Genomic DNA, 54,980 nt, shown 5'->3' with positions numbered 1-54,980 from the left:
GATATCAGCCTTATCTTTATCAGCATCTTCTTGGATCTCGTAGCCTTCAAGATCAAGGGAAAACCTCCTATTCTCCTCAAGATACAAAGAAGGTATAATTACTTAATTACTTAATTACTTAATTACTTAATTACTTAATTACTTAATTACTTAATTACTTAATTACTTAATTACTTAATTACATTCATTTTCAGGATCACTCATCATCTTTTTTAAGTTGTTAAATTCCTGTATGTACCTATTTTCATCATAGACCAACTCTAAATTATTCTGCTTGTGATAAGTCACGAATTCGTCATAACGGCTAGTAACGAGTTGATAAAATGCAAACTCTGCTTTCATCCCATCACATTGGATTTTTTTTGCTTCTTTCCATTCAGCCTCACTTAACTCCTGACCTTTATAGGACTCATTGAACTGATACTCTTTTAAAAGCTTTTCTTGGCTTTCATCCAAAATTCTCAAATACTCCTTTTCAAAGTTTTGGTTATAAGTTGCAAAGCAATGACCTGATAGTAATATTCCTACTAGAAAAAAAACTTTTCTCATTTTGATCTCTTATATATTTTCAATAAGATATATCACATTTGAAAAAGTTAATCAGGCTTCTGAGTACAAACTGTAACACTGGTAAAAACATATTTATCTGGTCTGTCTATCTCAGATACATCGGTAAAGTTTAGGTAAATATCACGAATATTTACCCCTGTTTCAATTTCAAACTTATTGATCAGCTCTGCAATCTTATGAGTTAAAGCCTTTTCTAGCTCTTCCTTTCGCGTACAACATTCGGCAATTGATACTTTTGACATTGTAAGCACCTCTATGTTGGTTAAACTCCAATCTCCTTAAATTTTAGCCCATCCAGCTTTCTGAGATGTTCCAGAGTGTAAAGCCGCCCCCTCTGGATCAAAGAACTTACCCAAATCAAATCTTCCTTCTTTATAATAAGATCTCGAATCTCTTTAAGGTTGATTGCGCTGTATTGTGTATTTAAGTTCTAATTTTACTGACAAGAGAACTGAGTAAGGAGTGATAAAACAATGTCAGCATTTTTAATAATTACGGGACTCATCTTGGCTTTCTTTGGATTAATTTTTGGTCCACATATATTTCATAAACACATAAGAAATACCCAAGAAGGTAAAGCAATGAGCTTTTTATGTATGCTCCCAGGAATGTTTACGGTGATGCTTGGTTTATATTTGAGATGATAAATTATAGTTGAACTAAGCCCTACTAAGAGGGCTTTTATATATATCCCGATAAGAAATTTTCTAACCACTCATCAGTAATACAGAACTTTCTATATTAAATTTTGCTAATATATTGCCGCAAAATCATCTACTGAGTCACACTATTATGCCCAAACATTACATAGTTGTCGGAAGCCCAACGACGGGTGGCGGTGAAGTAATTAGCGGAAATAGAAACTTTCTTATCAATGGCAAACCAATCGCTTGTGTTGGTGATGAGGCTACTTGCCCGACCCATAATACAGCAGCATTCATCATGACAGGTGATTCAGAAACTCGGTTCGGTGGTTTGCCTGTTGCGCGTGAAGGTGACTTACTTTCATGTGGGTGCAAGCTATTGAAGTCAAAGACATCCTTTAATCAGGAAAAGGATGAAAAACACATAAATGAAAATTTTTAAATCTTTAAGTTATCTTTTATTCATTGGAATATTGGGTCTAAGCATATTTTCGAATGCATTTTCAAATGTTTGGCGATTAGCAACAGATCAGACTAACGACATTCCTGAAGAAAGCAACATCTTCTCTTTCCATCCAACAAAAATTAATGAGGGGTCGAGCAGCTATTGGTTATATGGAGAAGATTCAAAATATTATTACTACTTCTCAGAGACAGAGGAGAATACTTATTACATTTTTGATAAATCAATTTTATGCCCGAATATTGAAAAAATTGATTTTCGAACATGGTGTGAAACAATAAGGATCGTGAATGAAAAATAAAGCTTCATTACGAAATTAGAAATTTCTGAATGAAGTAATCTATACACAGTGTTGATAAAAATTCAATCAACCTGAAGACATTAAACAACCTATTTTCAAATATATGGGTGAATGCCTCTTTGATTTAATCCTACTCTTTTACGAACGCGAGTTTGATTTTCATTCAATAAGGCTTCAAGTAATCCATCTAAATTTTGATCATTCAGAGCTGAAGGAGTAAATTCTTCATAACCTAAACGACTGAAGAAAATATCTACTTTAGAGCTTTTCTGAACATATTTCATAGACCAATTTTTAAAACTATATTTTTGAATTTCTTTTATTTTAAATTCAAAAATATTTTTATGCCTTGAATCTTTTTTAATACTTTTTAATAAAGGTAAAACAATGAAGTCTTCTCCCTCCAAGCATTGAAAAAATGCATTATTTGCATAATACAACACACCAAATACAACATTTTTAGAGTTAAAGCCTCTTGCTACTGTTAAAATGTTGCTTAGATCATCGATCAAATCATCTGCAAGACCTTGTCGTGAACTGGCATAACACAATTGAATTTTCATATTCTTCCCTTATTCACAATGCTCAACTACTGTATCAAGACTTTTTGATAAATCTTGCCGAAGATCAAAATTGATATTCGACCTTACTTGCGTATAGAACTCTAACAAATCCCATGTTGGATACACCCGCATATAAAAATTACTTAGAGAGAAAAACCAATCATTTTTTAAGAAAAAGCTTATTTAGATGAGTCTTTGTGTAAAGCTTGAATTACACCATACAGGCTTTTGTTTTTTAATGCTATTTTTATTTCTTCACCTCCTTTCGTATACCATACAGCATACTTCTGTAAAAAAATATTAATAACTTTCAACTACTTTTCACCAAATTAAAAATAACATATTGTTTTAGATGTATATTTTTAATTTCAATGGTTTAGGATTTGGTTGTTTTTTAACCAATTGTAAGAAATTTCTCATAAGCATGTAAGCCAAAGATTATACCCTCATTTTATTGGATAATTATAATTCCTTCATACACCAGCATTTCAATAATCCATTATTTTTTTTATTGAGTTTAAAATATTTAGCCATGATAATTTTAGACAATAAAAATAATATAAATGCTTACTTTAAATAATGGTGTAGCACCCAAACCCACCTTTGAGATGAGGCCCTTAAAGGTGGGTATTCTCTTGTGAAATGAAACTAAGGAAAAGCAATGAATATCATTAAGAATTGTTTTATTTTTGCTCTTTCAGTAATAACTATTTCTTTAGTAATCATCTTATTTAATAAAATGGGAATGAATAAAAATTTTAATTTATTCTTTTCTGCATTCTTATACTCTGTTTTTATCACACTATACTTTAAAAACTTTCTAGTCAGCCTGCTATGCTTTTCTATATTTTATACCCTACTGTTTACATTAAGTCATTCGCTGGAAGTTTTTATGATGCTTTTAACTTCTCTATCAACCTTTACATTAATTGAGATTCTGATGCCAAAATTAAGAAAAAACTTAATCGTTCCACATTATAAAACTGATACTTTCTAGTTTTATCCAAATTATGCAACTATTGTCAGCTTTTTAATACTTAGCTCCTTACTCCTTTATAATCCTTACTGGTTTCATCAAAGATTTGCTTACAAGCGCTTTGGCTGAAATATCTTTAAATGCTGTAGCAAATCGAGATCGCAAATAAATTCTCTGGCTGAGTCGTGGGATCATTCTTTTGGATTCACTCGGCGCCAATGGTATTCAATTCATTAAGCTTTGACCTGGAAACTGGTGGTAGATATGTTTCTAAGGTAACTAAATACTAAAATTTCTGGTATCAGTAAAGGACTCACAACAGACTGTAATAGTCTTTGACACATCTAAAGATCATCCAAGAAATCAAAGAACTCCAAAAATTAAGTTATTAATATCTAATAAATTTATTGATTTTTTTCACCCAGTATCGAAAACATCAATGGTAAATTCTTGCCAAAATGCTCAATCCGGTATTTTTCATTCTCTTTCGTCATATTGCCAAAACAGTTATATGATGAGTAATCATATTCTTTGAATTCGAGAACATTTATTCCATGATTGATTAAACTTGTAAATATTTCACTCAGACTATGATTCCAAGTGATGGCTTGATAGTTTATTTCTGCTGATTTATCCGCATAAGAGCCCGTAGATGATTCATTTATAGGGTCATTTTTGAAATAGCTATATGTTATATTTTTAATTTCATCATCAAACATCCATATGACTGGATGAAATTCAACAATCAAAAATTTACCCCCAATTTTTAAGAAATTGGATATCACGTTAGCCCATAAATCTAAATCTTCTAACCATCCTATAACTCCGTAACTCGTAAATACGTAATCGTATTTTTTGTCTAAAACACTGGGGAGTTCATAAATATTGGAGCAAATAAAGTCTACATTTAAACCTAGTTCATCGTTAAACTCTTTTGCTTTTTTAATGGCTTCCTCTGAAAAATCTATAGCTGTAACATTGGCTCCAAGTTGTGCCAATGACATAGAATCCTGTCCGAAATGACATTGTAAGTGTAGTATGGATTTGTCTGAAATATCCCCTAAAATACCCAATTCTATTGGGTTCAACGTGTTTCTTCCTCTTAGAAAGGAAATATTGTCATAAAACTCGCTCTTGATATGTGCATTTGTTTTTAAATTCCAAGCATGCTTATTGATACAGATATAGTCATTCATCTTTTATCCTTAATTTCAATTTTTTTGCTATATTTACTTCGCTCATTTAACCTCTTTTACTATATTCTTTCTTTTTAAAAAACATTGCTTTTTTGCACCATAGAGGAGATAACAACATCGCACTCGTGATCATCGGATAATTGTAAATTTATGGCATTATTCAGGCTTAATCCACCCTACGAGAATGTTTAAGCGGATGCAATAATCACTGAATTGCTTTTGCTAATCCTGCTTGTACTTAAATCTCTATAAACTATGTGAAATGTAATTTAGCTTAGCAAAATACATATCAATTAGAAAAGCCATTTTATACTAGAATATCAAGCCAAATTCAAAATAATCGTCAGATAATGTGATTGACAAATATCCAGAAATTCATCTATAAATTATTATAAATTTCATATATCTATAAAATCTAGGAATAAGCACAATGGAACATCAGAATGACCTTCATCCTTTGGTTGCTCCATTAGCATCGCTTAACTACCTACATGAAGTACATCAATACATCGACAAGAATCTAACAGTGATGCAAGTTTATAACTTAATGACAGGTCATCCACCCTTTTGGCTACGTATCGCATTTAAAATCAGGGATTTTTTAAGTTCGAAGTTTGGAGGTGTTCAACCGATCAAAGGCTTTGATTCGGTTAAACCAGAAAATATTCAGATCAATGAAAAGTTAGATTTTTTTGATGTAGTAAAAATTACAGACAAGGAATTATATTTACAATCTACAGATAAACATCTCAGTGTATTAGTGGCATTACAACTTCAAGAACATGATGAATTAAAAAATGAGTTAACCGTCACAACCAGTGTGATTACTTACAATCTTTTTGGAAAAATTTATATGCTGCCTGTTTCTTTGGTTCATGGACTGATTGTCAAAAACTCATTAAAAAATTTGCATTAACCAATTGAAAGAACTGTCACTAAAAGCGGATATTCAATATCGCTTTTAGTGACTAGTCTAGAAATTGGAGGTCACAAAGATCTATATTTTCATATTAATCCCCAGTTGAAAACCTCGCCCTGGCAAAGGTGCAATGTATTTGAGTGGAGAGTTATGTGGTCTCGCTTCATCATCGAGTAAATTTGAACCATTGAGGAACACCTCAATATCAGAATTCTTGAATTTTAGATGCTTGCTAATCTGCATATCGACCATATTGAAGGCTGGTAAAGGCTCTTCCTCCGAAACATTCTTGCCTAGATATTTAGGTTTATCATAATAAATACTTGAGAGGCGTGCAGCCCAATCCCCTTTACTCCACTCTAGGCTCGCACCATAACGATTGGTGGGCATGTTTGGTAGATAATTACCATCATTAAATAAACTGGTCCGACTCGGATTTAAATTCTTATTTTTTACAAAATCCGCAAATGCGCCAAGCGTAAAAATACCAAATTGCTGAGTATTGATTTTCTGCTTAAGGTCAACTTCAAAGCCTGTGATTTCTGTATCTGTTTGAGTCCAGTATTTGAGTGGTAAGCGGTTCGCCGTTTGCATACCAGAATGAGTGAGATAGAGATAGTTTTCAAATTTCATCTTATATACAGTAGCCTCAAGATTAAAATCTTGATAATTGAATAAAGCTGTCAGCTCAGTATTCTTGGATTTTTCTGGTTCTAATTTTTGGTTGCCTTGCTCATTGATCATAATAGAATAATGATTACCGCTGGCATAAAGCTCATTGAGTTCAGGTGCACGCTCAGACACTGAATATCTAAGTTTTGCTCCAAAGTAGTCATTGATTTTAAGATAAGAACCAAAACTATAATTTTCCAAATCAAAACTGGTGTCTTGTAGTGTCGTATTCGGTGAATTACGAGCAACCTTAAAATCACTGTCTTTGATCGAATGATCTACTCGTTCTTGACGATAACCTGCATCAAAAGAGAGTCGATCCAAATCAATCTTCTCTTGAATAAAAAAGGCTTGGGTCTTGGTATTGACATTGGGAAGATAGCGTAGCTTGCCCTGCCCTTCGACACTACGGTTACTTTGACTCAGCCCAAGTAAACCATTCACGTGGCGAATAGGCTGATGTCTCAATACAATTTCGGCTTGTTTAGTATCAAAGCGGTAATCATTAGCCAGTTGTGGACCTAAATATTCACCTGAACGATTGATCACCTGATTCGCTTTAATATCAACGCCCTTTAAAAAGGGAATATCAAAATTAAACTGGCTATCTAGGCTGTATTTTCTTTGATCAGTCTTTACCCCAACGGGTAAGCCATCCTCATAGGAGGATTGAAATGACTTATTTTCTAAAGAAAAACCTGGTACGCCGTATGCATTTTTCTTCGAATCCGCACTTAGGCCAATATAGCCATTTTCCAAGAAATAAGTACTGCCAATCGCATAATGCTGATTTTCTAAATAACTGTTACCTAATTTACGATGGTAATTTAGGGTCACGTCTTGATTAATCTTGTTTTCTTTAAACTTAGGGGTATCAGGTATATATTCAGGATTGACTGGGTTGGTATAAGTTTTACCACTCCAAACAGATGTTGGTTTATCGGTATAAAATGAAAACTGGCCATCCGCCCAATCTGGATTTTCAGTCATAAATTGGTCGATATATTTTTGCGATGCGGTGTTATAGATCTGTTGTATACGTGCATCCTTTTGGCAGGCGTCTGCCAAGGCTGAACTCACCCCACCCGTTGCAGGAAAAATTCCACTATTACATTGTTCAGCTTTGCTATTCCCCGGAATTTTATAAGACGAAATATCCTGTTTAGAAAATAAAAAATTGGTTGAAAAGTTGCTTTGATTATTTAAATTCAGCTTAAAACCATGTGCATCGGTGCTGTTCCAGCCTTTTCGCACAGCCAGCTCTAAATTATGATCTTTCTTAGGAATTTCTTTGCTAATCAGACCATTCTCTACATTTACACTACCACCGATGGCATTTCCACCGTATCTCACACTATCCGATGACTTATTTACCTGAATAGATTGATTAAATAAAGGATCAAATGGAATGGCAATATTGCCACTGACAGCATTCATGCCATAAATCGCTAGTCCATCCTCAAGAATTTGTACACGATTTCCACTTAAGCTGCGGATAACTGGTGCGCCTGCATTGGGACCAAAAGAGCTACTCTGTACGCCTGACACCTGCTTGAGTGCATCACCCAAAGTTTGATTTTGTGTATTTCGATTCTCTACAACAATATTGTTCCCGATTGAAAGATCTGTTTCTGCTTTTAAACTAATATTTGGCAAAATTACAGGACTGTCCTGCTCATTTGCAGATGCTTGATGATGAATAAATAGAATGGCGATTGCCAAGGCTTTATAACGCACGTTGAACTCCTTAATTGTAATTGATATGTTATAACATAACAATTGAGTGTTCAAACAGAACCTAAACTCCATTTTTTCTGCTAAATATGGACTGCATGCAAAAATTTGATATAAGAAAGCCCAGATAACTCAAAAAGATCTGAGTAATCTGGGCTTTGCACTCTTAGCGATTAAAATAGTTAAAAGGTAGTTTTAGATAGCGAATGCCATTCGATTCCGGTTCTGGGAACCGCCCTGCATCCATATTAATTTGAATTGCAGGTAGAATAAGCTTTGGCATCGACAATGTTGCATCACGGCTTTGACGCATCCGTACAAAGTCCTGTTTAAGCGTTTTCATATTGATATGAATATTATGCTGCTTCTGTGCACAAATGCTGGTTTCATACACATATTCAGCTCGGCCTTCTGGCTTGTAGTCATGGCATAAGAAAACACGCGTTTGGTCAGGAAGTTGATAAAGGCTTTGTACAGAATCAAATAATAGATCAGCACTTCCTTTAGGAAAGTCGCAGCGCGCCGTACCATAATCTGGCATGAATAAGGTGTCGCCAACGAAAATAGCATCACCGATGATATAACTTAAGCACGCAGGGGTATGTCCTGGCGTTGGTATGTTATATGCGTCTAGGTTTCCAATACTGAAGTGTTCATGGTCTTTAAACAGATAATCAAACACCTGATGCGTATTAAAATATTTAAGATCAATATGATAAATCGCACTAAAGGTATCTTGAACAATCGCAATTTTCTCACTCATGGCAATCTTGCCACCCAGCTCTGATTTTAAATATTGTGACGCCGTTAAATGATCTGCATGAACATGTGTTTCCAATATCCATTCAACTGTGAGTGCTTGAGATTGAATGTAGGTAATCATCTCATCTGCATGTTGTGTGGAAGTTGAAGCTGAGGCAGCATCATAATCCAAAACACTATCAATAATCGCGCAATGCTTTGTTTCAGGATCATGCACAACATAACTAAAGGTATTGCTCTGTTCATCAAAAAAAGCTTTGACTGTTGGATGTTGCATTGCATTTCTCCTACTGTTTGGCCCAAAGACGATGGATCAACATGCCGAGTAGCATTGCGCCTATAAAATACCAAACCTCAAAATAACCCAGTCCGATCAAAGTAATTGCAGGTGCTGGGCAAATGCCTGCAATGCCCCAACCCATACCAAATAATATCGCACCTGAGATCAACTTCTTATCAATTTGATTATTCTTTGGTAAAGCAATCGCCTCACCTGATAATGTTTTGGGACGACGCAATGCTTTCTGAAATGGAATGAATGCAACCGCAATTGCTCCAATCATTACAAACATCAAACTAATATCCCAAGCACCAAAAATATCTAGAAAGCTCAAAACTTTCTCAGGATTTGACATGCCTGAAATCAATAGGCCCAGTGCAAATATACTGCCAAAGATAAACGCAAATAGATTTTTCATTACGCGGCTCCCAGAATATGACGTACAACATATACCGTAACGAAACCAGCAAACATAAATGTCATTGTGGCAACGATTGAACGTGGTGATAAACGGCTAATCCCACAGATCCCATGCCCACTGGTACAACCTGAACCTAAACGAGTCCCAAAGCCCACCAACAGTCCAGCAATGATTAAAGCGAGCGGAGACGACTGCATGATAATTTCAGGCTTAACAAAAATTTGATAAATAAATGGTGTAATAATGAGGCCTAATAAAAACCAAAAAGCCGAACTACTCAAAAATGTTTTGGGCTGTAATAATTGTGCAATCAAGCCACTCACACCCGCTATACGCCCATTGACGTATAAATAACCAACAGCCGCTAATCCAATTAACGCACCACCCAACAAAGCTAGAATAATACTTGTCATCATCCTTCCACCAATCAATATATGTTTTTATAATATATCATTCAGAATATTATTTAAATAAATCTATTTAATATTAGCGCTTAATCACTAATTTTTATGAAATTAGGCACATATTGGTAAGTTTTTTTGAAAAATAAGTATTTTTACTTGAATCATAAGCATCCAAATCGGTGACAAAACAGTATTGAAATACTTTAATGAGCCAACTAATTGCACTGAGAAAGTAGCTTTCCAAACCAAAGTGGAAACAACTATCACGTACGCTAGAGAGATTTCTCATCGATCAACCTAATCTATTTCTACTCAAAAAATCCATTTTCTCACCACTTGAAGAATGATCAGATATCAACGCTTAATGGCTTGCATCTGCAAGTTGCGACTGTGTTCGTAACAATCATGAAATTTATGGTGCTTGATATTCATTAATTAAAAAAGCAGCCATATTTCAAAAAACATAGCTGCTTAATCAGTCTATTAAACAATATCGACCACAACTTTAATTGAAGCAGAGCCACTTTCTAGGTAATCATGAGCTTCAAGCGCATTTTCCAGAGTAAACGTACGTGGATCAACAATCGGTTTGATTTTTCCCGCTTCAACATACTGGGTTAATTGCCGCAAAATATCTCCATGATGAGCCCGTCCTTGACCCGATAACATCGGTAATAACACAAACACACCTGAAATGGCTGCAGCACGTAAAGAAGATGGTGCTAAATTGATTTCACCAAAGGCATAACAACTTGCAATATGTCCATAGGGTTTTATCGCTGATAATGATGCGGCAAGCGTATCACCTCCTACAGTGTCATAAATAATATCAAACCCCTGACCTCCAGTATATTTCTGCACATAATCTTCAACGCTTTGTATTGCATAATCAATTGCTGTAGCACCTAGCCCCTCAATCATTTTCTGACGCTTTGCTGAACCAGTCGCATACACATGTGCACCTTTCGCTTTCGCTAGTTGGACAACCATATGACCAACACCACCAGTACCCTGTACTAAAACCGTATCGCCTTCTTTTATTCGAGCCTGATCAATCAAGCCTTCCCAAGCAGTTAAGAAAACTAGCGTTAAAGCCGCGGCTTCACGCATAGATAAATTTTTAGGCTTAATAGCAAGTAAATCCGCATCTACAGCAATATATTCGGCTAAAGTGCCTTGTAGCCCTCGGACACCACCGGCAAGACCATAGACCTCATCTCCGACCTTAAAAGCTGTCACGTTGTTCCCAACCTCAACAATTTCACCTGCCAGATCTGTTCCTAATACTGCAGGTAGGACTGAATCTGCATAAGGTGCAGCACCTTCACGGATTTTATAATCAATTGGATTCACACCGCTGCTATGAATTTTTACTAAGACTTCATTTGCATTAATCTCAGGAATTGGAATTTCAATAAGATTAAATTCCTTAACATCATAACTTTTCAGGATTTGTGCTTTCATTTTATTTACCTTTATTCATGAAAAAATTCGCCGAACAATCGGGACTGATAAAGAAATGTACTGAAAAATTTAATCAAAAAAAATGATATAATATGGATTTCTTAATTCCATAATATGGAATAACCTATGAATAACTATTTCGAATTGATTAAAATCTTCTGTACAGTTGCAAACACAGAAAATTTCAAAAAAGCCGCGATACAGTTAGGAAAATCCCCACAATCAATTACACGTGCGATTCAGGAGTTGGAAGATCAGAAGGGTGAGATTCTTTTTTATCGAAGTACACGAGGTCATAAAATCACCCGTGAAGGAGAAGAACTACTAAAACAGGCCCAACCATTAATTAACAAAATTAATGAGTTAGTCAAGAACAGTGCAAATGAAGCAATTGAAGATGTTTCAGGTCATATCCGTCTGACCATGCCAACCACATTTGGTCGGCATATCATTATCCCCTTAATTGCAAAGTTCCAAATTGATTATCCAGAGATAAAAATCAGCTGTATGCTGACTGATGAACACAGCAATGTCATTACGAATCAAGTAGATATTGGTATTCGGATTGGCTTTCTGAATGACAATCGCTTTGTCTCTCGTAAAGTCATGAACATAGGATTTCACGTCGTCGGTGCTCCATCACTGGTAAACAGAGTTGGACAGCCACAACAGATTGAGGATCTGAATCATTTTCCAATTATTGCATTCGAGAACTTATCTTCGAATCAATATTGGTTCTGGGGATTTGAATATGATCAGACTTTTATGCCCAATTTACCTCTCTTTTCAACCAATGATCTTGATGCTTATTGCCAAGCATTAACTGATGGGATTGGTTTTGGTCATATTCCAGAGTTTTTAGCATTACCGATGATTAAACAAGGTACCGTTGTTGAGGTGATGCAAAATATTAAATCATCTCCTTGGGGCTTATATTTATATCGTCCACAATTAGGACCAACACCTAAACGAATAAAATTACTTTATAACTATCTCATTGAAAATTTGTTAAAAAAACAATAATTGCTGTTTGCAACCTATACATTCATCATCACCTTAGCAACTAAGTTCATAAAAAGTTTAACTTTTTAAACTTAGATACTCTAAGTGATAACTTTAATAATTGGAGCAGCAAGATGTGAATTTATATGTTGTGTTGCAAAAACGGATTTGATGTTCATCCAGCAATTCTGACTCTTGGTTGAATAAATTATAGATTTTTGATTAAGTCTCTTCTTTTTTAAAATCATCAGTTTGAATATATCTAAGGACTCGTGATCGCGCATTAAGCCCAACATTTGGACTTATAATACTGCTTTTTCAAGTTCATCTACATCGAAATATGTCGAGACGATAAAAATTCTTTCATGATACTTTTCCATAAGTATTCAGCCCATGCAAACTCTAGGTGTAGGCTGTTGTATTGACTTACACAACAGCCTATTTTTAGGTTTTAATAGCGTCCGCAGTGCTGTAATAAAGGTATAAATAACTGATTTTGCTGATACCTTTATGCGCAAGAAGGTTAACTTTATCTATTTTTTAACGACAAGCTTAACGAACGAGATCTTCAATACCAATCAGTTTTGGTAATTTATCGATTATTTTATTTAACTCGGCATTTGCTGGAGAAATACATCCAGTGTAATGGCTCAGTTTGGTTACAGTACCATCAGGCTTTTTCCAAGAGAAATAAGCACTTGGCTGGTCAGTTGCTGTTTCTTCACAACCTGTTGTTTTGACATTTGCGCCCGTAGCAGGACGATAGGTTTTTAGCTCTTGTTGTAATTTCTTATAAACAGAAGGATCAACCGTTAAATCCTGAGTTCCTGTCACCTTGGTATATTGTTTACCATCAAAATGAACAGCTCCTTCAGGTGTAATCTCAACAGAATAGATTGGGCATGCACCAAAACATGGACTAGACGAATAGCGAATTGTTTCTTGCGCCGTATCCTGAGGTTGTTGAGGAGTGGTTGCGCAACCAACTAAAGAAAAAGTAAAAAGGCCCGCAATGAATAATTTTTTCATTTGTTGATCCGTTATAAAGTATGTTATTCAAATTTAACAAATCGTAGAAATTTTGTCATTTAGATTGATGTAAAAAAATGGAAAAATCACTTAAATTTGCTTAGGCTATTTGGAATCAGAGAAAAAAATAAGAGCTGTACATCCGTTAATTAAGCTTAGTCTTGAGCTTGAAGAATTAAGCGAGCAAGTTCTAGATCATCAGTATAAGTAATCTTGATATTATCTGAACGTCCCTGCACCACTTGTACAGGTTCATCCACATATTCCAAAGCACTTGCTTCATCAGTGATCACGATGTGATTGGCCAAAGCCTTTTCAATTGCACCTTTAAGAACGCCGAGTTTCGCCATTTGTGGCGTTTGTGCTTGCCACAACAACTCACGGCTTACAGTTTTCTCAATCTGATGTTGCTGAGGGACTCGCTTAAGGGTGTCACGTACAGGAATAGCCAAAATCGCACTTTGATTTGAATACTGGGCTGATTCGACTAAATTTGTTAGGCAGTTTACAGTTACGCATGGCCGTGCAGCATCATGGACCAATACCCAATCATCTGCATGGGCAATTTCAGATAAATAGATCAAGGCATTCAAAACAGAATGTACACGCTCCTCGCCACCCAAACAAAAATGAAGTTTATCACTATGCTGAAAAGCGAGGGTTTTCGCAAAATTATCTTGTGCACCAATGGCAAGTACGCAACCTGCTAAATCTAACGAATTCAGTCGATTGACGGTGTGCTCAAGTACAGTATGCTCTTGAATATACTGGTATTGTTTTAATTCAGTTTTTGAAAAACGACTGCCCGAACCCGCTGCTGGTACAACCGCCCACAGCTTAGTCTGGGTTTTCATTGGTTGCAGTGTCTTCTTTTGCATTTGGATCGATATAAATCGGTTTGTAATGGGTACTAATAGTACTCATTTGCACAAACGTCTCATTTGGTTTAATCAAACCTAAATCTAAACGTGCATGTTCTTCAATGGCTTCGCTGCCATTTTTTAAATCAAAAACTTCCGCCGCTAAAATACGATTACGTTCTTTTAGCTCAGTATTAATTTCTGCTTGCTGCGTAATTTGTTGAGTTAAAGCTTGGTGAGGAAAATACCCTCCCTCACCTAGCCAAAACTGATACTGCAAGCTTGCCACCAAAGCGATGACAAGCACCAGAATCAATTTACTAGAGGTCGATCGAAACATCTCTATCATGAAAAATTCCCTACATCCTTCTTACAAGGAAGATCATCTGCAAATTCTATATGATTATGAATTTGCAGAGTTTCTCTCTTTTGTAAAGAAAGATGATCAGAAGCATTCAACATAGATAAATTGACCTTATTTTAGACCTTTGAATTCAGCTTTACCGCGGTAAGCTGCATTCGTTAATTCTTCAATGCGAAGTAATTGGTTATATTTTGCTACACGGTCAGAACGGCAAAGTGAACCGGTCTTGATTTGACCCGCTGCGGTACCAACTGCCAAGTCAGCAATTGTTGAATCTTCAGTTTCACCAGAACGGTGTGAGATCACAGTACTATAACCATTTGCTTTCGCAAGGTAGATGGCATCTAGAGTTTCAGTCAATGTACCAATCTGGTTGTATTTGATCAGAATAGAGTTACCGACTTTCTCATTGATACCACGTTGTAAAATCTTAGGATTAGTTACGAATAAATCGTCACCAACCAATTGGATTTTGTCACCAAGGATTGAGGTTAAGTAGCTCCAACCTTCCCAGTCAGATTCATCTAAACCATCTTCAATCGAAATGATTGGGTATTGGTTTACAAGACCCGCTAAATAGTCAGAGAACTGGTTGCTTGTGAATGCTTTATTACCTTCACCAGCAAGAACATATTGACCATTTTTGTAGAATTCTGAAGAAGCACAGTCAAGTGCCAACATAATATCAGAACCTGCTTTGTAACCCGTTTGGCCAATCGCTTCAAGAATAACTGTGATTGCTTCTTCGTTTGAACGCAAGTTTGGTGCAAAACCACCTTCATCACCCACAGCAGTGTTTAAACCTTTTTTGTTTAAAACTGATTTTAGAGAATGGAAGATTTCAGCACCTGCACGTAATGCTTCTGCAAAAGATGTAAAGCCTACAGGCTCAATCATGAACTCTTGAATATCAACATTATTGTCTGCATGCGAACCACCATTGATGATGTTCATCATTGGTACTGGCATGGTCAAAGTCGTTTGACCACGAAGATCAGCGATATATTGGAAAAGCGGGATTTTCTTTTCATCGGCAGCAGCACGTGCAGCAGCCAATGAAACTGCTAAAGTTGCGTTAGCACCTAATTTTTCTTTGTTTTCAGTACCATCAAGCGCGATCATCGTATTATCGATGTCTTTTTGTTCGAATACTGATTTGCCCACTAAAGCGTCACGGATAATGGTATTGACGTTATTAACCGCAGTTTTAACACCTTTACCCAAATAACGTGCTTTGTCGCCATCACGAAGTTCTAAAGCTTCACGAGAACCAGTTGAAGCACCAGATGGTGCACATGCACGACCAACAACCCCAGATTCTAAAATAACGTCTGCTTCGATGGTTGGGTTACCACGAGAGTCCAAAATTTCACGTGCGCGGATGTCAACGATTTGGCTCATGAACAATTCCTCTGTTGAATGAAAAACAAGATGCAAATGATTGCATCAATGGGTGTCTAACTTTTTGAATCCTTTAACCAAAGTATCCAATTCTTTTAATTGCGCCAAGAATGGCTCAAGCTGAGATAAACGCAATGCACATGGTCCATCACATTTTGCAATTTCAGGTTCAGGATGTGCTTCCAAGAACAGGCCTGCCAACCCTGTTGCCATACCCGCACGCGCTAGAGTCGTAATTTGGGCACGGCGACCACCTGCAGAATCAGCACGCCCACCTGGGGTTTGCAATGCATGGGTCACATCAAAGAATACAGGCACATTCATGTCTTTCATGGTGTCAAAGCCAAGCATATCGACAACCAAGTTGTTATAACCAAATGCTGAACCACGTTCACAAAGAATGAGTTTGTCATTCCCAGCTTCCAAACACTTATGCAAAATATGACGCATTTCGTGTGGTGCTAAGAACTGTGCTTTTTTGATATTGATAATGGCTTGGGTTTTCGCCATTGCTTCAACAAGATCAGTCTGACGACTTAAGAAGGCAGGAAGTTGGATAATGTCGGCAACTTCGGCAACTGGTGCTGCTTGGTACGGCTCGTGAACGTCAGTGATAATCGGCACATTAAAATGCTTTTTAATGTCAGCTAGCCATTCAATGCCTTTTTCCAAACCTGGTCCACGGTATGAGTTCAGGCTTGAACGGTTTGCTTTATCAAAGCTCGCCTTAAATACATAAGGAATGTCTAAGCGCTTGCAAATATCAACATAAGTTTCAGCAATTTCAAATGCTAAATCTTTTGACTCTAGTACGTTCATTCCGCCAAATAATACAAATGGCAAATGATTTGCCATTTGTATATCGCCTAAACGTACAACTTCTTGTGGTTTTAATTGTGACATTTAAACTTTCCCAGTTTATTTAAAACTCAGTACTTACTTTTGGTGCTGATTTTTAGCAGCCCCGATAAAACTAGCAAATAATGGGTGTCCATCACGTGGTGAACTTGTAAATTCCGGGTGGAATTGTACAGCAATAAACCAAGGATGTTCAGGAATTTCTACAGTTTCAACTAAATGTTGTACTGATGAATAACCTGAAATTTTCATTCCTGCTTGTTCAAGTGCTGGAATAAAACGATCATTCATTTCATAACGATGGCGGTGACGCTCAGTAATTTCAGCTTTGCCATACACTTCACGGGTCTTCGTTCCTTCAACCAATTCAGATTTTTGTGCACCCAAACGCATGGTACCGCCTAAGTCAGACTCAAGGCTACGTTGCTGTAATTCACCACGCTCATCTAACCATTCAGTGATTAAACCAATGAGTGGGTATTTGGTTGAGCGGTTAAATTCTGTTGAGCTTGCTTCAGGCATTGCTGCTACATTACGTGCATACTCAATTACAGCCAATTGCATACCTAAACAAATGCCAAGGAATGGAATTTTGTTTTCACGTGCATATTGAATGGCTTTCATTTTGCCTTCAGTACCGCGCTCACCAAAACCACCTGGAACTAAAATCGCGTCAGCAGTACTTAAAATGCTAATATCTTGCTGTTCAAGCTCTTCAGCATTGACATAATCAATCTGAACTTTGACACGGTTTTGAATGCCAGCATGTAAAAGCGCTTCATTGACAGATTTATAAGCATCTGGCAATTCTACATATTTACCTACCATCGCCACACGTACTGTGTATTCTGGGTTGAGTAATGCTTCTACCACATTGTCCCAATCTTCAAGATTTGCTTCTGGAAGATCGTTGTAACCAAAACGTTCACAAATTAAGTCATCAACATTTTGTTCGTAGAACGTACGTGGAATTTGATAAATCGTTTTTGCATCTTTACAGACCACAACGGCACGCGCTTCCACATTGGTGAACAATGCAATTTTACGTTTGGTATCAACATCGACATCATATTCAGTACGACAGATTAAAATATCTGGCTGAATACCGATAGAAAGAAGCTCTTTCACTGAGTGTTGCGTTGGCTTGGTTTTGAGTTCAGCCGCTGATTTGATGTATGGCAATAAGGTCAAATGCATAAGCATGGTACGTTTATGACCAAGCTCAACCATCAATTGACGTACTGATTCCATGAACGGAAGTGATTCGATATCACCAACCGTACCACCAATCTCAACGATTGCAACATCGTAGCCTTCACCAGCACGAAGTACACGTTCTTTAATGTTGTCTGTAATATGTGGAATAACTTGAACCGTACCACCTAAGTAGTCACCACGACGTTCTTTATTCAAAACGTCTTGATATACACGACCACTGGTAAAGTTATTCAGTTTGGTCATTTTCGCACGACGTAAGAAACGTTCGTAATATCCCAAATCTAAGTCAGTTTCAGCACCATCCTCTGTGACGAAAACTTCACCGTGCTGAAATGGGCTCATGGTACCTGGATCGACATTAATGTATGGATCCATTTTTACCATAGTGACTTTTAAGCCACGAGCTTCCAAAAGTGCAGCAACAGAAGCAGCAGAAATACCTTTACCTAGTGATGAAACCACACCACCAGTGACAAAAATAAAATGGGTCATTGAGTTTCTCGTACAATCGAGCCGAAATCGGCCTACAATGTTGGGCAATTTTACTGTACTCTGCCCCTATAAAGCAAAGTCAAACCGCATCAATTCAAAGAACTATAAACAACTGGTTATTCTATCAGCATTTTCGATAAAAATTTAAGGGTTTTGTGGATTTTTCATCCATAAATGAGCGTTCATCAATCAAATTCATCAACAAATGAATTAAAAATCAGGTTTGCATCACAGATGAATCAGCTTCAAACCCTAAACCTCTTTGCAAGCATTTATAAAATATCAACAAACTCAACAATGCGTAGTGATTTCTTCACATAGATTTACTGTTATAATTGCTGCTGTCTTTTTTAATATGTTGTTTTAGCAATGGCGAATAAAAAACTTTTAATTTGTGCAGCACTTGCGACTGGTCTTTTATTAACTGCTTGTGTGAAAAAAGAAGAACCTAAAAGCGAAGAGCAGACTGCAACTGAGACCCAAACTCAGCCTGAACCTGAAAAAATCCAAGAGTTCGAGTCTTTAGAAAGTGTCGATAAGCATGAAGCTCCAGCGCCAGTTGTAGAAACAACGCGTGAAGAAACACCAAATACAACGACTGAGATTCGTCGTGAGACTCGTCCAGCTCAAACAGAAACACCAACTGAAGCTCCACGAGCAGAAGAGCAAAAACCTGTAAATGCTGAACAGAAACCAGCAAAGACAGAACAGCCTAAAGCAGAACAACCTGTGAAAGCTGCAAAACCATCTGCACCAGCTCAAAGTGAAGATGACGCTGTTGCTGCTGCAATTGCTGCTGCAACCCCTGCTTTAAATAACTAAGCTTTCAGTTGCAGGAAAAAAGCCAGTTGCAAGCAACTGGCTTTTTTATCTCAATAAATTTAGTAATTCTTAAAAAAATCCGCCATCAAACGGGAGGCCCAAGACTTCACTCTTAAACTCTCATAAAAACCACAATGACTGCCTTTCTTCGTCGTTACTACAGCAATATTGTCCATTTGCTGAATGGCATCCTTATAAGGTTCTAAGTTTTTAATTGAACAAACCGGATCATCTTCTGCATTGAGAATCATCAATGGAATTTTCACATTTTCAAAAACATAGATTGGATTAATGGCCTGGCAATAACTTTGATAATCCTGAAATCCAGCCATTTCAAAATATTCTTTTTCAAACGCTTCCAAACTTGTTGTCGTCAGCACTTTTTCGACAGAGGCAATTTGATTCCATGTATTCTGATACGGATAAATGAAGTATTTAAATAACTTCTTGGTCATCATTTTACTATAAAAAGGATGTACATTTTTAAAACCGATTTCAGTGTTATAGCCAGGACACATTGCAAAAGCCGCTTTGAATGGTGTATCTAAACCTTGCTCGCCTAAATAGCGCACCAAAAGCCCCGTGCCCGCTGAGGAACCAACAGCATATAGATCTGATTGTGGAAACAGATTTTGGATATGCACAAGCTGTTCTTTTAGGTCGCTGGTTGAACCAAAGAGTGAAATACGAGGCACGGGCATTGGTAATCCAGCATGACCACGGCGCAAACATAGTGCAATTCGCCAACCATTATATTCATGCAAATCTTTGACCAGTTCACGCATACTTTCAGGAGTCCCTGTAATGGTATGCATAATCACAATGGTTGGTGTTTCTACTGGTAGGTCATATCCATACCACGCAACCGCAGTAATCCCTCCATCCTGCATAATCAAACGATCAACGCGATCATATTCAAGTTTGATAGTCTTCTTACGAATGACATCGAAATACAACAAGTGCATATGGGTATTACTGAGCCAAGGCGTAGGACGATATTTTTGCTTTAACTGGGGTAGTTTTTCCAAAACATCTTTAATTTTCCCTTTCGGGTCATAGTACATTTTGGGTTGCTCAGCACCAAGCACTGAATCAAGGAGTTCTGAGCCTAACACTTTGATTTTATCTAAAGCAGATATACCCATATTCAATAACCGCCTCTATCTAAGCATGAGTAAATGTTTGTCGCACCAAAGCCGCGACCTGTTGTCCCCACATGGCATAGATTTCTTTGCTTGGATGAAAACCATCGCTTGCCATCGGCAAATCCATTGCTTGAAAAGCTTCAATATCATATTGAATAAATCGAAATTGTGATTGTGGTGCCAACCATAATTGTAATGCCTGATTCATTTGCTCTGCGTATTTTCCAAACAACCAAGCCAAAGGATTAGGCAAAGCTGGAAAATGCTGCATTGGTGGCACACCCGATACAATAATGAGTTTAGGTTGAAACTGACGCTGTATATAAGTGAATAGCCTTTTTTGTTGTTTAAGCCAAGATTTGGCAGAAGTCAGTTTAGTCACATCATTGACACCAATTGAAGTGATAACAACATCATAACACTGCTGTTCTAATAGTTGTACAGCTTGAAAAACCTGTTGCGTGGTATCGCCTGTTTTAGCATGTAGTTTCCATTGCAACAGATATTCATCCTGCAACTCTGCGATAATCGCTCCTGACAAAGCTTGTTGCTGGGTTTCAACCCCAACACCTGCTGCAGCTGAATCGCCAAGAATGAGTAAAGAAAGTGGCTGACCTTGACCAACACGTCCATTACGCTCACCACGTGCCTCCGAAAGACGTGGTGTATTGTGACGAACTTTCATACCCTGTACGACTAATACAGGCAATAATGCAAAAGTTGAAAGCTTTAACCACATTTTCATTCTCTTAATATTACTTAGGCTATTTTTCAGACATCAATTCGGTTGATACTTGGCAAATCGTGCACCCATTTTTTCTGCCAATGCCGCCAAACCGCTCATTGGTCGGATCATCACTTCAAAATCAATGATTTTGCCTTGCTCATTAAAGCGGATCATATCAATCCCTTTGAGTGATTTTCCGCTGACATTGGCACTGAATTCCAACACCACATTTGCACCATCTTCGGTATAAAATTCACGATGATAAGTAAAGTTTTCAAATACCTGAATCACATTGGTCAAAATAAAGAAAACCACATGTTTGCCTTCATAAGGGTTATAAGCAACTGGTGAACGGAACACCACATCATCAGCCAATAAATCATTTAAGTTGGATAGGTCACCTGTTTTAATCATCTGATGCCAGTTTTCTAAAGCTTGTTTTGTCGTTTCCAATGTCATTGTTATTCTCCCTTGAGATTTAGTCGATACGTCAGGAGCATTTCCTCAATAGCAAATGCTCCCTGTAGTGTTTACAACGTTGCCGCTAACTCAGCACCTTGGCGAATTGCACGTTTTGCATCTAACTCACCCGCTTCTTTGGCACCACCAATCAAGTGAACACTTTTACCATCCGCTTTAAGTTGATCAAACATTGCGGTATACGATTCCTGACCTGCACAAATCACCACATTATCCACCTCAAGTACACGACTTTGACCATCAACGGTAATATGTAAACCTTGATCATCCACTTTGTCGTAGCTGGCGCCAGCAATCATTTTTACATCACGATGTTTTAAGCCTGTACGATGAATCCAGCCTGTGGTTTTACCCAGACCTGCACCAACAGATGCACTCTTACGTTGCAATAAGTAAATCTCACGTTCAGACTTTTCTAACTCAGCTGCTTTTAAACCACCCACATGTGCATAAGAGGTATCAATACCCCATTCTGCATAGAACTTTTCAGGATTTAAGCTGCCGCTATCACCTTCATGGGTTAAATATTCTGCCGTATCGAAGCCGATACCACCCGCACCAATAATGGCAACACGGTTGCCGACAGGTACACGCTCTTTCAACACTTGGATGTAGCTCAATACTTTTGGATGATTAATCCCTTCAAATTGCAATTGACGCGGTGTTACCCCTGTTGCAACCACGATATCATCAAAGTCTGCTTGGCTCAGTTCTTCATAAGTCGCTGTATGGTTCAGCACCAACTCAATATTCGGCTGTAATTCAATTTGACGTTTGAAGTAGCGTAAAGTTTCGTAGAATTCTTCTTTACCTGGAATGGTCTTGGCAATATTGAATTGACCACCAATTTGATTGCTTGCATCAAAGACTTTAACTTTATGCCCACGACTTGCTGCATATACTGCAAAGCTCAAACCAGCTGGGCCTGCACCAATCACTGCAATATTTTTAACCGCATTGGCTTCTTTAAAGATCAGCTCAGTTTCGTAACAAGCACGTGGATTGACTAAGCATGTTGCAATTTTCATTGAGAAAATATGGTCTAAACAAGCTTGGTTACAACCAATACAAGTATTAATTTCATCGCTCCGACCTTCACTGGCTTTTAATACAAACTCAGGATCGGCCAACATTGGGCGTGCCATAGACACCATATCGGCATGACCAGAGGCCAATACATGCTCTGCCATTTCAGGGGTATTAATACGGTTCGAGGTAATCAATGGGACTGAAACTTGACCTTTTAGTTTTTCAGTTACCCATGTAAATGCAGCGCGTGGTACTTTGGTTGCAATGGTTGGAATACGTGCTTCATGCCAGCCAATCCCTGTATTGATAATGGTCGCACCAGCTTTTTCAATTGCTTTCGCCAGTTGAATGACTTCTTCTAAGCTTGAACCCCCTTCAACCAAATCCAGCATCGACAAGCGATAAATAATAATAAAGTTTTCACCGACTAGATCACGGGTACGCTTAACGATTTCAATCGGGAAACGGATACGATTTTCATAGCTACCACCCCATTCATCATCACGGTGGTTGGTGCGTGCTGCAATAAACTCATTAATCAGATAACCTTCCGACCCCATGATTTCGACACCGTCATAACCCGCGTATTGTGCCAGCTTGGCGCAGTTGGCAAAGTCATCAATGGTTTGCTGTACTTCAGCTGAACTTAATGCTTTAGGTTTAATTGGATTAATTGGTGCTTGAATCGCAGAAGGTGCAACAATCTCAGGCTGATAAGAATAACGCCCTGTATGTAAAATCTGCATCGCAATCTTACCACCCGCATCATGCACTGCTTGGGTGATCACTTTATGTTTTTCTGCTTCTGCGATGCTATCCAGCTTAGATGCATGAGCGAAAGTCAGACCCGCATCGTTTGGAGAAATGCCGCCTGTTACGATTAATCCCACATCACCTTTAGCACGCTCTGCATAGAATGCGGCCATACGCTCATAGCCTTGAGGTGCTTCTTCTAAGCCAACATGCATAGACCCCATCAAGACACGGTTTTTTAAGGTGGTAAAGCCTAAATCAAGTGGCTTTAATAAATGTGGATAAGCTGACATGGTTTCTCCTTTGGCTCGCACTGTGCTAGCTAATGCAACTTGTTGCATAAAGTTATAAACAAGATTTGATTTTTATGCAACATATTGCATAATTCTGATGAGTCATTTTTTATTATGGAACATCATGTCACTCGCCCATGTTTTACTGACCAGCTTATTGGAAAAACCAAGTACAGGTTTTGACTTGGCTCGTCGCTTTGACCGTTCAATGGGCTTCTTTTGGAATGCGACTCATCAGCAAATTTATCGTGAACTCAACGGGATGCTGAAAAAAGGATGGATTTCGACATTAGAAGAACAAGCTGCCAACAGCCGTAAAAAAACTTATCAAGTTGAACAACTTGGAAGAATACAACTGGCGTCATGGATTGAACAACAAAGTGAACCCGCGCAATTGCGCGATGACCTCATGGTCAGGCTAAGAGCAGAAGCTCAACTCGGTGGCAATAATATTTTGCCTGAATTAGAACGCCATTTGTCGTTACATAAGGAAAAATTAAGCCTTTATCAAGCCATTCATGATAAAGATTTTAAAGATAACCAACCAACCAATCGCGTTTTGTTTATCCATAAGATGATTCTGGAACTTGGTATCATTAAGGAAAATGAATGGATAAAATGGTTGGAACAAATGATTCCTCAACTGAAAAAGTTTGAAGAAGCCAACAATCGTGGAGAAAAATAATGCCGTTTTATAGTATGCCCGATCAAGAAAAATTATTTGTGCGACGCGTTGGTGAAGGCGAACCTGTACTCGTCTTATCCGGACTGGGCATGCAAAGCTGGCAATGGCTCCCTTTCTTATTTGCCAACCGCAAACAATATGAATTTATCATTCCCGACTGGCGTGGTTTTGGTGGTTCAAAAAATTGCGCGATTCCAAAGCTCGATGCAATCTCAAGTCATTGGAATGATGTAGACTCACTGATCCAACAATTAAAACTCGATCAATTCATCTTGATGGGTTATTCCATGGGTGCAACCACAGCCATGCATGGCATGAAGCATGGTGGTTTAGCTGAAAAACTTAAGGCCTATCTGCATATTGATCAAACTCCTAAAATTGCGGTTGATGATTCTTGGCAATACGGGTTATTTGGTCCAAAGCACCCTCAATTTAAAAAACTGTTAATTGATATCCAAACCTTATTGCTCGATTATAAAAACGCACAAACATTAGAGGATCTACCCAATGATGTTCGCTATAACCTTGTGAGCTTATGGGGTGATTTTATTGAACTGCAAGGCAGCAATAACTACACGCCTAAAATCGTTAAACTCGCGTTGCATCGCCCATTCTTACAAAAATACTTACTGCCAATTCAGCGTTTAGACTATCTACTTTGGTATGTCGAAAATTACCTCAATCATGATGAAGACTATCGTGAAGCCATCAGTCAGCTGAATTGCCCAACCACTTTCTTTATTGGTCGTGAATCTTCACTTTACCCAGAAACAGGACAAACCCTGATTGCAAATAGCTTGAGCAATGCAAAAGCAATTTATTTTGAACGTTCTGGACATACACCACTGATTACTGAACCAAGAAAATTCAGCCAAGAGATTGGGTATTTTCTGAGCGCGCTCTCAACGCAAGCCGCTTAGTTCTAGCATCATAAAAAAGCCAATCGGTTAAGATTGGCTTTTTATGTCTAGTTTATTTTTTGTGTCGCATGTTTTCAGCAACATCCAACAACACTTGTGCAGTTTTATCCCAACCTAGGCAACCATCTGTGACTGATTGACCATAGGTCATATCACAAGAAATTTTTTGATTGCCATCAACTAAATGACTTTCAATCATTACACCACGTACTTTTGATTCAGTACGCTCTGCGATAATTTGCTGTAAAACCTGAGGCTGTAATAATGGATCTTTACCACTATTACCATGACTACAATCAATTACCAGTGCAGGTAATTGTTTATGTTTGAAATGCATCGCTTGAATCGAAGCCAAATCATAGTTAGTCCCATGATTTGAACCACGTAAAATTAAATGTGGTAATGGATTACCTTCACTATGCAAAATTGCAGGTAGACCTTGTTGAGTCATCCCCAAGAATTGATGGCCATGCTGTGCTGATTGAATCGCATCCAACGCAATTTGAATCGAACCATCGGTACCGTTTTTGAAGCCAATACTGTATGGCATGTGGCTGGCAATTTCACGATGAATTTGTGACTCACTGGTTCGCGCACCAATTGCGCCCCAAGCTAATAAGTCATCGAAATAACCAGTTGCCATTGGACTTAAAATTTCGCTTGCGATTGGCAAACCTTTTTCAATCAATTGTATATAAAGCTGACGAGATTTTTCTAAACCGAGTTGTAAGTCTGATGATCCATCTAAATTTGGATCATATAAGAAACCTTTCCAGCCTACCGTGGTACGCGGTTTTTCAATATATGCACGCATAACAAGGAAAATCTGATCTTTGACCTGTTCTTGTAATTGTTGTAGGCGATCAGCATATTCGAGTACTGCGATAGGATCATGAATCGAGCAAGGACCTGTAATCACCATTAAGCGATGATCATGTCCAGATAAAATATTCTGAATCGTTTGACGATGTTTTGAAATTTGCTGCGCTAAAGTTGCAGACAAGGGATACTGCGCTTTGAGTTGTGATGGCAAGCTAAGCATTGATTCTTTTGTATGTGATTGTGGTTGTGTCAAAGCAGTATTTAAAGCATTCATTTTCAATTCCTTTGGACTGGCCTTCTTCGCAGTCCTATCATTTATTTGAGCAAGTGTGATCTAAGCGATGTTGATTTTTTTGCAAAGTAAAACCAAGAAATCTTGCTAAAATATGAATAATTAAATGTATGCATGGTATTTCTCCTAAAATCATGATTGTTAAAGCATAAAAAAACCTGATCGGTGTTGCCGATCAGGTATTAACTGGTTGGGCAACCCTTTTGCTGCCCGAAACGCATCAGGCAACGATCAATATTGCCAAAAGTAAAAGTATGCGTTGATGTTTACAGTATGCTTTAACATATTTATTTCAAATATCTAAAAAACGGTGTCTAACTATTAAATTACGCACTATTTCAGCATTTGACAAGCACTTTTTATATTTTTTTAATCCTATCTTCAAAACCTTAAAGTTTGACCTTTCGCCAGTTCCCCCATAGAATAGTGTAAAAATAAACCAATTTGAGATTACGCCAATGAAGTAAGTTCTATTTCCATCATCAAAGTTCATTTTTCTTTTTGATGTGCAAAATAGACTTAGCTATCGTTTAGCGCTTCTTTATTCTAAAACTTATCTCGATCTCTCTATTTTGCATATCCTGTTTATGAGGTTTCATATGACTCAACAGGCATGTATTATTTCCAACCTATCCCTTGAATTCGCACAGCTCATATGCTTTGACTCACTTTGCTTTCAACTTCCATTACATCAATTCACAGGATTGATTGGATGCAATGGTCAAGGGAAATCGCTATTGATGTCTCTTCTGCATGAGCAGACAAAATTCAAGCTACCCTATTCAGGCCAAATCTCATGGCAGTGTCCGCATCAATATCTAGCTCAACTTCAGCGTGTACAAGCAGATACAATCGCTCAAGCTTTGCATATTGATAATTTAAACGGATGCTTTGAACGTATCCGACAAGGCACTGCATCTTTTGCCGATTATGATCAAGTTGAACATCTATGGCATTTACCTATGGAATGGCAGCAGCTTTTGCAAAGTGCGGGTTTACCCATAGATCTTAATACGCCTACTCAGCATTTGAGTGAAGGTCAAAAAACCAAACTCGCACTATGCCGCTTATTTCTGCTCAAAGATCATTATCTATTACTGGATGAACCCAGTAATCACTTAGATACACAGGGTCGTGAATGGTTGATCCAGCAAATGTCTCAACACCCTACAGGCGGGTTGATAATCAGCCATGATCGACAACTGCTGTCACATGTACAGGGTATTTTTTCTTCAAATCAGCTAGGGCTACATTATTACGGTGGCAATTATGCGCTATATCAGCAGCAACATCAGTTACACGTCGACGCATTATCACACGCAGTACAGCAAGAAAAGCGTGAGTTAAAACAACTGAAAGAACAGCAACATCACAGCCAGATGAAAGCGCAGAAACGTCAAAAAGCAGGTGAAAAGCTAAGAGCTTCTGGTTCGCAGGCCCCTATCTTATTGGACGCTAAAAAGGAACAGTCAGAGCAGTCTCAGGCCCATCTGCGTAAACAACAAATCAAACAGCTTGCAGATGCAAAAGATGAACTGCAACAGAAGCAAACTCAACTGGAACATCTTAAAACCCAGTCTTTCGAATTTGCACTTACGGCCAGAAAGTCAGGAGAAATCTTACGTTGTCACCAATTACAACTCGCTTATGCGAAGACACAACCGATTGATCTTGCAATTACGGCTGGAGAAAAATTGCATTTACGTGGCGCAAATGGAACTGGCAAATCAACCTTATTGAAAACTCTTCAAGGTTTAATTCCACCACTTACAGGTGAAGTTTATTGCAAAGTAACTTCTACTTATCTTGACCAGAGATTTTCGCTACTTGATGACACTATTTCAGCCCTAGAATATTTACAACATATTGATCCTGGACTAACTGAACAACAAGGGCGAACCTTATTAGGAAACCTTCAAATTAGAAGAGATAAAGCACTTATGCCCATCTCCATCCTAAGTGGAGGTGAACGCTTAAAAGTGGCTTTGCTTGCCTTAAAGCAACAAGTAGTTGAACTGTTATTTTTAGATGAACCCGAAAATCATCTCGATATCGAATCTCGTGAATTACTGGCTCAAGCAATTAATTCTTTTAACGGTGCGGTGATACTGGTGTCGCATGACGAAACTTTTGCTGAAGCATGCGGGATCAAAACAAGTTATTTACTAAGTTAATCTTTAAATGATGTATTCAGCATGATCACAATGCGTATCATGCTGAATCCTTAACGCACTAAACCTTGCGGCTGCAAAATGATTAAGCCCGCTCCGCATAAAACCACAAGACCACCTAGAATATCCCAACGTGTCAGCATCACTTGATCAACATAACGCAGCCACAATAAGGCAGTAAAAATATAGATCCCACCATAAGCCGCATAAATACGACCTGATGCTGCAGGGTGCAAAGTCAGCAACCAAACAAAAACCGCTAAGCTTAAAGCAGTCGGAATCCACAACCAATGTGATTTTCCTTGATTCAAAATGAGATAAGGAAAATAACAACCAAGAATTTCAGCAATTGCTGTGACGAAAAATAACCCAAATACTTTAAGTACTTGGGTTATTGAAAAAGACAATTCAAACATTAAGCAGGTTCAGCACTCGGGTTAATATGATCTTCAAAGACTTCCAACTTCAAGCCAACGTCTTTGCCATTCTCTGTTTTCACAGAAACTGCAACATTACCACCATGCTCAGCAAGCTCACCAAACAGAATCATCTCAGCTAATGGCTTTTTCAAATGCTCTTGGATCAGGCGTTGCATAGGACGAGCACCCATGAGACGGTCATAACCATTGGCTGACAACCAGTCACGAGCACTTTGATCAACATCAAGTACCACTTGTTTCTCATCGAGTTGTGCTTGCAACTCGGTTAAGAATTTGTCTACCACTGAATCGATGATTGTCGTCGGAAGTGCTTTAAATTGAATCACACCATCCAAACGGTTACGGAATTCAGGAGAGAATGCACGTTTCATTGCATCTTGGTTATCTGCGCTGTGATCTTGTTCAGTGAAACCAATACTTGCACGGACAATACTTTCTGCACCAATATTGGTGGTGAGCACAATAATCACATTTCTGAAATCAGATTTACGACCATTATTGTCAGTCAAAGCACCATGATCCATGACTTGTAATAACAAGTTGAATACATCTGGATGCGCTTTTTCAATCTCATCCAGCAACAATACACAATGCGGATTTTTATGAATCGCATCGGTTAGCAAACCGCCTTGATCATAACCAACATAACCTGGAGGCGCACCAATCAGGCGAGAAACCGCATGACGCTCCATATATTCAGACATATCGAAACGAACCAGCTCTACGCCTAGCAATTTAGCCAGTTGCTTAGTGACTTCGGTTTTACCCACACCTGTTGGACCAGCGAAAACAAAACTACCCACTGGTTTATCTGGTGCTTTTAAGCCTGCACGAGATAATTTGATCGCGGATGCAAGTGCTGTAATCGCTTCATCTTGACCAAATACCACACGTTTCAAATCACGTTCCAGATTCTCAAGTACAGACTTGTCATCTTTAGAGACAGTTTTCGGCGGAATACGGGCAATCTTAGAAACGATATCTTCAATATTCTCAACTGAGATGGTTGTGCCATCGACTTCAGCTTTTAGACGACGCTGTGCACCTGCCTCATCAATCACGTCAATTGCTTTATCTGGCAAGAAACGATCATTGATAAATTTAGCTGACAATTCAACTGCAGCAACTAATGCTTTGTCATCGTATTCAACATGATGGAAATCTTCGAACTTGTTTTTCAAGCCACGTAAAATTTCAATCGTTTCATTGATACTTGGCTCGTTCACGTCAATTTTCTGGAAGCGACGCGATAAAGCATGGTCTTTCTCGAATACCTGGCGATACTCTTGGAAAGTTGTTGAACCAATGCAACGTAGACTGCCATTGGCCAAAGCAGGTTTAATCAAATTCGATGCATCCATGGTACTGCCCATGCTTGAGCCTGCACCAATAATCATATGAATTTCATCAATGAATAAGATCGCATTTGGATTCTTTTTCAAAGCATTTAACAATTGTTTTAAACGCTTCTCAAAGTCACCACGATATTTAGTCCCTGCAACCAAAGCACCAATGTCTAAGCTATAGACTTCAGCATTGGCAAGTGGTTTAGGTGCTTTACCATTGACGATTAACCATGCCAAACCTTCAGCAATCGACGTTTTACCCACACCTGGGTCACCCACTAAAAGTGGATTGTTTTTACGACGACGACATAAAATCTGAGCCGCACGCTCAATTTCTTTTTCACGGCCAATTAAAGGATCTGTTTTACCCTTTTGTGCTTCGATATTTAAGTTCAGTGTATATTGCTCAAGTGGTCCAGCATTTGCTGAAGCAGCACTTTCACCTTCAATATCTTCAACCTCTTCCTCAACTTGAATCTCATCTTTACGTGTGCCATGAGACAGGTATTGAGTCAAAGTTAAACGATTAATTTGATGACGTTTAAGCAAATAAACCGCGAATGAATCTCGCTCTGAATACATCGCGACTAGAACATCTGCACCCTCAACCGTGCGGTCACCACCGCTCGATTGAACATGGAAAATTGCACGTTGCAAAATTCGATCAAAGCTCTCAGTTGGATGAGGGGCCTGTTCACTATTATCACCAAGTTTTGGGGTATGTTGCTCTACATATTCCTCTAATTCTTTACGCAAAGTAACGATGTCTGCACCACATGCTTTTAATGCATTTACGGCAGAATCATTATCAAGTAAGGCAAGCAACAAATGTTCAACTGTCAGAAACTCATGTCTCTTTTGACGAGCCATGCTAACAGCCAAACGTAACGATACTTCTAATTGACGACTGAGCATGTAACCCCCTTATATCTTGGGCTCTATCAAAAAAAGAAAATCTTTTAATGAAAAAGCGAATTATTGACTTGATCTGCTGAGCTTCTGTAATCGTGATTGGATATACGTCTACAAGTCTCTTTGCTTCATAATCTACTGTTAGCATTAGTTGACTATCTTGGTCAAGATTCAAAACAAAGTATTGTTGTAAAAATTCAATTACAAAGGGAATTAGACTGATCCAATCGTTCAAAAAGCCAGCGAACTTGTTATTCATTTATGAAACAATATTAAATCTATGAAAAATTGTAATACTGCATGATCTTGCTTAAAGCCTAACAAATCATCCATAAGTTTAATATATTGATACTCAGTATATTGTTTCATGTTTTTAGCACAAAACAAGATATACATTGATATATACATCGAATCGAAAGGCCAGACTTTATACTTTTATGAACAACGTATGTACTATTTCACCCATAGCATATGAGCCACCTCATGGCGCAAGGTCTTGCGCATGAGAAATAACATTCCGCAAGTGCGTTGCTTTTCTTAACGCTTTTACTCGCAACATAGTTGCTCGCCTTGCGCAGCTAAAAAGCGTTGCTTTTCTTAACGCTGCTCAGGTTCGATCTGGCACAACAAAGGATGGCCTTGCGAACGGGCATAATTATTCACTTGATTTGCTTTCGTTTCAGCAATATCACGTGGGTAAATACCAGCAGTACCTTTACCTTCATAATGAACTGTTAACATGACCTGACTGGCCTGATCAAAATCCATAGAAAAGAAACTTTGTAGGACTTCAATCACAAAGTCCATTGGTGTGTAATCATCATTCATAAGCACGACCGCATATAAAGGCGGCCGTTTTAACTCTGGTGGGGCAGTTTGTACAACCACCTCACCTTCATGATCCTCTTGCGAATCACTTAAACGTGGATTTAAGTGCCAATCGACATAACCTGATTGATGAAAAGAGTTTTTCACTTCACTTAAATTCATCTGACGTTTGTATCTTCGCATATTGGGTTCTTAATCTAAAAAATTATTGGGCGTTTGCTTCGGCTTGAGGAATTTCTGACACAAAAGCAGAGCCTACATCTACGGGCTTACCACGTTGCCAGCTAAAACGTTTGATTACAGGCGTACCAGATCCTGTTAAACGAACTTCAATGAATTGAGGTGTAAACCCTTTAGGCATTGTCCAACGCCCGGTTAGACGCTCAAAATCATCAAAATTGAAGTTTTTATCTTCTAAAGGCACAACTAAAATTTCAGTATCTTTGATTAAGCGCAATTCAACCGAACCAGAAGCTCGGCGCTTATTTGGACTGACTTGAACAAGATCAATCTGATATTCAAAGGCATTTTCAGGTAAAGATTTAATTGCCATATTTTGAATGGTTAAGCTTACACCACCACGTTGTCTCAAAATATCACGATAAATCGCATTCATCCCCTCAAATTGGGTCTTATCCGCATTGGCTTGATTCACTGCCTTGAATAAGTCATCTGCATTACCCACAGCCATATCACGCTCTTGAACCGCAGCATTCAAACTTTTGCTGACTGAATCCAATGCCGTCTTTTGTTTCTGAACCACATCAACCAATTGTTCAGCATCTGCATCATAACCAACCACTGTTAAACCTTGACGGTGGCCGACAGTATAACCAAGCAAAAAACTGCTACCGATAAGAACAGTAGCACCAATAATCAAAGGTAAATTCGTTTTTAAGAATTTATTTTTTTCAACGGAACTGTCTGGTGAAGTAGTCGGTTCAGCGTTTTCCATCATCATCTCTATCGTTATGATCTGCATCAAAGCACACATTAAAATCGAAATTTAAATGTGTGTGAAGTAAAAAAGCGTTTTTTATGGTAATAAACCAATACCTTCCAAGCCTGCGGCCTCATCAAAACCAAACATTAAGTTCATATTTTGAATCGCCTGACCTGCAGCACCTTTGACTAGATTGTCTTGAGCAACCAAGATAATCAGTTTATTCGGTTGTGGGCGGTAGAGCGCAATTCTGAGCTCATTCGCACCACGAACACTACGTGTTTCTGGTGAACTATTTGCAGGCATGACATCAACAAAGCGCTCTTCTTTATAAAAATCTTCGTAAAGTGCTTGTAAGTCAAGCTGCTGACCTTGTTCAGTTAAGTCAACATAAATCGTACTCAGCATGCCACGAATCATTGGCACGAGATGCGGCACAAAAATAAGCTGATCGAACTGTCCTTTTTGCCCCGAAATATTTTCAAGTGCTTCAACAATCTCTGGATGATGACGATGCCCAGCGACGCCATAAGCCTTAAAATTATCAGCATTTTCACTGTATATCATACCGAGACTTGCTTTACGCCCCGCTCCAGACACCCCAGACTTCGCATCTACAATAATACTTTGTGTTTGAATCAGTTGGTCTGCATTTTTAAGTAATGGAGCTAAACCTAATTGCACAGTCGTTGGGTAACAACCTGGATTACCAATCACTTGTGCTTGCTTGATCCTCTCACGATTTAACTCAGTTAAACCATAAACAGAATCTTTTAAGATGGCTGGACAACTATGTTGCATCCCATACCATTTTTCAAACTGAACCAAGTCTTGCAAACGAAAATCAGCTGCAAGATCAATTACTTTTGTACCTGTAGCAATCAATTTTTCAGCATGTTGCATTGCAACACCATGTGGCGTTGCAAAAAACACCACATCACATTGTGCTAATTGATCTAAATCCAAATCAGAAAATTCGAGTGTTGTATGTCCACGTAGACTTGGGAACATATCTGCAACACGCTTTCCTGCTTCTGTACGAGAAGTGAGAATACGAACCTGAACTTGTGAATGTCTTAATAAAAGACGTAATAGCTCAACCCCAGTGTATCCAGTTCCACCAACAATACCAACAGAAATCACGTGTGACACCTCAAGCGTTCAATTAGATAAATAGTATGGCAGTTTGCCCCATTTTACACAATCTTCAAGTGCCTAACATTTAAGAAAATAACAGGACAATCCATCATCCTTATGCAGTGAAAAAACTATAATTGGATACAAATAAACGGATTATATTTGAATTGATTCTACCATTGGTCAAGAAATACTATTGAATCATTTCACTATTCGAATAGAATAAAAAAAATTGCGGTAATAATAAATTTCATGGATGCAAAATTTTTTGGAGAGCTGGAATGCCTTCTTTGATGTCAAAACAAAGATTACATCATCATATCTGCTTAGGGCTAAGTACACTTCTACTCAGCTCTGCATTAATTGGCTGTGGAAGCGGTGAAAGTAAAGCAGACATAGAGACCACCCCAACAGTGCAAGAACCGAAGCCAAAGAGTTTCAATATCAAAGCTGCTATTGAGATGCGAGATGTTGTACTAAAAGTATTCGACAATTTTGATAATACACTGGTTCTCGAACAAAACTTAAGTACCACATCAGAGATCAATATCACATTACCCCGGACGCTAGATAAAGAACGTTTATATCGCATAGAAATTTCGACCACCCCTAACTCATCAATTTATGACTTTCAGAACTATCAATATCAAAATGTTTCTATGACTTTGCATAGTTTGATTGAAGTCAATACCAGTAATCTTACGCAAACGATTTATATCAATCCTAACTCAGAAGCTATTTATCAACGCGCGTTAGTTCGTTCTGGGGTACTCCCGACAGATATCAATGTTAACCCAACACAAATTAGTGCATTACAATTAAATCTAGCAACCGCCGATGTAAATACAGCACTGACCAGTGCTTTTTATCAGTTGGATATCCCTAATCTAAATCCATCGTATCTTCTCAATGTTCTTTCACCAGTAAATGCAACTTTAAAGTCAAATTTATACATCAATAGTTATCTCAGTTTTGGTTTTATGCAGCAATGGGCCAACTTATACCCTAACAATAACTTCGCTGAATTCACCAAGAACTTAGCCGTTGACTTAAAAGATGGTTATCTTGATGCTAAAAAATTACGTGGGGATCAAAACACTCTTACCTCTTTGGTGATTCCAACACCAGATAATATTGACCCATCTAAAAATAACTTGGTATTTATTGCAGCAAATCAAAAGAACGCAAGAGACACGTTTGCAACCTCGTTAAAACAAGCTGTACTACAGTTAGCAGATACTTTTAACCAAGCTGCATTAAACCCTCAAGCCTATGCCCTGTTACAACAAAAGTCCTATGCTGGAAATGGCCCTACAGGTAACGCAGCAAATGCCTTCCGAGTCATTGGTGCTGGTGATTATCGCCGTGCCGTAGGTTTTTCTGACACGACTGCAACCTGTCACGGCTCTATTTACCCCTGCAAACAAGGCATCACAGGAATTAATATTGTCAACGCAAACTTACCCTCGATTGAATACTTAATTGGAAATTACAAAGACCCCAACAGTAACTGTCAACTCAATATTCGCGGGGATGGAAACTTAGAGCTCATCAAAGATGGAAGAACTTATAGCTCAAAACTAGATGCTGACAGTACTGATAACTTATTGCAGGTAAACAAAAATAATTTCGAATATTTACTTAACAGTAGTTCTGCCGAGCCAAACAATAGCACACTGCAATATACTTTTATCCAAGTGAAAGTAAAAGCAAATCAGGTATTAAGTGCAAGCGCTGGTTTAGATAGTCGCAAAGCACCAGATCAATTGCAAACAACCCAGTTACAGTGCAATTTCTAAGACTTAGGCCGTGCAAGCAATGGAACAGTGATGCCATTGCTTGCAAAATCACGCTATTGCAGTATGAAAAATAATCTGAGTATTTGTATTCAATACAACAGACTTTTTTGTTTCATGAAATATGTATTTGCCATCCTGATATTCAATGACCACTGCTATACTCCTATCAAATCTTTTTATTAATCCTGTTTAATGTCTTTAAAGTATCAAATTCCAACTTTACTTGTTTATTCCAGACTCCTCTTGGGTTTTCTCATCGTCATTGTGACCCTGCTACAGCCTCAATTCTTCCCTATTTATACTGTGCTATTTTTAACACTGGGACTTATCAGTGATATCTTTGATGGCATCATTGCAAGACACTTGGGCGTATCCGATGAAAAATTGCGTCGCTTAGACTCCAATATTGATCAAATTTTCTTTATTTGTGCAATTGCATCAATTTACTTACAACAACCTGATTTTTTTAAACAATACATTTGGCCGATTCTGATTCTGATTTTATTTGAAGTGGCGATTTATATGGTTAGCTTGATTAAGTTCCGTAAAGAAGTGGCCACACATAGTATTGGCGCAAAAATTTGGACCTTATTTCTCTTTGCCTTGTTGGTCCAAGTGACACTCACAGGCCACAGTCAAATTTTATTCTGGATTATGTTTTGGTTGGGTATTCTGACACGGGTCGAGATCATCGCTATTATTTTGGCACTCAAACAGTGGCAAAATGATGTACCCAGTCTGAAACAAGCATTACGTATCCGTAAAGGCTTAGCCGTCCAAAAAAATCGTCTCTTTAATGGCTAAGCAATACTATTTTTTATAATACCAATTGGGCAATTGCGTCTGTTTCAATTGTTTTCGATGCTCAAGATAGTGGGCATCGTGCTTTTCAACCTCATGCCAAAATGCTGCACTATGATCAAAATACTTGGTATGTACCAACTCATGGACACAAACAGATCGTACAATATGCTCAGGCATGAGTACCAATGCGGCATTTAACATGATGTCGTGTTTGGAACTACAACTTCCCCAACGAGTTTTGGGTTTTCGAATACTACATTGCTGATATGGCAAGCTAATTTGTTGACTCACTTGAGCCAAATATTCAGTCAAAAACTGCTTTGCATAGGCCAAAACGGCTGCTTGCAAAGCGTGTTCTGACTGTTCATCTCTTATCCAGATAATGTGTTGATCAAAATCAAATTTAAAAATATGACGTTGCTGTTGCGGAATAATTCGAAATACTTGTGTATGAAAAAATAAAGTCAGTTGTTCAGGAAATACCGCAACTTGATTAAATTGCTGTTGTTGTTTAGCCCATGTCTCGATCAACCATGGTTCTGATTGATGCAAAAATTGCTGAATCTGTCTTTTACTACAGAATAAAGGAACAGTGAGACGAATACCCGTTGGCTCAACACGCAAGCGCAAATTTCTCGCCCTTGCATGTCGAACAACTTTAATTTCAGGTAACAGCGTTTCTAATGAAACTAATTGCATTATTGTGCAGTACGCTCTTCAATACCATTATCCGTGGCAACAACCGCGATCGTTGCTGGATTCAAGGCAAAAATACCATTGGTCACAACACCAGGAATATTATTCAGTGTTCTCTCCAATTCAAGTGCATTTAAAATATTCAGATTAAAAACATCTAAAATGACATTACCGTTGTCCGTTACTACGCCTTCACGGTAAACAGGATCACCCCCTAAGGCAACAATCTTACGGGCAACTGCAGAACGCGCCATTGGAATGACCTCAACAGGAAGCGGAAAATCACGCCCTAATTGATCCACCCATTTTGAGTCATCCACGATACATACAAATTTCTTTGCGATTGATGCCACAATTTTTTCACGGGTTAATGCAGCACCACCACCTTTGATCATATGCATATGGCGGTCAATTTCATCAGCGCCATCCACGTAGGCATCTAACCCACCCACTGAGTTCATATCAACCACTTCAATCCCGAGCTTTTGTAAACGCTCTGCGGTTGCATTTGAACTTGCGACTGCTGCTTCTAATTGCAATTCAGGTAATAAATCAATTAAAAAATTAACGGTACTTCCTGTTCCTACGCCCAAAATGCCGCCTTTAGGCAAATGTTTCAAAGCTGCTTTGGCCGCAGCTTGTTTCTTTTCATCTTGGCTTGCATATAGACTCATGACTTCACTCAACTATTTTGACATTTGCTGCAAGAAAACAGCGCAAATGCACAGGGGTTTGCTACAATGATTGCCTATTTTAAACTGTTATAGGGAAGATGAACATGCTGTCTCGTGTGGTACGACAAATTTTACAAGCAACGGTTTACGATGTTGCGATTGAAACACCGCTTGAAGCAGCTCCACGAATTAGTCAAAAAATTAATAATAACATTCGATTTAAACGTGAAGATTTACAACCTGTTTTCTCTTTTAAGCTACGCGGTGCTTATAACCGTATTAGCCAACTTCCGAAAGACCAACTTGATCGTGGTGTAATTTGCGCATCTGCCGGCAACCATGCCCAAGGCGTTGCGCTATCTGGAAAAAAATTAGGCATTCATGCCATTATCGTTATGCCAAGCACCACGCCAGATATTAAAGTACAGGCCGTGAAAAGCTTGGGTGGTCAAGTTGTACTCCATGGCGATAGCTTCGACGTTGCCAACAAATACGCAAAACAACGTGCCGAAGATGAAGGCTTAGTGTTTATTCCCCCTTATGACGATGAACTGGTGATTGCGGGTCAAGGTACCATTGCCAATGAATTATTACGTCAGTGGCGTGATGTTGAATATGTCTTTGTAGCTGTCGGCGGCGGCGGGCTTATTGCAGGTGTTGCAGCTTATTTAGGTGAAGTTGCACCACACGTTAAAGTGATTGGTGTTGAATATGAAGAATCAGCTTGCTTAAAAGCTGCACTCGAAACCAATGAGCGCGTAGTGCTACCGCATGTCGGTTTGTTTGCTGATGGCACAGCGGTGGCACAAATTGGTGAATTACCATTCGAGATTATCCGTCTACGCAAATCAGACAACTCAGGTCCAATTGTTGACCCTGATATTGTCACTGTAAATACTGATGAAATCTGTGCAGCAATCAAAGATACCTTTGATGAAAACCGCAGCATTGTTGAACCATCAGGTGCAATGGCCTTAGCGGGTATCAAAAAGTATGTGGCAGAACACCAATTAACTGGCAAGAACATGGTCTCAATCGTGTGTGGTGCCAACATGAACTTTGACCGTTTACGCTATATTGCTGAACGTACCGAATTAGGTGAACGTCGTGAAGCTATTTATGCAGTGACGATTCCTGAGCAAAAAGGCGCGTTCCTGAACTTCTGTCGTGCGCTACAAGGTCGTAATATTACTGAATTTAACTACCGTGCCAGCGCAAGTAAACTGGCTCAGGTCTTTGTGGGTATCAGTTTAAAAGGTGGTGAAACTGAGCGCCATGAAATTCATGAGATGCTAAAACAACAGTATGAAGTCGATGACCTGTCTGACGATGAGGTGGCTAAACTGCATATTCGTTACCTGATCGGTGGTCATGCCAATATTGAAAATGAGCGCTTGTTCCGCGTTGAGTTTCCTGAGCGTCCAGGTGCATTACTCACTTTCTTGGAGCGTTTAGGACCAACCCACAATATCACCCTATTCCATTATCGTAACCATGGTGCAGCAGAAGGCCGTGTTCTTGTTGGTCTAGAAGCAACTGATGCAAAACAAAATCCAGATGGGTTGATCGAAACATTAGAGAAAATTACTTATCCTTATGCTGAGATCAGTGACAATACAGGTTACAAACGTTTCCTTAAATAAACCGTCTCATCACTTAAAGCCGACCTCATGTCGGCTTTATTTTTATCTGATGATTTTGATCTTTTATCTGTGATCGCAAACAAAATCATTACACATCGAAAAGCATTCCATTTTAAAATGGATAAAAAGACATTTTTATCATTTAGTTAAGGACAGTTATGGCACAGTTTGCAGTCATCGGGTTAGGGAGTTTTGGGGCAACTGTTGCATTGGAGCTAACCAAACTTAATCATGATGTCATTGGTATTGATACCATCAAACGCAATGTCGAAAGTCTTGCAGATCGCATTACCCATGCGGTGATTGCGGATGCTACCGACGAACATGTTTTAGAAGAACTCAATATCCAGAATTGTGATGCAGTGGTCGTGGCTATTGGTGAAGATATTGAAGCCAGTATTCTCTGTGTTTTAAATCTAAAAAACCTTGGTGTGGAAAAAATCTTGGTTAAAGCCAAAACCAAAGCACATCACACTATTCTGTCCCATTTAAATGTTAGTAAAATTATTCATCCTGAAGAGGATATGGGGGTTCGCGTTGCCCAAGCCCTCAATTATCCGATGGTCAGTCGCTATATGGCATTGGATGATGATCACTACATTGTAAAAGTTCCAGTCAATGAAAATCTCAATAATGTGAATTTATCTGGGATCTTAAAACAAGAACCCAATATCAAATTACTTTTATTAAAACGAGATCAGCAAATTCTCTATGAAACAGATGCCAATTTCACGCTAAAAACGGATGATGTTCTGATTCTAGAAGGCTCTCTCAGTCATCTTAGAAAACTTTCAGGATGTTTCGCATAATATGGCACTCAAAATAAACTCCCAGAAGATTTTTAACCTCAGTCCCCCCTCTTTACTGGCAATTGGATTTCTCAGTTTTATTATTATTGGCACAATATTACTGAAACTGCCGATTGCCAATAAAGGCAATGTCAGCTGGATGGATGCCTTATTTACAGCCACCTCCGCTGTGACCATTACAGGCTTATCAGTGGTCAATCTGAATGACTCTTTTAATCATCTCGGACAGTTTATTATTCTTTTACTGATTCAATCTGGCGGCCTAGGTTTTATGACCTTTGCCATTTTGGCGGCATTGAGTCTTGCACCCAAGCTCGGTTTAAAACAACAGATGATGGCACAAGATAGTTTAGGCCAAACCAGCCTATCCAAAGTCACATTTGTTGCCAAGGGTGTTGTCATGTACACCTTGCTCTTTGAGCTGATTGGCGTGATTATCCTAACGGCCTCCTTCGCCCCTATGTATGGTTTTGCCCGTGGACTGTATTATGCGGTTTTCTATAGTGTTTCGGCCTTCAACAATGCTGGTTTTTCCCTATTTGATAACAGTCTGATTAACTTTCAAAGCCATTATTTGATTTGTCTCACTATCAGTATTTTATATACCTTGGGTGGCATCGGCTTTTTGGTGTTAATTGATGTGAAACAGAATAAACGCTGGAGCAAGTTAACAGCAAACAGTAAATTGATCCTCAGCACCATCGCCATATTAAACCTTGTTGCCTTCGTGCTGATCTGGCTTTTGGAATCCAACAATCCACTTACCCTTGGCTCAATGAGTTTGGGGGAACAAGCCATGAACGCATGGTTTCAAGCCACCGTCCCGCGTTCTTCAGGCTTTAATACCATTGACACCGGCTCGATGGAACATAGTACGGCTTTACTGACCATGTTACTTATGTTTATTGGGGGTGGTTCGCTCAGTACAGCTGGCGGCATAAAAGTCGGCACTTTTGTGATTTTATTGCTCTGCGTGATTTCATTTTTAAGACGTAATGAAGAAATCCGTATTTTTAACCATTCAGTGTCACAAGAAACCACCTATAAAGCACTTGCTGTAACCGCGATTACAGGCATGTTGGTCTTTGTCGGCTGCTTTATTATTTTCTTGCTTGAACCGAAATTAGATGTACTCGACTTAATGTTTGAAGTGGTCTCTGCCGCATGCACAGTAGGACTCTCGAGAGGTGTGACAGGAGAGTTACATGACGGCAGTTTATTCGTCCTAAGCCTGCTGATGTTTACAGGACGGCTTGGGCCTTTAACACTGGCCTATCTGATTGCAACACCGAAGAAGAGCCGCTTAAAACATGCCAATGCCAATATTCAGATTGGGTAATGCTCTAAAGGCTGCTCAATCACAATCACTTGCTGACAGATCCCGTCAGCTTGGCGTTGTTGCTCAAAGACAGCTTTAGACATCACATCAAAATGATCACAGAAACTAATTTCTTGCGGGTCGATGGAGTAAACCAAGGATTGGTTTCCCGTCCCTTGTAATGTGTCATAAAACACAATGACAAAGTTACCTTGTTCAAAGGCGCGTTGAATCTCTGAATATGTTAAAGCAGCTTGAATTGGAATCTGGAGATTTTGTGCCTCCAGATAACTTTGCTGCTCTTTTGCCTCAATATTTGGATCAGGCGCCGTATAGAACGACACTTCAAAACCTAATTTCTTCATCGCCACTGCCAAAGCGATGGTATATGTCCCATCTTCTTGGTCATGTCCAGACAAGCGAATTAGATCAGCAATATCAACATGGGTATGATATTGCTTCACAATTAACCAGAGTGCAAAGACGCCACAATTTGCTTCAAGCTGCAATAGAGATTCTGGAATACTTAAACTCATTTAGTACCAGTTCATTAAAGATACACCCAAGCCGACATAGGTTGCTCGGTGGTTATAATCAATCAAGCTCTCGCCATAGCCATCAAACACTTGAAAATGACCACGTAATTTATCTTTAATTGGGAAAGCCCAGTCAAACTGAACCGCACCATGCGAACGATCACCACCTTTCAATGAATGACGTAACATTAAGGAAAAATCATTATTCCCTTTGCGGTAAAACGCAGTTAAATCACCACGCCCAATATAATCCTTAATGTCTGGGTTATTGTCATCTTTGGCATCTTCTTCTACTCGATACCAAGGACGTAACATGAGTGCGAAGTTATCTTTTTCAAAACCAAGATTAAAGATCACACGGTTCCAGCTACGAGATAACGGATCTGAACGACCATTGGATTGGTGGTTCAAAGTCACCCCAAGCAGACGTGCATTTAGACCTAAAATTTCATAATTGGTTCTAAACATCAAACTCGCTTCTGGTTCATAATTGGTCTCACGGAATGGTCGTGATTCTTCAGAGTTATAAACCTGCCAACGTGAGGACTGGGTATAGCCCAACCAGAGATCGCCATTATTACCAAAAATGTTTTCCCAAGCTTTGGTCTTAAATGAAAGCTGGAACTTTGCTTCGCTCGACGTTAACTCTTGCTTATCTTTAACCGTATTTTCAGGATTTGGACTGCTTGGAAACTCATTTTTATCACTAGTCCAAAATACGGGAAGTAAATAAACGGGTTGATAAGCACGGATATTCCATACCCCCAACTTACTCTCTTCTGAAAGCTCCCAGCGACGATCAAGTAACGAGACATTTGGATCAAATTTTGGTGCAGCCCCCAAAATATGCAAATCACTGACCTTTTGCACCACTTTGTCTTTCAAAGATTCAGGTTCAGCTTTTTCATTGGATTCAACCACAGGCGTAGCTACTGCAAGTATCGGTGCTGCATCTGTCTGAGCTTGTGTTGGAATAATGGTCGGCGCTTTAAACAGGCGATCATAACATGCTAAACGTTCAGCATTTGCAGCCAAAGCCACACAGGCATCAACGGTCGCGGGGCTTGTAGGTGCTGTTGATTCAGCATGTGACAACGAGGTCGCTAAAGAGCCAAGTATCGCAAGGACACTCAGCTCCAAATGACTACGTTCAAAAGATTTGAACGCCATAGATTTCTCCGATTTTTATTTTATTAATTGACCTGCTGGATATTAAATCCAAGTTTCTGCAATTCTTCACGTTTCGCAAATGGCGCAACCACTGCTTTCACAGGTTTTTGAGCCAATAAATATTGCTTCGCCACACGCTGTAAATCATCCAAGTTCACGTTCAGTAAACGCTCACGTAAGATTTTGCGGAATTTTGGCGTACGTGCATGCAATAAAGCATAACATGCCGTAATTGCTTCCCCAGCCGGTGAACCTGGCTTGTCCATACTTGCAACCAAACCAAGAATAGCTTCTTCAAGCTGATGTGGTTGTTGTTCTGTATTAAGCAACCATTGCACACTGGCTTCAAAATCATTAAACGTTTCTGCTAAACGCGGATCGCGGTAGCTATAGAAGCGGAATGAGCAGGCATTGCCATCATAACTTGCACCACCCCCATACGCACCACCTTTTTCACGAATGGCACTATGCAAGAAACCATTGCGTAAATAAGCAGCCAATACCATCAATGGTGCAGCATCAGGATGTGCGACATCCACAGCCTGATAAGCCGAGGCACAGAATTGAACATTGGCTTGAATCAACCATGCTTCATCATCTGAAGTATTGACCTGTTCTACTTGCGTCAAAATGACAGCTGCTTGATCAACGACGAGCTTATCCCAAACGTTTTGCACTTCTTCAACCAAACGATCCGATTGATGCTCTTCACAGACCAACAAGAATTGTTTTGGCGCCTGCATTAACTTGCGGTGAATCGCTTGTAATTCAGCAATGAGTGCTTGATAAGCACTGTCATCCTGATCAATTTTCGTAACGAGCTCACTAAGCCAATTTAATGCGCCTAAACCAGTATTATGATAATCACGGCGAGCTAGTGCACTCATTTGACGAGATGCAGCTTGCATCGCATAACTATGACCAGAGCCAGACAAACGTGACTGCCAACGGGTCTTACGTTGCTGTAATAACTCGATAATGCGATCTTTCTCATCAAAACGGAGCTGTTCAAAAGCAAGTTTAAGCAGCTGAATTGCATCCAACTTTTGGGTTAATGACTTGGTGGTTAAAGTTAACCACGCACTAATGCGGTCTTTATCATCCACTTTACTGCGTAAAGATGCCCCCATACCAAGACCGCCACTGACCGCAGTCTGGATTTGCTGTAATTCGAGATAATCATACTCGCCCGCACCCACTTCACCCATCAGAATTGAGAGTAAATTAAAGTAAGGTGATTGTACGATCTCATCAGGAATCTGAATCAGCACTTGTTGGTAGTAAATACCATTGGTGCCCGCATGATAAAGATTCAACGGCGTATCTAGCCCATTGCAAATAATCTCGCGTAATTGCCCTTGTACAATCTGTAATTCTGCTGGCACATCTTCCAAGCCCACTTTAGGCAACAATTCGAGATTATCTGGTGTATCTTGACGCTTTTTCAGTGCTTCTGTTTTTTCCTGAATTTCAACTTTCTGTTCGTCAGTTAAATTTGCAGTAATCTCAGCCAAACGCGCTTGTTCTGCTTGCTGTTCTTTCACAGATTTAGTTGCATCAGGAACTAAAGTCATTTGCACCCGATGTGGATTATCCAATAAATGGGTTTGAATCAGATTCGACAACCACATTGGATCTTTGAGTTCTTCTTTGACTTGCTCGATCGCTGAATCTACATCCCAAACATGAATAGGGTCATTGTGGTGAATCGCGCTACCTAAACCATTCAAGATCAAGCTCAAGCCATACGGTGTGCCATCACCATTGATTTCACGCTGATGCAATTCAATCTGATGCAGGATCGCATCCACCAAATCTGTATCAACAGGTTGAGAGGCAACCTCTTTTAGTACATCTAAAACACCTGTTTTAAATGTTTCTGCATGTTCAGCATTTGAACCTTGCACACCACAGTAGAAGGTCATTTCAAAGTTACTATCATCCACCCCCATGAGTGGGCCTGTTGATTGTGCATAGCCGCAGGTTTCTAAATACTGACGCAAAGGAGAAGCGGAATTTTCCAATAAAATCCCTTCAACCAAACGCATCCCCAAACGTAGTTTGATATCGCTGGTTTCAGGTAATAACCATGACATTACATGATAAGTTTTATCTTTTAGATCTTCACTATCGACTGCATAGCTTTCAGTCACTTCCACTGGTGCAATCAAACGTTTCTCTGGCGTTGAATACAGGGTGGTACCTTGTGAGAATTTATGCAGTGCTAGTTTCTCAAATTGCTCTTGTAGATCATAAGCATTCTGGTTACCGAATGTCATAAATACAGCATTACTCGGGTGATAATGCGTTTTATAGAAATCGACTAATTGCTCATAACTCAAATCAGGAATATCTTTTGGATCACCACCAGAATTATAGTGATAGGTTGTTTCTGGGAATAAATGATAGGCCAACTGATGGTAAAGCTGGTCTGAAGGCGAACTCATTGCACCCTTCATTTCATTGAAAACTACGCCTTTATATACCGCTTGATCATTTTCCAGTTCAATGCGAATCCCTTCTTGTGCAAAATCTAAAGGATTCAAATTGGCAGCAAAGGCAGCATCTAAATACACCGACAATAAGTTTTGAAAGTCTTTTTTATTCTGTGTTGCAAAAGGATAAGCTGTCCAATCCGCTGCTGTGAATGCATTCATAAATGTATTCAACGAACGGCGGATCATCAAAAAGAACGGATCACGTACTGGGAACTTTTCAGAACCACAGAGTGCTGTATGTTCTAAAATATGTGCCGTTCCTTTTGAGTCCATCGGTTGAGTTCGGAATGCCACCAAGAATACATTTTCGTCATGGCTAGTGGCTAAATGGTAGTGAACTGCACCAGTCACTTTGTGCTTATATTCTGAAACTTGAATATCGAGTGCTTCTACATGGTGTTGACGTAATAGCTGAAACGCGGGATGTGTGGTTTGAGTAATGCTTTCAGTAACATCTACAGTCATGTGATCTCCAATTTATCTCTATTAAATTCATTACAATTGATTATAGAGAGTCTACCGAAGAATACGTATCGATATCCATGTAAATTACTCTATTTTTGTAGAAAAATGCAGCGGCTAAGCCAAAATAGCGTTTCAGAAAATTTTATAGAAATTACTGTGCGCTGACACCATAGGCTGATACCCCATTGTTTGATAAAAATGAGCCGCCTGTATTGTGTCTGTGAATAGCTCAACCCGATCAAAGTAGATTTGTGCATATTGTTCAATACAATCCAGCAAATAAGTCCCGACCCTATTACGACGGTACGTTGGATGGATATAGAAACGACGTAAGCGCCCAACTCTCTTCGATTCGGCAAAAGGATCTTGATTCAAACCACCCACAGCAATCAAACCATTATGTTGAGCATATACAGCAAAAAGTGCTTCCCCAATCTGATCAAAACAATTCTCACCTGCTTGAAAATCTTGTTTTAATCGATTTAAGAAGCGAAACCCCTCACATTCTGAATATTGAATTAGCTCATCAATTTGCGCAGGCAATTCCAAGCTTCTTTCGATTCTAAATGAATCTTGCCCCACCTTAATTATCCTCATTTCTTTACAACCCAACACTTTGCTGAATTTTTTTCAACAAACTACTGTAATCCGTAGCATTCGTGTAAACTTTGCTTTTTGATTTTTACTGTGATGACAAACATGGCAACTGTTGATCTTTTTGCAATTGGTAATGCACTCATTGACCAAGAATTTAAGGTTTCAAATGAGTTTTTAACGCAACATGCGTTGCAAAAAGGCACAATGCAGTTGGCCGATGGTGAAACACAAGCAGATTTATATCAAAAATTACAAGCAACTCAAACTTATAAAGGTCAAGCCAGTGGCGGTTCAGCAGCCAATACCACTGTTGCTTTTAGTGCTCTTGGCGGAACTGCATTTTATGGTTGTCGCGTGGGCAATGATGAACTCGGTACAATTTACTTAGATGGCTTAAACGAAGCTGGCATCAAAACCACAACGCAATCGATTAGTGAAGGTGTAACAGGCACCTGTATGGTTCTGATCAGCCCAGATTCAGAACGTACCATGCAAACCTACCTCGGTATTACCGCTGAATTATCCACTGAACAAATCGACCTTGCACCACTTAACACTGCAAAATGGCTGTATATCGAAGGTTATTTATCGACCAGCGATACTGCACGTGTTGCGGTGAAACAAGCACGTGAACTTGCAAAGGCACAGGGTGTTAAAATTGCCTTATCGCTGTCTGACCCTGCAATGGTGCAATACGCACGTCAAGGTCTAGAAGAACTATTAGATGATGGTGTGGACTTATTGTTTTGTAATGAACAAGAAGCACTGATGTTTACAGAAACTGATAACCTTGAAGCGGCGATTGAAAGCCTAAGCTTTAAAAACAAACAGGTGGTGATCACCCAAGGCGCCAAAGGTGCTGTGATTGTAGATGGTGCACACCACTTCCATGTGAATGGCCGTGCTGTTGAAGCTGTGGATACCAATGGTGCCGGTGATGCATTCTCAGGTGCGTTTTTATATGCAATTAATGCAGGTTTGAGCTTGGAAGCTGCAGCGCAACTTGCTATTTTGATCTCAAGTGAAGTCGTTGCGCAATTCGGCCCCCGTTTAAGTGTCGAAAACTACGCTAAACTCTTCGAACAGTTTCAAAAAGCTCAACAGGAATGTGCATAACATGGAAAAGATTTGCATGACTGAGGAAGTTCCTGAGCGTGAGTCTCGTGCATACGACACCATGAAAGGAACCACGATTTTTATTACTCAAAAAGATGGCAGCTTCTATGCCTATCAAAATGTTTGCCCACATTTACAAACTGAACTTGAGTATTTAGAGAATCAATTCTTAGATCAAGATAAAGAATACATTCAGTGCTCTACGCACGGTGCACTTTTTTCAGTCGAAACAGGCGAATGTATTTCTGGGCCGTGTTTGGGTGATTTCCTTGAAAAAGTAAATTTGGAAGTCCACTCAGATGGTGGTATCTATATTGATTAAGCCCTAAATCATGAATGCTGCGATGACTGAGTTTTTCCTCAATTACTACCTAATGCCATTTCATATGAGCGTTGTGGCTTTAATTGTGCTCAGCATTGCAGAAACCATCGGGATTGTAATCGGGCTACGTCCAAGTCATCTAGTAAAAAAATTGACCCCGGAATGGTTACTCAACTCTCCATTGCTGGATGTTAAGTTTTCTAAATATCTAATTTTTGTATTCTTACTGATCAATTTTAGTTTTGCAGGTTATTTCCTAGAACTCTCCTTCTTTGCTTTACAACACTATTTCATTTCACCTTATTATTTATTTGTTCCTGCTTTAGTCATTGATATTTTCTTTACTGTATTTATGATTCATTGCTTGGACCAAGTCATCAAACCGAAGGTGATCCATACCCATACCAATTTAGTCGGACGTTTAGCCACAATTTCAACGGGCAATGCACGTCCTGGCTTTTCTGCCCAAGCACGTGTCCGTGATGAATTTGGTCAGTTGTATTATGTACAGGTCGAACCTGAATACGGTGAACTCGAATTACAATCACAAGTGTTGTTGATTAGTCAAAAATCGAACTCACATTATCTCGCCAAAAAAATCTCACTTTCCAATAATCTGTTTACACCAGACTGAGTTTTCCCCCCCTAAAAAAACGCCTTTATGTATAAAATCCCAACAATTTACACTTTGTTACAAATATATAGCGCAAAAGTTTTAAATTTAGCTCTTCCCTTCTTGTTGTTTTCATGATCTCACTGGCACAAAAAATACAACAGTGATCGCTATCACATTTTTTAGAATAATCCCCACCTATACACTCGGTTTTATAAAGACTTGATTACGAGAAGTATTTAATGTTGTATTTAAAACGATAAGTCACTGTATATATTATTAATTTTATAAACATACTATTTTAGTTGGTTTAATTTTTATTTAATTCAATATAAACCAGATCTTTTTAATCGGATTTAAAAATATAAATACAACTGTTTTAATCAGATTTTTAAATTAATTCATATTATTTTAGTTGGTTAAAACAAATATTTTAAATTTTTTAACAAAAATTAATTAATACACTGATTTAAAACAATTATTTTATTTTAAATTATTTAAAAAACCTAAAGGTTTATTTTCAATGAATTTTATTTAATAATGTTTTACATCTTCTTTAAATATGAGGCTAGGTTCTATGAACACGAGTTCTCAAGATCCAAATCGGCGACTCATCAGAGAAATCACGATTATTCTTATTATTAAAGTTGCACTTCTCTTGGTGATTAAACACATCTGGTTTGATGCGCCAACGATCCCAAAAGATTTTAACAATGAAGTTGCCGAGCGTATTGCTGGTGACATGTCCAAAACTCAGGAGACACGTTGATGATTTCTGAAAGCGTGGTCGATCTTTCGCGGTTCCAATTTGCAATGACCGCAATGTATCACTTTCTTTTCGTCCCTCTAACTTTAGGTCTGGCTTTTATTCTTGCCATTATGGAAACCACGTATGTGATTTCAGGTAAAGAAATTTATAAAGACATGACCAAGTTCTGGGGCAAACTCTTCGGGATTAACTTTGCCTTAGGGGTAACTACTGGTCTGACTATGGAATTCCAGTTTGGTACCAACTGGGCGTATTATTCTCACTATGTAGGCGATATTTTCGGGGCACCGCTTGCAATTGAAGGCTTAATGGCTTTCTTCCTTGAATCAACCTTTATTGGTTTGTTCTTCTTTGGTTGGGATCGCCTCTCTAAAGTCCAACACTTAGGTGTAACTTGGTTAGTGGCGATTGGCTCGAATATGTCGGCCTTGTGGATTTTGATTGCCAATGGTTGGATGCAAAACCCCGTCGGTGCTGCATTTAACTACGAAACCATGCGTATGGAGTTGGTAGACTTTGGTGCGCTGATCTTTAACCCTGTGGCTCAAGTTAAATTTGTACATACGGTTTCTGCGGGTTATGTCACAGGTGCGATCTTTGTCCTTGCTATCTCAAGTTACTATTTATTAAAAAAACGTGACTTACCTTTTGCGCGTCGCTCTTTCGCCATCGCTGCAATCTTCGGTTTAGCATCCACGTTATCTGTCATTCTACTTGGTGATGAATCAGGCTACGAGTTAGGCGATGTTCAAAAAACTAAACTTGCTGCAATCGAAGCAGAATGGCATACCGAACCTGCACCTGCTGCATTTACTCTATTTGGTCTGCCAAATCAGCAGGAAATGCGTACCGACTATGCGGTTAAAATTCCTTATGTGATGGGGATTATTGCAACACGTTCTACAGATAAAGAAGTCACTGGTTTACGTGACTTGATGAAAGAACATGAAGTCCGTATCCGTAACGGTATGGTGGCCTACAGCGAGTTAGAGAAACTTCGTGCTGGTGACCGCTCTCCAGAATTGTTGGCATCATTTGAGAAAAATCAAAAAGACTTGGGTTATGGTCTGTTATTGAAAAAATATTCTCCAAATGTAGTTGATGCCACTGAAGCGCATATCCAAGCTGCAACTAAAGATACGATTCCAAACGTTGCTGCACTGTTCTTCTCTTTCCGTGCAATGGTTGCTTCTGGCTTCCTCATGCTGTTGTTATTCCTATTCGCGACTTGGGCTGTAGCAAAACGTAATGCCGAAGATAAACCTTGGTTACTCAAATTTGCTTTGTTTGCTCTCCCGCTCCCATGGATTGCAGCTCAAACAGGTTGGTATGTGGCTGAAGGTGGTCGTCAACCGTGGTCAATCGGTGAAATTCTACCAACACATCTGTCTGCTTCAAGTGTAAGTACTGGCGATGTGTGGGGCTCGATTATTGCGCTTGCAGCGTTCTATACAGTACTACTCATTATTGAAATGTACTTAATGATCAAATTTGCTCGTTTAGGTCCAAGTTCTTTGCACACTGGTAAATACCATTTTGAAAAACTAGATGCAAAAACTGGGGAGGCTCAATCATGATCGAATATGAACTGCTAAAAATCATCTGGTGGGTATTGGTCGGTGTACTACTGATTGGCTTTGCACTTACCGATGGTTTCGATATGGGCTCAATGGCACTGATGCCATTTGTAGGTAAAACTGACTCTGAACGCCGTGCTGCAATCAACACGATTGCACCACATTGGGACGGTAACCAAGTCTGGTTTATTACAGCCGGTGGTGCACTTTTTGCTGCTTGGCCAATGGTCTATGCCGTTGCCTTCTCTGGCATGTACTGGGCCTTACTGCTGGTTCTATTTGCCCTATTCCTGCGACCTGTCGGTTTCGACTATCGCTCTAAGTTAGAGAATACCCAATGGCGTACCTCTTGGGATTGGGGCTTATGTATCGGTGGCGCTGTTCCTGCGCTGGTGTTTGGCGTAGCCTTTGGGAACTTGTTCCTCGGTGTACCCTTCAGCTTAGATGACACCTTACGTTCACAATATACAGGTAGCTTCTTTGCACTCTTAAACCCATTTGCATTAATTTGCGGTATTGTCAGCTTATCTATGCTATGTGCGCATGGTGGTGCTTGGTTGATGCTACGTACCAATGGCAATTTGCATAACCGTTCTGCCAAAGCAACACAAATCATGGCAATCGTATTCCTTGTGTGCTTCTTGGCTGCGGGTGCATGGTTATTATTTGGCAATATCTCTGGTTATAGCTATGCAACTGCGGTCAATACCAATGCTGCTCTGAATCCGCTTGCGAAAGATGTGGTGACCAATGCCAATCATGGTTGGTTAAACAACTATGCAACCTATCCAATCACTATGGCTGCACCAATCGCTGCAATCTTAGGTGCGTTATTGGTGATTGTCAGCGCAGCAAAGCATAAAGCAGCGGTGAGTTTTACCGGTACAAGTTTAATGATTGTCGGCGCAATTCTTACTGCTGGTTTTGCCTTGTTCCCATTCTTATTACCATCAAGCATTGATCCAACTTCAAGCTTGACCATGTGGGATGCGGTTTCTAGTCATAAAACCCTTGGTGTAATGACCGTTGCTGCATGTATCTTCGTTCCGCTCATTTTGATCTATACCTCTTGGTCGTATTACAAAATGTGGGGGGTCATCACCAACAAACATATCGAAGAAAATTCACATAGTTTGTATTAATTAGGAGATATGACATGTGGTATTTTGCATGGATTCTAGGTGTTTTGATGGCATGTTTCGCAGGTGTACTCAGTGCACTTTATATCGAACATCATCAAGATTTAGATGAGGAATAATAGAATGGCTGAAGCAATGACAACACCGAAGAATAGTAAAGCGCAAGTACTTGCAATGACCATTTCGTTTTTGTTGGCATTGCCGCTTGCTACTATTTTACTGGTACATCCATCACTAATGTTGGATGCCAACGGACATTATAATCATAGCTTGCTAATGCTGGTGATGATTGGAATTTCTGGTGGTTTCGTGCATGGGGTCGGATTTATACCAAGATTTTGGTTATGGAAATGGTTGTTTAGTCCTTATATCGCTTGGCCTTTAATGGTGTTGGGCTATTTTATTTGGATTGGAAATTAATTTCTGATGTAACTAAAAAAAAGAGGAAGCAATATTGCTTCCTCTTTTTTATATAACCATTAAAACTTAAACGATACAGATCCCGTTACGCTACGCGGTGCGCCATATGTTTGATTCGATGTATTTAAGCGATAGGTTTTATCCGTAATATTATTGAGATTTAATCCCACTGTTAACGCTGGACTAAGTTCGTACTTCGCCATTGCATCAACCAATGTAAAAGCTTTTTGACCATTGTTATTACGAGCAAAACCATCCATGTCATAGCTACTATAAATTTTACTCTGCCATGTCACCCCAGCCCCCACACTCAACTTTTCTAAATCGCCAGAAAACTTATAAGTAGCAAAGAGCTTAAACTGATCTTTTGGAATATCGGTATTGATACGATCGCCTTTTTCTTTGGTCTCTGAATAAGTATATCCACCATTCAGATTCAGATTAGGCAGCACTTCTCCTGAAATCGCAGCCTCAAAGCCTTTAGTCTTCGCACCTTTTGCAGAACGGTAATAAGATGTTCCAGCAACCGCTCCTGGTACTTCTTCACTGGTCGCATATTTACCAGCTTCCACAGCGACATTATCCATATTCGATTGGAATAAAGCCAAACTGGTGTTCACACGACCTGCCAAAAGCTCGCCTTTAACCCCTAGCTCATAGCTATCACCTTCTTTAGGATCCAGCAATTTCATTTGATAATCTTTATTCGCTTGTGGCGAGAAAATACTGGTATAGCTAGCATAAACTGCCCATTCAGGCGTGACATCAAAAACGATCCCTGCATAAGGTGTAAACTGATCATCAATTGTAATTTTTGTTCCATTATTTTTATTACCAGACTCGGCATAATAATCAATGCTCGAAGCACGCCCACCTAAGATGACTTTCAAATGGTCAAGAAGATTTAAGCGAGTTGCCAAATAGCCGCCATATTGTCTAAATTGCAGTACAGAATTTCCTGCAGTTGCCGCAGTATATAGACCAGCGGGCTGTGTGGTATAACCATTCCAGCTTTTGATATTAATTGCCCCAGTTTCACCCATTACTCGGTTGTAATAAGGATCATTTTGGTCTACATCCTGAAAGTTTGCACCGAGCATCAATTCATGTTCACGGCCAAAAAGTTGATATGGCCCAGTCACACCTAAATCAACAGAATGTTCAACAGGCTTAGTATGTTGATAACCCGCTGTCACAGTTGATGTATTTTTTTCATAATCAGTATAATAAACAGGTTTGCCATCAGCACCGATGACTTGTACACGCTTCCCATCTTGCATCTTATAAACGCCTGATGTGTTTGACCCAATTACCCCATAAATGCTTTCTGTATCAGTTGTTGCAAAATTATAATTCGCATTCAACTTCCAACGGTTTTCAAACTCATGTTGCAACTGAGCAAATGCATTGAGACTATCAGTATGGGTATAAGCCCATCGTGGAGCTGAATTGTCTTTACGCCCCATTGGAGAAAGAATATTTTTCGCATCGAAATTTGCGTACGCATGGATACTTTGCCCATCACTTTCATTACGACTTAACGATGTACCAATACTTAAAACTGTTTTATCACTTAAATCGGCATCGACTACACCGTATAAGATGGTTGAGGCAGCATCTCCCCATTTCTGCCAGCTATCACCTTGTTGATGTGCTGCAACGACACGACCACGAATA

At 39.1% G+C, this 54,980-nt stretch carries 54 protein-coding genes and 1 pseudogene (1 of these 55 running past the window's edge); 21 read left to right on the top strand and 34 right to left on the bottom strand.

All coding sequences use genetic code 11. From position 1 onward, the window contains the following. Positions 1-174: 174 nt before the first annotated feature. Positions 175-549: a hypothetical protein gene (locus F957_RS10980; RefSeq protein ID WP_016660328.1), complete on the bottom strand. Its 375-nt coding sequence runs from the start codon at positions 547-549 to the stop codon at positions 175-177. 47 nt (positions 550-596) lie between these two features. Further along, positions 597-812, bottom strand: a complete 216-nt coding sequence (locus F957_RS10985) for a hypothetical protein (RefSeq protein ID WP_016539990.1) — start codon at positions 810-812, stop codon at positions 597-599. A 550-nt stretch (positions 813-1,362) separates the two neighbouring features. On the opposite strand from F957_RS10985, the gene F957_RS10990 reads away from it, so the two are divergent. After that, positions 1,363-1,656 (top strand): PAAR domain-containing protein, encoded by a 294-nt coding sequence (locus tag F957_RS10990; protein ID WP_016660326.1) that lies wholly within the window; start codon positions 1,363-1,365, stop codon positions 1,654-1,656. A gap of 417 nt (positions 1,657-2,073) precedes the next feature. On the opposite strand, the gene F957_RS11000 is transcribed toward F957_RS10990, so the two are convergent. After that, entirely contained in the window at positions 2,074-2,541 is a 468-nt protein-coding gene (locus F957_RS11000; RefSeq protein WP_016539987.1) for a BLUF domain-containing protein, read from the bottom strand. A 661-nt stretch (positions 2,542-3,202) separates the two neighbouring features. Between F957_RS11000 and F957_RS21885 the strand changes: the two genes are divergently transcribed. Next, on the top strand, positions 3,203-3,538 hold the full coding sequence (locus tag F957_RS21885) for a hypothetical protein (protein ID WP_016660324.1): 336 nt from the start codon (positions 3,203-3,205) through the stop codon (positions 3,536-3,538). A gap of 115 nt (positions 3,539-3,653) precedes the next feature. On the opposite strand, the pseudogene F957_RS22080 reads toward F957_RS21885, so the two are convergent. Together F957_RS22080 and F957_RS11010 are read right to left on the bottom strand one after the other, a co-directional pair. Continuing rightward, positions 3,654-3,847, bottom strand: a pseudogene (locus F957_RS22080) (hypothetical protein). A gap of 74 nt (positions 3,848-3,921) precedes the next feature. Next, on the bottom strand, positions 3,922-4,713 hold the full coding sequence (locus F957_RS11010) for a class I SAM-dependent methyltransferase (RefSeq protein ID WP_016539986.1): 792 nt from the start codon (positions 4,711-4,713) through the stop codon (positions 3,922-3,924). A gap of 430 nt (positions 4,714-5,143) precedes the next feature. On the opposite strand from F957_RS11010, the gene F957_RS11015 reads away from it, so the two are divergent. After that, positions 5,144-5,629 (top strand): DUF2867 domain-containing protein, encoded by a 486-nt coding sequence (locus F957_RS11015; protein ID WP_016539985.1) that lies wholly within the window; start codon positions 5,144-5,146, stop codon positions 5,627-5,629. A gap of 81 nt (positions 5,630-5,710) precedes the next feature. Here F957_RS11015 and F957_RS11020 read toward each other — a convergent pair whose 3' ends face one another. From F957_RS11020 to F957_RS11040, 5 genes are all read right to left on the bottom strand, one after another. Further along, positions 5,711-8,041: a TonB-dependent receptor gene (locus F957_RS11020; protein ID WP_016539984.1), complete on the bottom strand. Its 2,331-nt coding sequence runs from the start codon at positions 8,039-8,041 to the stop codon at positions 5,711-5,713. A gap of 163 nt (positions 8,042-8,204) precedes the next feature. Then, entirely contained in the window at positions 8,205-9,077 is an 873-nt protein-coding gene (locus tag F957_RS11025; protein ID WP_016539983.1) for an MBL fold metallo-hydrolase, read from the bottom strand. A 10-nt stretch (positions 9,078-9,087) separates the two neighbouring features. Next, entirely contained in the window at positions 9,088-9,498 is a 411-nt protein-coding gene (locus F957_RS11030; protein ID WP_016539982.1) for a DUF6691 family protein, read from the bottom strand. Next, a complete protein-coding gene (locus F957_RS11035) occupies positions 9,498-9,914 on the bottom strand; it encodes a YeeE/YedE family protein (protein WP_016660323.1) in 417 nt (138 codons plus the stop codon). Before F957_RS11035 ends, F957_RS11030 begins: the two co-directional genes overlap by 1 nt. A 474-nt stretch (positions 9,915-10,388) precedes the next feature. After that, positions 10,389-11,369, bottom strand: coding sequence for a zinc-dependent alcohol dehydrogenase family protein (locus F957_RS11040; protein WP_016539980.1), 981 nt, complete (start codon positions 11,367-11,369; stop codon positions 10,389-10,391). A 126-nt stretch (positions 11,370-11,495) separates the two neighbouring features. Between F957_RS11040 and F957_RS11045 the strand changes: the two genes are divergently transcribed. Beyond that, entirely contained in the window at positions 11,496-12,392 is an 897-nt protein-coding gene (locus tag F957_RS11045) for a LysR family transcriptional regulator (RefSeq protein WP_016539979.1), read from the top strand. Between the two features lie 531 nt (positions 12,393-12,923). Here F957_RS11045 and F957_RS11050 read toward each other — a convergent pair. From F957_RS11050 to F957_RS11075, 6 genes are all read right to left on the bottom strand, one after another. Next, positions 12,924-13,400 (bottom strand): DUF6438 domain-containing protein, encoded by a 477-nt coding sequence (locus tag F957_RS11050; RefSeq protein WP_016539978.1) that lies wholly within the window; start codon positions 13,398-13,400, stop codon positions 12,924-12,926. Between the two features lie 155 nt (positions 13,401-13,555). Beyond that, on the bottom strand, positions 13,556-14,254 hold the full coding sequence (gene ispD, locus F957_RS11055) for a 2-C-methyl-D-erythritol 4-phosphate cytidylyltransferase (RefSeq protein WP_016539977.1): 699 nt from the start codon (positions 14,252-14,254) through the stop codon (positions 13,556-13,558). Further along, entirely contained in the window at positions 14,238-14,609 is a 372-nt protein-coding gene (gene ftsB / locus F957_RS11060; RefSeq protein ID WP_004653719.1) for a cell division protein FtsB, read from the bottom strand. Before ftsB ends, ispD begins: the two co-directional genes overlap by 17 nt. A 126-nt stretch (positions 14,610-14,735) precedes the next feature. Next, a complete protein-coding gene (eno, locus tag F957_RS11065; RefSeq protein ID WP_016539975.1) occupies positions 14,736-16,025 on the bottom strand; it encodes a phosphopyruvate hydratase in 1,290 nt (429 codons plus the stop codon). 45 nt (positions 16,026-16,070) lie between these two features. Further along, positions 16,071-16,928 carry a 3-deoxy-8-phosphooctulonate synthase gene (gene kdsA / locus F957_RS11070; RefSeq protein ID WP_016539974.1) on the bottom strand — a complete coding sequence of 286 codons (858 nt, stop codon included), beginning with the start codon at positions 16,926-16,928 and terminating at the stop codon, positions 16,071-16,073. A 33-nt stretch (positions 16,929-16,961) separates the two neighbouring features. Continuing rightward, on the bottom strand, positions 16,962-18,593 hold the full coding sequence (locus F957_RS11075; RefSeq protein ID WP_016539973.1) for a CTP synthase: 1,632 nt from the start codon (positions 18,591-18,593) through the stop codon (positions 16,962-16,964). A 369-nt stretch (positions 18,594-18,962) separates the two neighbouring features. On the opposite strand from F957_RS11075, the gene F957_RS11080 reads away from it, so the two are divergent. Continuing rightward, positions 18,963-19,415: a hypothetical protein gene (locus tag F957_RS11080; protein WP_016539972.1), complete on the top strand. Its 453-nt coding sequence runs from the start codon at positions 18,963-18,965 to the stop codon at positions 19,413-19,415. Between the two features lie 59 nt (positions 19,416-19,474). Here F957_RS11080 and F957_RS11085 read toward each other — a convergent pair whose 3' ends face one another. The 4 genes from F957_RS11085 to F957_RS11100 form a co-directional block, all read right to left on the bottom strand. Next, on the bottom strand, positions 19,475-20,560 hold the full coding sequence (locus tag F957_RS11085) for a YheT family hydrolase (RefSeq protein WP_016539971.1): 1,086 nt from the start codon (positions 20,558-20,560) through the stop codon (positions 19,475-19,477). A 19-nt stretch (positions 20,561-20,579) separates the two neighbouring features. Further along, positions 20,580-21,299, bottom strand: coding sequence for an SGNH/GDSL hydrolase family protein (locus F957_RS11090; protein ID WP_016539970.1), 720 nt, complete (start codon positions 21,297-21,299; stop codon positions 20,580-20,582). A gap of 39 nt (positions 21,300-21,338) precedes the next feature. Next, positions 21,339-21,746 (bottom strand): nuclear transport factor 2 family protein, encoded by a 408-nt coding sequence (locus F957_RS11095; protein ID WP_016539969.1) that lies wholly within the window; start codon positions 21,744-21,746, stop codon positions 21,339-21,341. 71 nt (positions 21,747-21,817) lie between these two features. After that, positions 21,818-23,842, bottom strand: a complete 2,025-nt coding sequence (locus F957_RS11100) for an NADPH-dependent 2,4-dienoyl-CoA reductase (protein ID WP_016539968.1) — start codon at positions 23,840-23,842, stop codon at positions 21,818-21,820. 124 nt (positions 23,843-23,966) lie between these two features. Here F957_RS11100 and F957_RS11105 point away from each other — a divergent pair, with 124 nt between their 5' ends. Continuing rightward, positions 23,967-24,527: a PadR family transcriptional regulator gene (locus F957_RS11105; protein WP_016539967.1), complete on the top strand. Its 561-nt coding sequence runs from the start codon at positions 23,967-23,969 to the stop codon at positions 24,525-24,527. Then, entirely contained in the window at positions 24,527-25,447 is a 921-nt protein-coding gene (locus F957_RS11110; RefSeq protein ID WP_016539966.1) for an alpha/beta fold hydrolase, read from the top strand. Before F957_RS11105 ends, F957_RS11110 begins: the two co-directional genes overlap by 1 nt. A 52-nt stretch (positions 25,448-25,499) precedes the next feature. Here the strand turns inward: F957_RS11110 and F957_RS11115 are convergent, their stop codons facing one another. After that, complete coding sequence (locus F957_RS11115; RefSeq protein WP_016539965.1) at positions 25,500-26,543, bottom strand: 3-deoxy-7-phosphoheptulonate synthase; 1,044 nt, start codon at positions 26,541-26,543, stop codon at positions 25,500-25,502. A 617-nt stretch (positions 26,544-27,160) separates the two neighbouring features. Here F957_RS11115 and F957_RS11120 point away from each other — a divergent pair. Beyond that, a complete protein-coding gene (locus F957_RS11120; protein ID WP_016539964.1) occupies positions 27,161-28,735 on the top strand; it encodes an ATP-binding cassette domain-containing protein in 1,575 nt (524 codons plus the stop codon). 50 nt (positions 28,736-28,785) lie between these two features. On the opposite strand, the gene F957_RS11125 is transcribed toward F957_RS11120, so the two are convergent. The 6 genes from F957_RS11125 to argC form a co-directional block, all read right to left on the bottom strand. Beyond that, on the bottom strand, positions 28,786-29,148 hold the full coding sequence (locus tag F957_RS11125; RefSeq protein ID WP_005204046.1) for a YnfA family protein: 363 nt from the start codon (positions 29,146-29,148) through the stop codon (positions 28,786-28,788). Next, entirely contained in the window at positions 29,148-31,433 is a 2,286-nt protein-coding gene (gene clpA / locus F957_RS11130; protein ID WP_004806787.1) for an ATP-dependent Clp protease ATP-binding subunit ClpA, read from the bottom strand. The genes F957_RS11125 and clpA overlap by 1 nt, the downstream gene beginning before the upstream one ends. Continuing rightward, a complete protein-coding gene (locus tag F957_RS11135; RefSeq protein WP_016660320.1) occupies positions 31,390-31,689 on the bottom strand; it encodes an ATP-dependent Clp protease adaptor ClpS in 300 nt (99 codons plus the stop codon). Before F957_RS11135 ends, clpA begins: the two co-directional genes overlap by 44 nt. A 338-nt stretch (positions 31,690-32,027) precedes the next feature. Continuing rightward, on the bottom strand, positions 32,028-32,441 hold the full coding sequence (gene clpS, locus F957_RS11140) for an ATP-dependent Clp protease adapter ClpS (protein ID WP_171068280.1): 414 nt from the start codon (positions 32,439-32,441) through the stop codon (positions 32,028-32,030). A gap of 22 nt (positions 32,442-32,463) precedes the next feature. After that, positions 32,464-33,213, bottom strand: a complete 750-nt coding sequence (locus F957_RS11145; protein WP_016539961.1) for a DUF6776 family protein — start codon at positions 33,211-33,213, stop codon at positions 32,464-32,466. Between the two features lie 81 nt (positions 33,214-33,294). Next, positions 33,295-34,344, bottom strand: a complete 1,050-nt coding sequence (gene argC / locus F957_RS11150; protein WP_016539960.1) for an N-acetyl-gamma-glutamyl-phosphate reductase — start codon at positions 34,342-34,344, stop codon at positions 33,295-33,297. Positions 34,345-34,619: 275 nt separating this feature from the next. Between argC and F957_RS11155 the strand changes: the two genes are divergently transcribed. Together F957_RS11155 and F957_RS11160 are read left to right on the top strand one after the other, a co-directional pair. Then, entirely contained in the window at positions 34,620-36,137 is a 1,518-nt protein-coding gene (locus F957_RS11155; protein ID WP_016539959.1) for a hypothetical protein, read from the top strand. Between the two features lie 192 nt (positions 36,138-36,329). Beyond that, positions 36,330-36,941, top strand: a complete 612-nt coding sequence (locus F957_RS11160) for a CDP-alcohol phosphatidyltransferase family protein (protein ID WP_016660319.1) — start codon at positions 36,330-36,332, stop codon at positions 36,939-36,941. A 6-nt stretch (positions 36,942-36,947) separates the two neighbouring features. Here F957_RS11160 and F957_RS11165 read toward each other — a convergent pair whose 3' ends face one another. Then, positions 36,948-37,640: a M48 family metallopeptidase gene (locus F957_RS11165; RefSeq protein ID WP_016539957.1), complete on the bottom strand. Its 693-nt coding sequence runs from the start codon at positions 37,638-37,640 to the stop codon at positions 36,948-36,950. Then, positions 37,640-38,311 carry a ribose-5-phosphate isomerase RpiA gene (rpiA, locus tag F957_RS11170; protein WP_016539956.1) on the bottom strand — a complete coding sequence of 224 codons (672 nt, stop codon included), beginning with the start codon at positions 38,309-38,311 and terminating at the stop codon, positions 37,640-37,642. The genes F957_RS11165 and rpiA overlap by 1 nt, the downstream gene beginning before the upstream one ends. Positions 38,312-38,409: 98 nt before the next feature. On the opposite strand from rpiA, the gene ilvA reads away from it, so the two are divergent. The 3 genes from ilvA to F957_RS11185 all read left to right on the top strand — a co-directional run bounded on the left by ilvA (position 38,410) and on the right by F957_RS11185 (position 42,102). Next, entirely contained in the window at positions 38,410-39,954 is a 1,545-nt protein-coding gene (gene ilvA, locus F957_RS11175) for a threonine ammonia-lyase, biosynthetic (protein WP_171068279.1), read from the top strand. Between the two features lie 158 nt (positions 39,955-40,112). Then, on the top strand, positions 40,113-40,763 hold the full coding sequence (locus tag F957_RS11180) for a potassium channel family protein (RefSeq protein ID WP_016539953.1): 651 nt from the start codon (positions 40,113-40,115) through the stop codon (positions 40,761-40,763). 1 nt (position 40,764) lies between these two features. Then, a complete protein-coding gene (locus F957_RS11185; protein WP_016539952.1) occupies positions 40,765-42,102 on the top strand; it encodes a TrkH family potassium uptake protein in 1,338 nt (445 codons plus the stop codon). Here the strand turns inward: F957_RS11185 and F957_RS11190 are convergent. The 4 genes from F957_RS11190 to F957_RS11205 all read right to left on the bottom strand — a co-directional run bounded on the left by F957_RS11190 (position 42,090) and on the right by F957_RS11205 (position 47,332). Beyond that, on the bottom strand, positions 42,090-42,617 hold the full coding sequence (locus F957_RS11190) for a cysteine peptidase family C39 domain-containing protein (protein ID WP_016539951.1): 528 nt from the start codon (positions 42,615-42,617) through the stop codon (positions 42,090-42,092). The two genes, F957_RS11185 and F957_RS11190, sit on opposite strands and share 13 nt — an antisense overlap. Then, the gene (locus F957_RS11195; RefSeq protein ID WP_016539950.1) at positions 42,618-43,787 is read right to left on the bottom strand and encodes a phospholipase A; all 1,170 of its coding nucleotides are present in this window, start codon (positions 43,785-43,787) and stop codon (positions 42,618-42,620) included. 23 nt (positions 43,788-43,810) lie between these two features. Next, complete coding sequence (locus tag F957_RS11200; protein WP_016539949.1) at positions 43,811-46,750, bottom strand: insulinase family protein; 2,940 nt, start codon at positions 46,748-46,750, stop codon at positions 43,811-43,813. Positions 46,751-46,882: 132 nt separating this feature from the next. Continuing rightward, a complete protein-coding gene (locus tag F957_RS11205) occupies positions 46,883-47,332 on the bottom strand; it encodes a GNAT family N-acetyltransferase (RefSeq protein WP_016539948.1) in 450 nt (149 codons plus the stop codon). Between the two features lie 117 nt (positions 47,333-47,449). Between F957_RS11205 and F957_RS11210 the strand changes: the two genes are divergently transcribed. The 8 genes from F957_RS11210 (at position 47,450) to F957_RS11245 (ending at position 53,303) form a co-directional block, all read left to right on the top strand. Further along, positions 47,450-48,463, top strand: a complete 1,014-nt coding sequence (locus tag F957_RS11210; RefSeq protein ID WP_016539947.1) for an adenosine kinase — start codon at positions 47,450-47,452, stop codon at positions 48,461-48,463. Between the two features lie 16 nt (positions 48,464-48,479). Beyond that, positions 48,480-48,785, top strand: a complete 306-nt coding sequence (locus F957_RS11215; protein WP_141669874.1) for a Rieske (2Fe-2S) protein — start codon at positions 48,480-48,482, stop codon at positions 48,783-48,785. Between the two features lie 22 nt (positions 48,786-48,807). Then, positions 48,808-49,419, top strand: a complete 612-nt coding sequence (locus F957_RS11220; protein WP_167539932.1) for an OB-fold-containig protein — start codon at positions 48,808-48,810, stop codon at positions 49,417-49,419. Positions 49,420-49,975: 556 nt separating this feature from the next. Then, complete coding sequence (gene cydP / locus F957_RS11225; protein ID WP_004653758.1) at positions 49,976-50,167, top strand: cytochrome oxidase putative small subunit CydP; 192 nt, start codon at positions 49,976-49,978, stop codon at positions 50,165-50,167. Further along, entirely contained in the window at positions 50,167-51,744 is a 1,578-nt protein-coding gene (locus F957_RS11230) for a cytochrome ubiquinol oxidase subunit I (RefSeq protein ID WP_016539945.1), read from the top strand. The genes cydP and F957_RS11230 overlap by 1 nt, the downstream gene beginning before the upstream one ends. Further along, entirely contained in the window at positions 51,741-52,886 is a 1,146-nt protein-coding gene (cydB, locus tag F957_RS11235) for a cytochrome d ubiquinol oxidase subunit II (protein WP_016539944.1), read from the top strand. The genes F957_RS11230 and cydB overlap by 4 nt, the downstream gene beginning before the upstream one ends. A gap of 14 nt (positions 52,887-52,900) precedes the next feature. Then, a complete protein-coding gene (gene cydX, locus F957_RS21100) occupies positions 52,901-53,002 on the top strand; it encodes a cytochrome bd-I oxidase subunit CydX (protein ID WP_004653762.1) in 102 nt (33 codons plus the stop codon). A 4-nt stretch (positions 53,003-53,006) separates the two neighbouring features. Further along, positions 53,007-53,303 carry a cyd operon YbgE family protein gene (locus F957_RS11245; protein WP_004653763.1) on the top strand — a complete coding sequence of 99 codons (297 nt, stop codon included), beginning with the start codon at positions 53,007-53,009 and terminating at the stop codon, positions 53,301-53,303. A gap of 59 nt (positions 53,304-53,362) precedes the next feature. Here the strand turns inward: F957_RS11245 and F957_RS11250 are convergent, their stop codons facing one another. After that, positions 53,363-54,980, bottom strand: the 3' portion of a protein-coding gene (locus F957_RS11250; protein WP_016539943.1) for a TonB-dependent siderophore receptor. The gene runs 656 nt beyond the window's last position; 1,618 of the gene's 2,274 nt are visible here — the last part of the coding sequence; the start codon falls outside the window, past its right edge; it ends in the stop codon at positions 53,363-53,365.

The sequence above is a fragment of the Acinetobacter gyllenbergii CIP 110306 = MTCC 11365 genome, from assembly GCF_000413855.1.
GTDB lineage: Bacteria > Pseudomonadota > Gammaproteobacteria > Pseudomonadales > Moraxellaceae > Acinetobacter > Acinetobacter gyllenbergii.
This window is presented reverse-complemented; position numbering and strand designations above follow the sequence as displayed.

Excerpts from the sequence above, each read along its gene's own strand:
- F957_RS10980 (WP_016660328.1), bottom strand. The coding sequence starts at position 549 with ATGAGAAAAGTTTTTTTTCTAGTAGGAATATTACTATCAGGTCATTGC.
- F957_RS10985 (WP_016539990.1), bottom strand. The coding sequence starts at position 812 with ATGTCAAAAGTATCAATTGCCGAATGTTGTACGCGAAAGGAAGAGCTA.
- F957_RS10990 (WP_016660326.1), top strand. The coding sequence starts at position 1,363 with ATGCCCAAACATTACATAGTTGTCGGAAGCCCAACGACGGGTGGCGGT.
- F957_RS11000 (WP_016539987.1), bottom strand. The coding sequence starts at position 2,541 with ATGAAAATTCAATTGTGTTATGCCAGTTCACGACAAGGTCTTGCAGAT.
- F957_RS21885 (WP_016660324.1), top strand. The coding sequence starts at position 3,203 with ATGAATATCATTAAGAATTGTTTTATTTTTGCTCTTTCAGTAATAACT.
- F957_RS11010 (WP_016539986.1), bottom strand. The coding sequence starts at position 4,713 with ATGAATGACTATATCTGTATCAATAAGCATGCTTGGAATTTAAAAACA.
- F957_RS11015 (WP_016539985.1), top strand. The coding sequence starts at position 5,144 with ATGGAACATCAGAATGACCTTCATCCTTTGGTTGCTCCATTAGCATCG.
- F957_RS11025 (WP_016539983.1), bottom strand. The coding sequence starts at position 9,077 with ATGCAACATCCAACAGTCAAAGCTTTTTTTGATGAACAGAGCAATACC.
- F957_RS11030 (WP_016539982.1), bottom strand. The coding sequence starts at position 9,498 with ATGAAAAATCTATTTGCGTTTATCTTTGGCAGTATATTTGCACTGGGC.
- F957_RS11035 (WP_016660323.1), bottom strand. The coding sequence starts at position 9,914 with ATGACAAGTATTATTCTAGCTTTGTTGGGTGGTGCGTTAATTGGATTA.
- F957_RS11040 (WP_016539980.1), bottom strand. The coding sequence starts at position 11,369 with ATGAAAGCACAAATCCTGAAAAGTTATGATGTTAAGGAATTTAATCTT.
- F957_RS11045 (WP_016539979.1), top strand. The coding sequence starts at position 11,496 with ATGAATAACTATTTCGAATTGATTAAAATCTTCTGTACAGTTGCAAAC.
- F957_RS11050 (WP_016539978.1), bottom strand. The coding sequence starts at position 13,400 with ATGAAAAAATTATTCATTGCGGGCCTTTTTACTTTTTCTTTAGTTGGT.
- ispD (WP_016539977.1), bottom strand. The coding sequence starts at position 14,254 with ATGAAAACCCAGACTAAGCTGTGGGCGGTTGTACCAGCAGCGGGTTCG.
- ftsB (WP_004653719.1), bottom strand. The coding sequence starts at position 14,609 with ATGATAGAGATGTTTCGATCGACCTCTAGTAAATTGATTCTGGTGCTT.
- eno (WP_016539975.1), bottom strand. The coding sequence starts at position 16,025 with ATGAGCCAAATCGTTGACATCCGCGCACGTGAAATTTTGGACTCTCGT.
- kdsA (WP_016539974.1), bottom strand. The coding sequence starts at position 16,928 with ATGTCACAATTAAAACCACAAGAAGTTGTACGTTTAGGCGATATACAA.
- F957_RS11075 (WP_016539973.1), bottom strand. The coding sequence starts at position 18,593 with ATGACCCATTTTATTTTTGTCACTGGTGGTGTGGTTTCATCACTAGGT.
- F957_RS11080 (WP_016539972.1), top strand. The coding sequence starts at position 18,963 with ATGGCGAATAAAAAACTTTTAATTTGTGCAGCACTTGCGACTGGTCTT.
- F957_RS11085 (WP_016539971.1), bottom strand. The coding sequence starts at position 20,560 with ATGGGTATATCTGCTTTAGATAAAATCAAAGTGTTAGGCTCAGAACTC.
- F957_RS11090 (WP_016539970.1), bottom strand. The coding sequence starts at position 21,299 with ATGTGGTTAAAGCTTTCAACTTTTGCATTATTGCCTGTATTAGTCGTA.
- F957_RS11095 (WP_016539969.1), bottom strand. The coding sequence starts at position 21,746 with ATGACATTGGAAACGACAAAACAAGCTTTAGAAAACTGGCATCAGATG.
- F957_RS11100 (WP_016539968.1), bottom strand. The coding sequence starts at position 23,842 with ATGTCAGCTTATCCACATTTATTAAAGCCACTTGATTTAGGCTTTACC.
- F957_RS11105 (WP_016539967.1), top strand. The coding sequence starts at position 23,967 with ATGTCACTCGCCCATGTTTTACTGACCAGCTTATTGGAAAAACCAAGT.
- F957_RS11110 (WP_016539966.1), top strand. The coding sequence starts at position 24,527 with ATGCCGTTTTATAGTATGCCCGATCAAGAAAAATTATTTGTGCGACGC.
- F957_RS11115 (WP_016539965.1), bottom strand. The coding sequence starts at position 26,543 with ATGAATGCTTTAAATACTGCTTTGACACAACCACAATCACATACAAAA.
- F957_RS11120 (WP_016539964.1), top strand. The coding sequence starts at position 27,161 with ATGACTCAACAGGCATGTATTATTTCCAACCTATCCCTTGAATTCGCA.
- F957_RS11125 (WP_005204046.1), bottom strand. The coding sequence starts at position 29,148 with ATGTTTGAATTGTCTTTTTCAATAACCCAAGTACTTAAAGTATTTGGG.
- clpA (WP_004806787.1), bottom strand. The coding sequence starts at position 31,433 with ATGCTCAGTCGTCAATTAGAAGTATCGTTACGTTTGGCTGTTAGCATG.
- F957_RS11135 (WP_016660320.1), bottom strand. The coding sequence starts at position 31,689 with ATGAATAACAAGTTCGCTGGCTTTTTGAACGATTGGATCAGTCTAATT.
- clpS (WP_171068280.1), bottom strand. The coding sequence starts at position 32,441 with ATGCGAAGATACAAACGTCAGATGAATTTAAGTGAAGTGAAAAACTCT.
- F957_RS11145 (WP_016539961.1), bottom strand. The coding sequence starts at position 33,213 with ATGGAAAACGCTGAACCGACTACTTCACCAGACAGTTCCGTTGAAAAA.
- F957_RS11155 (WP_016539959.1), top strand. The coding sequence starts at position 34,620 with ATGCCTTCTTTGATGTCAAAACAAAGATTACATCATCATATCTGCTTA.
- F957_RS11160 (WP_016660319.1), top strand. The coding sequence starts at position 36,330 with ATGTCTTTAAAGTATCAAATTCCAACTTTACTTGTTTATTCCAGACTC.
- F957_RS11165 (WP_016539957.1), bottom strand. The coding sequence starts at position 37,640 with ATGCAATTAGTTTCATTAGAAACGCTGTTACCTGAAATTAAAGTTGTT.
- rpiA (WP_016539956.1), bottom strand. The coding sequence starts at position 38,311 with ATGAGTCTATATGCAAGCCAAGATGAAAAGAAACAAGCTGCGGCCAAA.
- ilvA (WP_171068279.1), top strand. The coding sequence starts at position 38,410 with ATGAACATGCTGTCTCGTGTGGTACGACAAATTTTACAAGCAACGGTT.
- F957_RS11180 (WP_016539953.1), top strand. The coding sequence starts at position 40,113 with ATGGCACAGTTTGCAGTCATCGGGTTAGGGAGTTTTGGGGCAACTGTT.
- F957_RS11185 (WP_016539952.1), top strand. The coding sequence starts at position 40,765 with ATGGCACTCAAAATAAACTCCCAGAAGATTTTTAACCTCAGTCCCCCC.
- F957_RS11190 (WP_016539951.1), bottom strand. The coding sequence starts at position 42,617 with ATGAGTTTAAGTATTCCAGAATCTCTATTGCAGCTTGAAGCAAATTGT.
- F957_RS11195 (WP_016539950.1), bottom strand. The coding sequence starts at position 43,787 with ATGGCGTTCAAATCTTTTGAACGTAGTCATTTGGAGCTGAGTGTCCTT.
- F957_RS11200 (WP_016539949.1), bottom strand. The coding sequence starts at position 46,750 with ATGACTGTAGATGTTACTGAAAGCATTACTCAAACCACACATCCCGCG.
- F957_RS11210 (WP_016539947.1), top strand. The coding sequence starts at position 47,450 with ATGGCAACTGTTGATCTTTTTGCAATTGGTAATGCACTCATTGACCAA.
- F957_RS11215 (WP_141669874.1), top strand. The coding sequence starts at position 48,480 with ATGACTGAGGAAGTTCCTGAGCGTGAGTCTCGTGCATACGACACCATG.
- F957_RS11220 (WP_167539932.1), top strand. The coding sequence starts at position 48,808 with ATGACTGAGTTTTTCCTCAATTACTACCTAATGCCATTTCATATGAGC.
- cydP (WP_004653758.1), top strand. The coding sequence starts at position 49,976 with ATGAACACGAGTTCTCAAGATCCAAATCGGCGACTCATCAGAGAAATC.
- F957_RS11230 (WP_016539945.1), top strand. The coding sequence starts at position 50,167 with ATGATTTCTGAAAGCGTGGTCGATCTTTCGCGGTTCCAATTTGCAATG.
- cydB (WP_016539944.1), top strand. The coding sequence starts at position 51,741 with ATGATCGAATATGAACTGCTAAAAATCATCTGGTGGGTATTGGTCGGT.
- cydX (WP_004653762.1), top strand. The coding sequence starts at position 52,901 with ATGTGGTATTTTGCATGGATTCTAGGTGTTTTGATGGCATGTTTCGCA.
- F957_RS11245 (WP_004653763.1), top strand. The coding sequence starts at position 53,007 with ATGGCTGAAGCAATGACAACACCGAAGAATAGTAAAGCGCAAGTACTT.